The 54,682-nt window shown below is 58.9% G+C and carries 60 protein-coding genes and 2 pseudogenes (2 of these 62 cut by a window edge); 35 read left to right on the top strand and 27 right to left on the bottom strand.

The features are described from left to right. Positions 1-1,815, bottom strand: partial view of an alpha-2-macroglobulin family protein gene (locus BLP23_RS26225; protein WP_092587673.1) — the 5' portion only. 3,654 nt of this gene lie to the left of the window's left edge; only the first 1,815 of its 5,469 coding nucleotides appear in the window; its start codon is at positions 1,813-1,815; the stop codon falls past the left edge of the window. A 308-nt stretch (positions 1,816-2,123) separates the two neighbouring features. Here BLP23_RS26225 and BLP23_RS26230 point away from each other — a divergent pair, with 308 nt between their 5' ends. After that, positions 2,124-2,522: a response regulator gene (locus tag BLP23_RS26230; RefSeq protein ID WP_022717682.1), complete on the top strand. Its 399-nt coding sequence runs from the start codon at positions 2,124-2,126 to the stop codon at positions 2,520-2,522. A gap of 3 nt (positions 2,523-2,525) precedes the next feature. On the opposite strand, the gene BLP23_RS26235 is transcribed toward BLP23_RS26230, so the two are convergent. Then, positions 2,526-3,257, bottom strand: coding sequence for a TetR/AcrR family transcriptional regulator (locus BLP23_RS26235; protein WP_092587674.1), 732 nt, complete (start codon positions 3,255-3,257; stop codon positions 2,526-2,528). A 177-nt stretch (positions 3,258-3,434) separates the two neighbouring features. Between BLP23_RS26235 and BLP23_RS26240 the strand changes: the two genes are divergently transcribed. Then, positions 3,435-4,634 (top strand): multidrug effflux MFS transporter, encoded by a 1,200-nt coding sequence (locus BLP23_RS26240; RefSeq protein WP_092587675.1) that lies wholly within the window; start codon positions 3,435-3,437, stop codon positions 4,632-4,634. A gap of 36 nt (positions 4,635-4,670) precedes the next feature. Here the strand turns inward: BLP23_RS26240 and BLP23_RS26245 are convergent, their stop codons facing one another. The 3 genes from BLP23_RS26245 to BLP23_RS26255 all read right to left on the bottom strand — a co-directional run bounded on the left by BLP23_RS26245 (position 4,671) and on the right by BLP23_RS26255 (position 7,694). Beyond that, complete coding sequence (locus tag BLP23_RS26245) at positions 4,671-5,708, bottom strand: substrate-binding domain-containing protein (RefSeq protein WP_022717685.1); 1,038 nt, start codon at positions 5,706-5,708, stop codon at positions 4,671-4,673. 246 nt (positions 5,709-5,954) lie between these two features. Next, positions 5,955-6,194, bottom strand: coding sequence for a YjiS-like domain-containing protein (locus BLP23_RS26250; RefSeq protein ID WP_092587676.1), 240 nt, complete (start codon positions 6,192-6,194; stop codon positions 5,955-5,957). A 456-nt stretch (positions 6,195-6,650) separates the two neighbouring features. Next, entirely contained in the window at positions 6,651-7,694 is a 1,044-nt protein-coding gene (locus BLP23_RS26255) for a LacI family DNA-binding transcriptional regulator (RefSeq protein WP_092587677.1), read from the bottom strand. A 386-nt stretch (positions 7,695-8,080) separates the two neighbouring features. Here BLP23_RS26255 and BLP23_RS26260 point away from each other — a divergent pair, with 386 nt between their 5' ends. From BLP23_RS26260 to BLP23_RS26285, 6 genes are all read left to right on the top strand, one after another. Beyond that, the gene (locus BLP23_RS26260; protein WP_092587678.1) at positions 8,081-9,115 is read left to right on the top strand and encodes a Gfo/Idh/MocA family protein; all 1,035 of its coding nucleotides are present in this window, start codon (positions 8,081-8,083) and stop codon (positions 9,113-9,115) included. A gap of 11 nt (positions 9,116-9,126) precedes the next feature. Next, entirely contained in the window at positions 9,127-10,029 is a 903-nt protein-coding gene (locus BLP23_RS26265; protein WP_092587679.1) for a sugar phosphate isomerase/epimerase family protein, read from the top strand. Between the two features lie 65 nt (positions 10,030-10,094). Then, positions 10,095-11,327, top strand: a complete 1,233-nt coding sequence (locus BLP23_RS26270; protein ID WP_092587680.1) for an ABC transporter substrate-binding protein — start codon at positions 10,095-10,097, stop codon at positions 11,325-11,327. Positions 11,328-11,456: 129 nt separating this feature from the next. Next, a complete protein-coding gene (locus tag BLP23_RS26275) occupies positions 11,457-12,359 on the top strand; it encodes a carbohydrate ABC transporter permease (protein ID WP_092587681.1) in 903 nt (300 codons plus the stop codon). After that, complete coding sequence (locus BLP23_RS26280; RefSeq protein ID WP_092587682.1) at positions 12,356-13,183, top strand: carbohydrate ABC transporter permease; 828 nt, start codon at positions 12,356-12,358, stop codon at positions 13,181-13,183. Before BLP23_RS26275 ends, BLP23_RS26280 begins: the two co-directional genes overlap by 4 nt. Next, positions 13,180-14,250: an ABC transporter ATP-binding protein gene (locus tag BLP23_RS26285; RefSeq protein WP_092587683.1), complete on the top strand. Its 1,071-nt coding sequence runs from the start codon at positions 13,180-13,182 to the stop codon at positions 14,248-14,250. Before BLP23_RS26280 ends, BLP23_RS26285 begins: the two co-directional genes overlap by 4 nt. 15 nt (positions 14,251-14,265) lie before the next feature. Here the strand turns inward: BLP23_RS26285 and BLP23_RS26290 are convergent, their stop codons facing one another. Continuing rightward, positions 14,266-15,297 carry an aldo/keto reductase gene (locus BLP23_RS26290; protein ID WP_092587726.1) on the bottom strand — a complete coding sequence of 344 codons (1,032 nt, stop codon included), beginning with the start codon at positions 15,295-15,297 and terminating at the stop codon, positions 14,266-14,268. Positions 15,298-15,563: 266 nt separating this feature from the next. Here BLP23_RS26290 and BLP23_RS26300 point away from each other — a divergent pair, with 266 nt between their 5' ends. After that, positions 15,564-16,454, top strand: coding sequence for a LysR family transcriptional regulator (locus BLP23_RS26300; protein WP_092587685.1), 891 nt, complete (start codon positions 15,564-15,566; stop codon positions 16,452-16,454). Positions 16,455-16,561: 107 nt separating this feature from the next. Next, positions 16,562-16,762 carry a hypothetical protein gene (locus BLP23_RS26305; RefSeq protein ID WP_092587727.1) on the top strand — a complete coding sequence of 67 codons (201 nt, stop codon included), beginning with the start codon at positions 16,562-16,564 and terminating at the stop codon, positions 16,760-16,762. Positions 16,763-17,126: 364 nt separating this feature from the next. Here the strand turns inward: BLP23_RS26305 and BLP23_RS26310 are convergent, their stop codons facing one another. Next, positions 17,127-17,444: a hypothetical protein gene (locus tag BLP23_RS26310; protein ID WP_092587686.1), complete on the bottom strand. Its 318-nt coding sequence runs from the start codon at positions 17,442-17,444 to the stop codon at positions 17,127-17,129. A gap of 440 nt (positions 17,445-17,884) precedes the next feature. Here BLP23_RS26310 and BLP23_RS26320 point away from each other — a divergent pair, with 440 nt between their 5' ends. Then, the gene (locus tag BLP23_RS26320) at positions 17,885-18,364 is read left to right on the top strand and encodes a hypothetical protein (protein WP_092587688.1); all 480 of its coding nucleotides are present in this window, start codon (positions 17,885-17,887) and stop codon (positions 18,362-18,364) included. Between the two features lie 175 nt (positions 18,365-18,539). On the opposite strand, the gene BLP23_RS26325 is transcribed toward BLP23_RS26320, so the two are convergent. Further along, complete coding sequence (locus BLP23_RS26325; RefSeq protein ID WP_092587689.1) at positions 18,540-18,761, bottom strand: hypothetical protein; 222 nt, start codon at positions 18,759-18,761, stop codon at positions 18,540-18,542. Between the two features lie 285 nt (positions 18,762-19,046). Between BLP23_RS26325 and BLP23_RS26330 the strand changes: the two genes are divergently transcribed. Genes BLP23_RS26330 through BLP23_RS26350 form a run of 5 tightly spaced genes read left to right on the top strand, consistent with a single transcriptional unit; the run spans position 19,047 to position 23,863 of the window. After that, entirely contained in the window at positions 19,047-20,192 is a 1,146-nt protein-coding gene (locus BLP23_RS26330) for an extracellular solute-binding protein (protein ID WP_092587690.1), read from the top strand. Then, positions 20,192-21,085: an ABC transporter permease gene (locus BLP23_RS26335; RefSeq protein WP_092587691.1), complete on the top strand. Its 894-nt coding sequence runs from the start codon at positions 20,192-20,194 to the stop codon at positions 21,083-21,085. The genes BLP23_RS26330 and BLP23_RS26335 overlap by 1 nt, the downstream gene beginning before the upstream one ends. Continuing rightward, positions 21,082-21,909, top strand: a complete 828-nt coding sequence (locus BLP23_RS26340) for an ABC transporter permease (protein ID WP_092587692.1) — start codon at positions 21,082-21,084, stop codon at positions 21,907-21,909. The genes BLP23_RS26335 and BLP23_RS26340 overlap by 4 nt, the downstream gene beginning before the upstream one ends. 36 nt (positions 21,910-21,945) lie before the next feature. Beyond that, positions 21,946-23,022, top strand: a complete 1,077-nt coding sequence (locus tag BLP23_RS26345; protein WP_092587693.1) for an ABC transporter ATP-binding protein — start codon at positions 21,946-21,948, stop codon at positions 23,020-23,022. Then, positions 23,015-23,863, top strand: a complete 849-nt coding sequence (locus BLP23_RS26350; protein WP_092587694.1) for a glycerophosphodiester phosphodiesterase — start codon at positions 23,015-23,017, stop codon at positions 23,861-23,863. The genes BLP23_RS26345 and BLP23_RS26350 overlap by 8 nt, the downstream gene beginning before the upstream one ends. On the opposite strand, the gene BLP23_RS26355 is transcribed toward BLP23_RS26350, so the two are convergent. The 4 genes from BLP23_RS26355 to BLP23_RS33855 all read right to left on the bottom strand — a co-directional run bounded on the left by BLP23_RS26355 (position 23,850) and on the right by BLP23_RS33855 (position 27,573). Further along, positions 23,850-24,695 (bottom strand): inositol monophosphatase family protein, encoded by an 846-nt coding sequence (locus BLP23_RS26355; RefSeq protein ID WP_092587695.1) that lies wholly within the window; start codon positions 24,693-24,695, stop codon positions 23,850-23,852. The genes BLP23_RS26350 and BLP23_RS26355 overlap by 14 nt on opposite strands. A 175-nt stretch (positions 24,696-24,870) precedes the next feature. After that, complete coding sequence (locus BLP23_RS26360) at positions 24,871-26,859, bottom strand: PhoX family protein (protein ID WP_092587696.1); 1,989 nt, start codon at positions 26,857-26,859, stop codon at positions 24,871-24,873. 127 nt (positions 26,860-26,986) lie between these two features. Continuing rightward, positions 26,987-27,262, bottom strand: a complete 276-nt coding sequence (locus tag BLP23_RS26365) for a hypothetical protein (protein WP_092587697.1) — start codon at positions 27,260-27,262, stop codon at positions 26,987-26,989. Between the two features lie 134 nt (positions 27,263-27,396). Beyond that, complete coding sequence (locus tag BLP23_RS33855) at positions 27,397-27,573, bottom strand: hypothetical protein (RefSeq protein ID WP_167363977.1); 177 nt, start codon at positions 27,571-27,573, stop codon at positions 27,397-27,399. Between the two features lie 172 nt (positions 27,574-27,745). Here BLP23_RS33855 and BLP23_RS26370 point away from each other — a divergent pair, with 172 nt between their 5' ends. The 5 genes from BLP23_RS26370 to BLP23_RS26390 all read left to right on the top strand — a co-directional run bounded on the left by BLP23_RS26370 (position 27,746) and on the right by BLP23_RS26390 (position 33,982). Continuing rightward, positions 27,746-29,488, top strand: a complete 1,743-nt coding sequence (locus tag BLP23_RS26370) for a type I secretion system permease/ATPase (RefSeq protein ID WP_092587728.1) — start codon at positions 27,746-27,748, stop codon at positions 29,486-29,488. After that, on the top strand, positions 29,485-30,795 hold the full coding sequence (locus BLP23_RS26375; RefSeq protein WP_092587698.1) for an HlyD family type I secretion periplasmic adaptor subunit: 1,311 nt from the start codon (positions 29,485-29,487) through the stop codon (positions 30,793-30,795). Before BLP23_RS26370 ends, BLP23_RS26375 begins: the two co-directional genes overlap by 4 nt. A 228-nt stretch (positions 30,796-31,023) precedes the next feature. Then, positions 31,024-32,451 (top strand): endo-1,3-1,4-beta-glycanase EglC, encoded by a 1,428-nt coding sequence (eglC, locus tag BLP23_RS26380; RefSeq protein WP_092587699.1) that lies wholly within the window; start codon positions 31,024-31,026, stop codon positions 32,449-32,451. A gap of 169 nt (positions 32,452-32,620) precedes the next feature. After that, complete coding sequence (locus BLP23_RS26385; protein WP_092587700.1) at positions 32,621-33,571, top strand: glycoside hydrolase family 25 protein; 951 nt, start codon at positions 32,621-32,623, stop codon at positions 33,569-33,571. Positions 33,572-33,736: 165 nt separating this feature from the next. Further along, entirely contained in the window at positions 33,737-33,982 is a 246-nt protein-coding gene (locus BLP23_RS26390) for a DUF982 domain-containing protein (protein WP_092587701.1), read from the top strand. 45 nt (positions 33,983-34,027) lie between these two features. Here BLP23_RS26390 and BLP23_RS26395 read toward each other — a convergent pair whose 3' ends face one another. Beyond that, entirely contained in the window at positions 34,028-34,246 is a 219-nt protein-coding gene (locus BLP23_RS26395; protein ID WP_092587702.1) for a hypothetical protein, read from the bottom strand. 209 nt (positions 34,247-34,455) lie between these two features. Here BLP23_RS26395 and napE point away from each other — a divergent pair, with 209 nt between their 5' ends. Both napE and BLP23_RS26405 read left to right on the top strand, forming a co-directional pair. Further along, entirely contained in the window at positions 34,456-34,647 is a 192-nt protein-coding gene (napE, locus tag BLP23_RS26400; protein WP_167363978.1) for a periplasmic nitrate reductase, NapE protein, read from the top strand. A 175-nt stretch (positions 34,648-34,822) separates the two neighbouring features. Beyond that, positions 34,823-35,179 (top strand): annotated as a pseudogene (locus BLP23_RS26405) (NapC/NirT family cytochrome c); the annotation flags it as partial. Positions 35,180-35,210: 31 nt separating this feature from the next. On the opposite strand, the gene BLP23_RS26410 reads toward BLP23_RS26405, so the two are convergent. After that, the gene (locus BLP23_RS26410) at positions 35,211-35,588 is read right to left on the bottom strand and encodes a YbaN family protein (protein WP_092587703.1); all 378 of its coding nucleotides are present in this window, start codon (positions 35,586-35,588) and stop codon (positions 35,211-35,213) included. Between the two features lie 190 nt (positions 35,589-35,778). Then, complete coding sequence (locus BLP23_RS26415; protein WP_092587704.1) at positions 35,779-36,480, bottom strand: CBS domain-containing protein; 702 nt, start codon at positions 36,478-36,480, stop codon at positions 35,779-35,781. 729 nt (positions 36,481-37,209) lie between these two features. Here BLP23_RS26415 and BLP23_RS26425 point away from each other — a divergent pair. Continuing rightward, positions 37,210-37,500 (top strand): DUF6522 family protein, encoded by a 291-nt coding sequence (locus BLP23_RS26425; protein ID WP_092587706.1) that lies wholly within the window; start codon positions 37,210-37,212, stop codon positions 37,498-37,500. Positions 37,501-37,527: 27 nt separating this feature from the next. Here BLP23_RS26425 and BLP23_RS26430 read toward each other — a convergent pair whose 3' ends face one another. Next, positions 37,528-37,716 carry a twin-arginine translocase TatA/TatE family subunit gene (locus BLP23_RS26430; RefSeq protein WP_092587707.1) on the bottom strand — a complete coding sequence of 63 codons (189 nt, stop codon included), beginning with the start codon at positions 37,714-37,716 and terminating at the stop codon, positions 37,528-37,530. Positions 37,717-37,902: 186 nt separating this feature from the next. Then, positions 37,903-38,454, bottom strand: a complete 552-nt coding sequence (locus tag BLP23_RS26435; RefSeq protein ID WP_092587708.1) for a hypothetical protein — start codon at positions 38,452-38,454, stop codon at positions 37,903-37,905. A gap of 141 nt (positions 38,455-38,595) precedes the next feature. Here BLP23_RS26435 and BLP23_RS26440 point away from each other — a divergent pair, with 141 nt between their 5' ends. Together BLP23_RS26440 and BLP23_RS26445 are read left to right on the top strand one after the other, a co-directional pair. Beyond that, a complete protein-coding gene (locus tag BLP23_RS26440) occupies positions 38,596-38,814 on the top strand; it encodes a hypothetical protein (RefSeq protein WP_092587731.1) in 219 nt (72 codons plus the stop codon). Between the two features lie 148 nt (positions 38,815-38,962). After that, positions 38,963-39,250: a hypothetical protein gene (locus tag BLP23_RS26445; protein ID WP_092587709.1), complete on the top strand. Its 288-nt coding sequence runs from the start codon at positions 38,963-38,965 to the stop codon at positions 39,248-39,250. 31 nt (positions 39,251-39,281) lie between these two features. Here BLP23_RS26445 and BLP23_RS26450 read toward each other — a convergent pair whose 3' ends face one another. The 6 genes from BLP23_RS26450 to BLP23_RS26470 all read right to left on the bottom strand — a co-directional run bounded on the left by BLP23_RS26450 (position 39,282) and on the right by BLP23_RS26470 (position 42,126). Continuing rightward, positions 39,282-39,686 (bottom strand): hypothetical protein, encoded by a 405-nt coding sequence (locus BLP23_RS26450; protein WP_208603205.1) that lies wholly within the window; start codon positions 39,684-39,686, stop codon positions 39,282-39,284. A 53-nt stretch (positions 39,687-39,739) separates the two neighbouring features. After that, complete coding sequence (locus BLP23_RS26455) at positions 39,740-40,057, bottom strand: TraR/DksA family transcriptional regulator (RefSeq protein WP_092587732.1); 318 nt, start codon at positions 40,055-40,057, stop codon at positions 39,740-39,742. A 178-nt stretch (positions 40,058-40,235) separates the two neighbouring features. After that, on the bottom strand, positions 40,236-40,655 hold the full coding sequence (locus BLP23_RS26460; protein WP_233426819.1) for a DUF2249 domain-containing protein: 420 nt from the start codon (positions 40,653-40,655) through the stop codon (positions 40,236-40,238). A 5-nt stretch (positions 40,656-40,660) separates the two neighbouring features. Further along, positions 40,661-41,407: a hypothetical protein gene (locus BLP23_RS34735; RefSeq protein ID WP_233426820.1), complete on the bottom strand. Its 747-nt coding sequence runs from the start codon at positions 41,405-41,407 to the stop codon at positions 40,661-40,663. Continuing rightward, on the bottom strand, positions 41,408-41,800 hold the full coding sequence (locus tag BLP23_RS34740; RefSeq protein WP_233426821.1) for a hypothetical protein: 393 nt from the start codon (positions 41,798-41,800) through the stop codon (positions 41,408-41,410). A gap of 56 nt (positions 41,801-41,856) precedes the next feature. Continuing rightward, the gene (locus BLP23_RS26470; protein ID WP_092587710.1) at positions 41,857-42,126 is read right to left on the bottom strand and encodes a DUF2249 domain-containing protein; all 270 of its coding nucleotides are present in this window, start codon (positions 42,124-42,126) and stop codon (positions 41,857-41,859) included. Between the two features lie 244 nt (positions 42,127-42,370). Here BLP23_RS26470 and hemN point away from each other — a divergent pair, with 244 nt between their 5' ends. After that, a complete protein-coding gene (gene hemN, locus BLP23_RS26475; RefSeq protein WP_092587733.1) occupies positions 42,371-43,723 on the top strand; it encodes an oxygen-independent coproporphyrinogen III oxidase in 1,353 nt (450 codons plus the stop codon). Positions 43,724-43,785: 62 nt separating this feature from the next. Here hemN and BLP23_RS26480 read toward each other — a convergent pair. The 4 genes and pseudogenes from BLP23_RS26480 to BLP23_RS26495 all read right to left on the bottom strand — a co-directional run. Further along, positions 43,786-44,330 (bottom strand): annotated as a pseudogene (locus BLP23_RS26480) (VWA domain-containing protein); the annotation flags it as partial. Between the two features lie 50 nt (positions 44,331-44,380). Then, positions 44,381-44,818 carry a pseudoazurin gene (locus BLP23_RS26485; RefSeq protein ID WP_092587734.1) on the bottom strand — a complete coding sequence of 146 codons (438 nt, stop codon included), beginning with the start codon at positions 44,816-44,818 and terminating at the stop codon, positions 44,381-44,383. 272 nt (positions 44,819-45,090) lie between these two features. After that, positions 45,091-47,016 carry a hybrid sensor histidine kinase/response regulator gene (locus tag BLP23_RS26490; protein ID WP_092587711.1) on the bottom strand — a complete coding sequence of 642 codons (1,926 nt, stop codon included), beginning with the start codon at positions 47,014-47,016 and terminating at the stop codon, positions 45,091-45,093. A gap of 28 nt (positions 47,017-47,044) precedes the next feature. Then, complete coding sequence (locus BLP23_RS26495) at positions 47,045-47,776, bottom strand: Crp/Fnr family transcriptional regulator (RefSeq protein ID WP_092587712.1); 732 nt, start codon at positions 47,774-47,776, stop codon at positions 47,045-47,047. Between the two features lie 278 nt (positions 47,777-48,054). On the opposite strand from BLP23_RS26495, the gene ccoN reads away from it, so the two are divergent. The 8 genes from ccoN to BLP23_RS26535 all read left to right on the top strand — a co-directional run. After that, on the top strand, positions 48,055-49,671 hold the full coding sequence (gene ccoN, locus BLP23_RS26500) for a cytochrome-c oxidase, cbb3-type subunit I (protein ID WP_092587713.1): 1,617 nt from the start codon (positions 48,055-48,057) through the stop codon (positions 49,669-49,671). 9 nt (positions 49,672-49,680) lie between these two features. Further along, the gene (ccoO, locus tag BLP23_RS26505; RefSeq protein ID WP_092587714.1) at positions 49,681-50,412 is read left to right on the top strand and encodes a cytochrome-c oxidase, cbb3-type subunit II; all 732 of its coding nucleotides are present in this window, start codon (positions 49,681-49,683) and stop codon (positions 50,410-50,412) included. 12 nt (positions 50,413-50,424) lie between these two features. Further along, entirely contained in the window at positions 50,425-50,577 is a 153-nt protein-coding gene (locus BLP23_RS26510; protein WP_092587715.1) for a cbb3-type cytochrome c oxidase subunit 3, read from the top strand. Between the two features lies 1 nt (position 50,578). Continuing rightward, the gene (gene ccoP / locus BLP23_RS26515; protein WP_092587716.1) at positions 50,579-51,442 is read left to right on the top strand and encodes a cytochrome-c oxidase, cbb3-type subunit III; all 864 of its coding nucleotides are present in this window, start codon (positions 50,579-50,581) and stop codon (positions 51,440-51,442) included. Positions 51,443-51,451: 9 nt separating this feature from the next. Then, positions 51,452-51,595, top strand: a complete 144-nt coding sequence (locus BLP23_RS26520) for a hypothetical protein (RefSeq protein WP_324613824.1) — start codon at positions 51,452-51,454, stop codon at positions 51,593-51,595. Positions 51,596-51,815: 220 nt separating this feature from the next. Continuing rightward, positions 51,816-53,393, top strand: a complete 1,578-nt coding sequence (gene ccoG / locus BLP23_RS26525) for a cytochrome c oxidase accessory protein CcoG (protein WP_092587735.1) — start codon at positions 51,816-51,818, stop codon at positions 53,391-53,393. Next, positions 53,390-53,887, top strand: coding sequence for a FixH family protein (locus BLP23_RS26530; RefSeq protein WP_092587717.1), 498 nt, complete (start codon positions 53,390-53,392; stop codon positions 53,885-53,887). Before ccoG ends, BLP23_RS26530 begins: the two co-directional genes overlap by 4 nt. Next, positions 53,884-54,682: the 5' end (the start) of a cation-translocating P-type ATPase gene (locus BLP23_RS26535; RefSeq protein ID WP_092587718.1), read on the top strand. Its footprint extends 1,493 nt past the window's final position; only the first 799 of its 2,292 coding nucleotides appear in the window; its start codon is at positions 53,884-53,886; its stop codon lies beyond the right edge, outside the window. The genes BLP23_RS26530 and BLP23_RS26535 overlap by 4 nt, the downstream gene beginning before the upstream one ends.

Genomic DNA, 54,682 nt, shown 5'->3' on the forward strand with positions numbered 1-54,682 from the left:
GATCCCGCGCTCGGTCCAGGTCATGACATCGATCGCTCCGGGCGAGGCTCGTCCTGTCACGCCGCGATCGGACAAGTCGAAGCCTGCGCGCGTCAAATCGAGGAAGACGTAGTCGGACGCCCCGTTGCGAGCAGCCAGGACGGCTGGAGTGAGTGCTGCCGTGCCGCGCAGCAGCCCGGCAGTGAAGGTGGCTCGGCCGGTTTCATCGGTCGTCGCGGTATCCAGAACTTCGTTGTTCTTGGCAAGCAGTTGCAGCTCGACACCGGCGATCGGCTTGGCGGAAGAGAGCGAGCGCGTAAAGACGTTGAGTCCGTCGGTTCCGGCGTAGGTAGTAACGCCGATATCGGAAACGACGAACCATTGTGTCGCCTTGGAATCCCACTCGTTTTCCGGCTTGTCGGCAGGCGAGGCGATCAGCACATAGATGCCCGGCTTACGCTCGGGCAGGGCTTCATCAACGGGAAAGCTGGTAACGACATCCTTGTTGAGATCGTTGGCGATCTCGATTGAACCTTCCCACACGAGCTCGCCGCTTTCATCCTGAATGCGCTGCGCGCTATAGCCGTCGAGCTGCGTCAGGAACTGTGAACTGGTGAGAAGCGGCGCAATACCGCGATCGCCAATACGGTAGAGCTTGAGGTTGGCAGTTTCGATATTGACGCTGACGAGCGGAATGCCGCGGCGCGCCGTCGAAGGCAGCACGAAGCTATCGCCGGTAAACCGCACCATTTGACTGCGGTCCTTGACGTAGACATCGAGGCTGACGGGTGCGTCCAGGACCTCGTCGACGGACGAAGGAAGACCGGTGCGGAAGCCAATCTTGTAGGTTTCGCCGTGACCCAGGCCCTCGACGCAGATCTGCTTGTCCTTGGCTTCCAGCGCATTGGGGGGTTGTCCGTTCAGCGTCACGAACGGTGCATAGTCGACCGTCTTGACGAGGGATTCGGAGAACGTCACGCAGGCACGCGGCGTTGCGCTGTCGGCATCGACATTGTGTTCGGTGATGCGGAAGCCCTGTTCCGACTTGAGCTTGAGATAGGCCCCCTGGACTTCCCTGGAGCTTGCCAGCGCAAGGCTTGCCTTATAGGCGTTGAGGGCCGCGCGGAAATTCGAATTCTTGGCGAGCGAGGTCGCAAGCACGGCAAGAGCATCGGCCCGCTTTGAGGCTGTGCGCGTCAGTTCGTAACCGTTCAACCCATCGAGAAGTGCCTGGCCGAAGGCCTGGCTGCCAGTGCCGCCGAGCGAATTTGCGGCGCGAGCCGTCTCCAGCCAGAGATCGGCATCGTCGGGTGTCAGCGCCAGCGCGCGATGAAAAGCGTCGATCGCGCTTGCGAGGTTGTTGGCGGTAAGATCAAGGCGCGCCGTTGCTGTCAGGCTGTCGACGGTCTGGCCCGGCTGAGCGTCGGCGAGTGCCAGATTGGCCTTGAAGTCGCGCGCTTGTTGGATGATGTCTTCCGAGAGAAAGCTGAGGCGAGGGGGTGCACCGATATCGGGCTCGCGCGGTCCGGCCGCTGTTTCGACGATCCGACCGGCAATTGCGCCTGGAAAAGCGTTCATCGTCTTGAAGTCGGACTTCAGGAAGCACCATTTCACCTTCGGGTTATAGGTGAAAGCCTTACAGCTCTTGTCGCCAATGCACGAGGTCTTGCATTGTTCGAGGGAAACGTTCTGCTCCGTCCGCAGATCAAAGCCGAAGAAGTCGGCGTCCTTGATCGTCTGGATATCGCGCTTGGTCTCCGCAGCTGTCGCGGGAAGGCTGACCGCGATGGCAAAAAATGCAATGGCGGCGGATGCGAAAAACGAGCGTACAGACATAGGTTCCCCCCGGTCGCTGGCGCTGGATTGGGGCACTCTCCTGCGGCCGAAAAGACTTGTCAATACAACTTCAAATTTAGAGCTGCTTTTTATCAAAGGCTTACGTCGATCTTAATGTTTCATTAGGATTAACAATGACTTAAATAAAAAATAATGCGTATCGGCCCGGAACATATCCCGCCCTTGCCCGTTATCCGCTCAAGTTCCGCCGGCCAAGGCCGACTGGTGCGAAGTTTTTCGCGTGCCCGGGCCGGCAAGGGCGCGTCTGGCCACGAATGTTTTGCGTAAGCTGGCTACAGGATAACCTCATGAACCAGAGAGTATTGATCGTAGAGGACGAGTTCTTGATCGCCCTCGACCTTGAAGCAACCGTTCAAGCCATGGGCATGGAAGTGACGGGGCTTGCCGCAAACAAGGAACAGGCGTTGCGTTTTGCGCCGACGGCGGACGTCGCCTTTGTCGACGTCAACCTGTCGGATGGTGCGACTGGGCCGGAAATCGGCCGCCGGTTGGCGGAAGACCACGGCATTGCCGTTGTCTTTATGACAGGCAACCCGGAGATGGTGGCAGGAGGCGTCAAGGGGACGCTCGGCGTCGTCAAAAAGCCGGTCAAGCCGTCCGTCGTCGAACAGTCGCTGAAGTATGCCGTCGCACGCCGCACTGGCGCGCTCGCTGCCGTTCCATCGCAGATGCTGGTCTTTGCCTGACACTCAGCCGCTGACGGCCGCAAGATCTCGGCGCTTGGCGGACGTCGCCGTGCCATAGGCGCGAAGGAACGTCCTGACCGCATTGCGGGCGGCACTTTCGAGTTGCTCATCACTCGGCGTTTGCCCGAACAGCATCATGATCTGCAGATCCGCATTCCCGAGAGCGAGGAATTGTCGCGCCGCCACATCGAAGTCCTCGATCTTCAGCGCACCACTGGCGCTCAACCGCGCAAACAGAGCACCGAGCGCGGAAATGATCCGGCCTGGGCCCTGCTGGCGCCAGGTCTCGAAAAGATGCGGATAGCGCTCACCTTCGTTCTGGACGAGACGACGCAGGAACTTTCCGTCCTGGTTGCAGATGCAGTTCTTGTTGATCCGGATCGCAAAGGCGACAAGGTCTTCTTCCAAATTGTCGGCATTGACCGGAAATGTTGCCAGCATCGAAAAAATCATCGAATTGGCGCGCTTCAGCACGTCGTCTACGACGGCGACGAACAAAGTCTCTTTCTCGCAATAGTGATTATAGATCGTTTGGCGCGAGACATTGGCCTCAACCGCAATCTCGTCGATGCTTGCCCCTGCAAAGCCCTGGCGGCAGAATACATCCGCGGCTGCTTCCAGTATGGAAGCTCGCTTCTTGAACTGGCCGCGCTGGGTCGGCCCATCCACTCTCTTTTCGGGTGGCGCGAGATTTTTCATCGCTCTAAGGATAATGCGTCTTGACGTTTTAGACAACACTGTCTAATTTTACACGCGTGTCCAAAATACTTGACACGTCGGTTCGCATTCGCTGACGCTTCTCCCAAGCGCGTCGCAGCTTGCAGCCGCCCCTCATTTGAACCCTTCGAGAGCAACGCGGCGGAGAGACCCAGTCCGCTTCCTTCGCTGCGCATTTTATGAAAGATCATCAAAATGACCGCTTCATTCTTTCGCATTGCGCTCATCCTTGGGCTTTTGTCAGCCATAGGTCCCTTTGCCATCGACATGTACCTTCCGGCGCTGCCTTCGATCGGCGCCGATCTGGGCTCGGATAACAACATCACCCAGTTGAGCCTTCTGTCGTTCTTCATTTCCTTTGCGCTGGCCCAGCTGCTTTACGGTCCGCTGTCGGACATGTGGGGTCGCAAGCTGCCACTTTACCTGGGCATCGGCATCTTCACCGTTGCCAGCATCGGCTGCGCGCTGGCGCAAGACATAGAAACGCTGATCGCCTTCCGCTTTATCCAGGGCATCGGCGGTGCGGCCGGCATGGTCATACCCCGCGCTGTTGTTCGTGACATGCACACCGGCGTTCAGGCAGCCCGTCTAATGTCGCTTCTCATGCTCGTCTTTTCAATTTCCCCCATTCTTGCTCCGCTGGCCGGCAGTGCGGTCATCGAGTTCTACGGCTGGCGCGGTGTCTTCTGGGCGGTGACGATCGCGGCCTTCATCGGGCTCGTGCTGCTTGCCACACAGCTTGACGAGACTCGTCCGACGAAGGATCGCAAGGGCAGTAGCCTCGGCAGCGCGATGTCTGCCTATGGCTTCCTTTTGCGCGACAGGAACTTCTTGACGCTCACCTTCATTGGCGGTCTTGGGATCTCGAGCTTCCTCGTCTATCTCGCCAACTCTCCATTCGTGCTCATCCAGCACTACGGCCTGACGCCGACGCAGTACAGCTTCGCCTTCTCCGTCAACGCCGTGTCCTTCTTCGCCGTTTCGCAGGCGACCGGCTGGCTCGGCGAGCGCTTCGGCCTCGTTCGCGTCATGCGCTCAGCCGTCACCTTCTATTGCCTCGTCATGGTCGTGATGGCCGTCGTAATGGCGGCGGGCATCAACCAGCTTCCGGTGATGGCCGTCTTCCTTTTCATCGGATATGGCTTTCTCGGACTTGTCATTCCAACGAGCGCGGTTCTTGCTCTGGAGGATCACGGTCAGATCGCAGGTACGGCCTCGTCATTGATGGGGACGTTGCACTTCGTCATTGCCGCTGTCGCAATGGTGGTGTCCAGCCTGTTTGCCGATGGTACGGCCGTTCCGATGGCAGCAGGCATTGCGACCTGCGCGCTGCTTGCCTTCGTCCTGACCCAGGCAACGCTTGGCCGCCGCGCCGCCGCAGCACCGGCTGAATGACGATTGCGGCCGCGTTTCCAAATGACGCGGCCCATTTCATGGATTGAGGAAAAAGGCGTCGCTTTCGCCTGGGACCAGTTCCAGCGGCCAGATCGTGTTGCGCGCGCCCTTCGGATAAAATTTCGCAAAAGCGGGCATGGTCGCAAGCAGCGTTTCGGCCAGTTCGACGCCGAGATCGCGCAACGACATGCGGAAGCAGGTGAGGGCAGGTTGCAGGAATTTGGCGCGTGGCTCCTCACGGAAGCCGATCACTGCCAGATCGCGCCCTGGTACGACGCCTGCCTCGACCAAGCGTCTGTAAAGACCAATCGCCATCAACTCGTAGATCAGGATGATCGCTGTCGGCTTGTTGTCCAAGAGCAGCAATTCGTGTCCGGCCTGGTAGCCACCTTGTTCGCTCGATTTGACGCGGATGACGAGCTTGGGATCATACGGGATGCCGTGGCGCTCAAGCGACTGCTGGTATGCATCGACGAAGACATAGCCGAGATTGATATCGCTCGAAGGTGCTGCGATCGCGATCCTACGATGCCCCTTGGCCACCAGGCGGTCGACCGCCGATGCCGCCACGCCCTCGAAATCAAGATCGATCCAGGTGTAGTTGCCGCCCGATGAGCTTCGTCCGAGCGCGACGAAAGGAATCTTGGCTTTCACCAGAAGATCGATGCGCCTGTCGATCCGCTGCGTCGCTGAAATAATCATCGCGTCGACGACGCGCCGCGCCACCATGCGCTTCAGATATTCATAGGGATCCTCGTCGCTGGGGCAGGGCAGCATCACGAGGTCGAGCTTGTGCCGCGCAAGTACGCTTTGAAGACCGCCGGTGAGGCCGAGAAAAAAGTTGTCGCTATTTTCGACGGTTTCCTTGCTGGATTCGATCATCAATCCGATAACGTTGGTCGTGCCCTGCCTCAGGCTGCGGCCGGACTGATTTGCCACATAGCCGAGCTCTTCGGCAGCCGCCAGCACGCGCTTGCGCGTTTCCTCGTTGACGTCCGGTTTGTCGTTTAGCGCGCGGGAAACCGTCCCGATCGAAATGTCGAGATGCTTGGCAAGCTGTCGGATCCCCTTCATCGGCTGCGTTCTTCCTCCCCGATAAAAACGCGTGATCTGCTCTTATTGCCACAGGAATGCGTTTCCGCAAAGCGGCCGCGGTCCCGCTCCTGGGCGGCAGCGGTGTGCGGGATAGACGTCAGATCCGGCGCGAGACGAAGATGCCGCATCGTTTTCGCGGCTGCCAGCCGACGTCCATGGTATGTCCTCATCGCGATTTCGGCAGGCAAACACCAGCCCCGGCGGCCTGGCCGCCAGGGCTGGAAGTCATCTTGTGTTGGGCCAGATGCTCCGAAATCTCGCCGCCCCGTATGCGTCCTCGGCCTCCGGAAGGCCGATATCGCGGCGCATACGATCTGACAGTTGGGAGACCTGGTCCACCGTTTGGTGATGCCTCCAGGCGGCCAGAACCAGCGCGCGCGCTGTCCTCCAGACGCCAAATTTCTGGTAAAGTTCATCGACGGTCGCCGAAAGGGTTTCAGCAACTATTACTTGTGCTTCGCGCATGATTTTTTCGTCCCGGCGCGCTCAAGCAGCCAGGTCCTCTCGAAAGTTAAAAAGACACACGGAGGCGAACGTGGAACACACGCAGTCGTTCGGCGGTCCGGCTCACGTCAGGTCAGGTTGGGGAATGCCAAAATGGCAGTAATCCGCGGTTTATACGGCCTCGGAGGAGTGTCGGCCCGGATTGGATGCGCAACGCATCGACGTCTTGCGAGCCATCCCGCCAGCGGGGCGTATAAACACGAGAATGGGATTCATTTCACGCCTCCTCTGATTAAATTTGCGAGATGGACATATATTTGCATAACGGCGGATGATCAGCAATATTAAATCTGGAATTGTAGCTATCACTTGAGAAGTTTGTTGCATAACGGCAACACGCCATCGTGCGACACCTCTGTCGGCGGCATCGAGAGTGACCTTCGGCGAATGGCGGGTGCCACGCATCGAGCACTGGGGTCAGGGGGTGAAGCTGTCGCGGACGATAAGTTCCGGAATGACCCTCTCGTAAGCAGGTGGCAGGTCCGGGCTGGCAAGCCGACGCTCGACGAGGTCGACGGCACGCTGTGCCATGACGACCGGATCCTGGCGGAAAGTCGTAAGCCGGTAGCTGAGCCAGGCCGCCGCCGGCACATCATCAAAGCCGATCACGGCGACGTCATCCGGTATCCGCAAGCCGAGCGTCTTTCGGACATGATCCATCAATCCGAAGGCAATCAAATCGTTGGCGCAATAAACCGCATCGGGTCTTTCGGCCCGGGAGAAGAGTTGACGCGCGGCATCGATGCCGCTGTCATAGTCGGAATCTATGCCGCGTCCGACCGAGACCGAAGCGCCGAACTCCTCGGCTGCCGCCAGGAAGGCATCCTCGCGCTCTGCAATGCTGGACGTTGCCGAATGCGACGCTGCAACGGCAAGCCGACGGTATCCCTTGTCAAAGAAGGCCGCCGCTGCCTTGCGGGACGCTTCGGCGTTTCCGGCACTCACATGATCCGCATCCGGTTCGGTGCGGCCGATGACCACCAGCGGCTGGCCGTTGCGATGCGCGATATCTAAGAAGCTCGCGGGTGGGGATCCGGAAAGAATGATCGTTGCTTCGGCGCGGTGGCCGATCAACATCTTCTGCGCTGCAAGCAGTTCATCCTCGGTCTGGCCGGTGTTGATCAGGATCGGGATACTGCCCCGCTTTATCAGCGCCTTTGCAAGTGCTGCGGCCAGATGGGCGCGAAAGCCGACTTCCGGCCGCGTCGCAACGATGCCGACCAGGCGGCTTTGATTTGCAAGGACGCCGCGTGCCAGATCGTTGACATGATAGCCAAGCTCCTCGGCGGCCTTGTGCACCCGCTCGCGGGTGGCGGGCGCAACGCTTGCGCCTGGAGTGAACGTCCTTGAAACAGCGGAGCGTGATACGCCCGCAAGCTCTGCGACTTGATCTGCGCTGACAAATCGCATGCGCTCCTTGCGCTTGGTCTTGTTTCCGTCGTTCGTCGGGCCGGCTTTCATTGGCATTTCCTTTGTCCACCCGCGAAAGTACGTCTGCCGCCAGGAACCGCTTGATCATTAGCATAAGCATGCGCCGGTGCATCACTGCAATCTGAGGTGCACTGACGCTTGCCGTGTGAAGAGGGGTCGTCGTGTTTGCCCTCATCGCCGTGCACCTGGTTTGAGGTTTAGTAAAATGTCCGTTTGACAGCCAGATGATGGGCCCCCATGACCGTGCTGCATTGCAATGTGGATTTGCCTAAGATCGCGCATTTAAAGCTGTTTTCCGCAGCATCTCGTCCCCGCATCGCCCTCTATTGACAGCAAGAAACGTTTCCGCTTAGTATCGTAAACGTTTACGGACACGCCGACGAGGAATTGCTGGACGCGCGCCGCGGGAGGAAATCGTGACATTGAATGCAGTTCTGTGCGGTTGCGGAGCCATGTCCAAAGGCTGGCTGCGCGCCTTAAAGGAAACCCCGACTCTAGCCGAAACGATCGCGGTCACCGGCCTCGTCGATGTGAATCTGGCTGCGGCCGAAGCGCTCACCTCGGAGTTCGGCCTGAACAACGCCTCCATCGGCACCGATCTTTCCAACGTTATTGCAAAGGCGAGGGCGGATATCGTCTTCGACGTCGTCATCCCGGCTGCCCGTTTCAATGTCGTCTCTACGGCGCTTAAGGCGGGATGCCACGTGCTAAGCGAAAAGCCGATGGCTACCTCGCTGGCGGAAGGAGCCGCCCTGATCGATCTTGCGGCAGAGGCCGGCAAGATCCATGCGATCATCCAGAACCGACGCTTCATTTCCGGTGTTCGCCGCATGCGCCGTTTTGTCGAAAGCGGTGCAATCGGCGATGTGACCGGGATCCATTGCGACTTCTTCGTAGCCCCGCATTTCGGCGGCTTCCGCGAGGACATGGACAATGTCCTGCTTCTCGACATGGCGATCCATACCTTCGATGCCGCACGATTTGTCGCCGGCAAGAAGCCGCTCGCCGTCTATTGCGTCGAGCGCAATCCAAAAGGGTCGTGGTATCGTCACGGCGCCTCTGCCAACGCCACCTTTGAATTCTCCGACGATGTCGTTTTCACCTATCGCGGCTCCTGGTGTGCCGAAGGCCAGCGTACGAGCTGGGAGAGCCAGTGGCGTCTCGTCGGCTCCAAGGGAATGCTGACTTGGGACGGGGATGAAACATTCCGTGCCGCGGTTGCCGGCGAAGAGACGGGCTTGCTTCGCGGCTTTACGCCGGTCGATGTTCCTGGGCCGGAGCGGGACGAGGAGACGCGCGGCCATGCCAGCGTCATTGCCGGTTTCGTGGACGCCATCCGGACCGGCAAGCAGCCGGAAACGGCAAGCAGCGACAACATTAGAAGCCTTGCCATGGTCTTCGGCGCGATCGAGAGCGCTAGAACCGGCAAACGCGTTGAAATTTCAGCATAAGGAATGAGATCGTGAGCAATCCTGCAAAATCCATACGTATCGGAACTATGGTCAGCGCGTCCAAGGGCGGCGCCGACAAGCGCATCGGCCAGATCGCCGATATGGGGTTTGAGAGCTTCGAGCCCTTCTTCTGGCAGACGACCAACGGCCAGGATCTCGCCGAGCTCGGCAAACGCTCCCGCGACGCGATCGGCGATCGGGACATTACAATCTCGACGCTCGGCATGTTCGGCAATCCGCTAGAAGAAACCGATATCGACTTGCAGACCCTGCGGGGCTGGAAGGAGTGCATCGACAATGCCCATCATTTTGGTGCCACCTGCGTTGCCGGCTTTACCGGCCGCATTCGAGGCAAACCGCTGACCGACAGCCTGCCGCGCTACAAGCAGATCTGGAGCGAGCTTGCCAAGCGCGCCGCCGACAAGGGCATCAAGATCGCCTTCGAAAACTGCGCGATGGACGGCAACTGGGCAACCGGTGATTGGAACATCGCGCATAATCCGGATGCCTGGGAGCTGATCTTCAATGAGACGCCGGACGACAATATCGGCCTTGAGTGGGAACCCTGCCACCAGATGGTCTATCTGATCGAGCCGCTGCCGCAGATCCGAAAGTGGGCAAAGAAAATCTTCCATGTCCACGGCAAGGATGCGACGATCCGCTGGGATGTCATCAAGGAGCATGGCATCTTCGGCAAGGAAAAGTTCGTCTTCATGCGCACGCCGGGTTTCGGCGACAGCAACTGGACGGACATCATTTCGGAGCTGCGTCTGGCCGGCTGGTCGGGCTCGATCGATATCGAAGGCTGGCACGATCCGGTTTACCGCGACGTGCTGGAGATGACGGGTCAGGTCTACGCATTGAATTATCTGAAGCATGCCCGGGGCGGCGATTTCGTCGCCGATCCGGTTTGATCATACCGCGCCCGGCAAGGAGGATTTTGCCGGGCAGTCGGGGATAACCACAAAGGAGGAGAACCATGGCTATCCGTAAATTCGCAGTTCTGGGCGCTTTGGCACTTGCCGGCGTCTCGCTCTTCGGTCTTTCAGCCAAGGCCGAAGACGTTACCATCAGCGTCTGGTCGCTTGATCGCGACATTCAACCCGCGCCCAATCTCGTCAAGGAATTCAACGCCCAGAACAACGGCATTAAGATCGAGTACCGCCTGATCCAGTTCGATGACGTCGTCACCGAAGCGATGCGCGCCTATGCCTCCGGGCAGGCGCCTGACATCATTGCCGTCGACAATCCGGAACATGCGATGTTCGCTTCGCGTGGCGCCTTCCTCGATCTGACCGACATGATCGCGAAGTCGACCGTGATCAAGCCGGAGAATTATTTTCCCGGGCCGCTGAAGTCGGTCGAATGGGACGGGAAATTTTATGGCGTGCCGAAAGCGACCAATACGATCGCCCTCTACTACAACAAGGATATGTTCAAGGCAAAGGGCCTCGACCCGAACAAGCCGCCGCAGACCTGGGACGAGCTCGTTGAAGACGCGCGCAAACTGACCGATCCGGCCAAGAACGTCTACGGCCTGGCCTTCTCTGCAAAAGCCAACGAGGAGGGCACCTTCCAGTTCCTTCCCTGGGCCCAAATGGGCGGCGGCGGCTACGAAAACATCAATGCCGACGGTGCGGTCAAGGCGCTTGAGACCTGGAAGACCATCATGGACGAGAAGCTTGCCTCGCCGGATACACTGACGCGCGGCCAGTGGGACTCGACCGGCACCTTCAATTCCGGCAATGCAGCAATGGCGATCTCCGGTCCGTGGGAACTCGACCGCATGGTGAAGGAAGCCAAGTTCGATTGGGGTGTGACCCTGCTTCCGGTTCCAAAGGCAGGCGCGGACCGCTCGTCGGCGATGGGCGACTTCAACTGGGCGATCTTCGCAAGTTCCAAGCACCCGGCCGAAGCCTTCAAGGCGCTTGAATATTTCGCCTCTCAGGACGACAAGTTGTTCAAGAACTACGGCCAGCTTCCGGCCCGTTCCGACATCACCATCCCGGCGACCGGCGAAAAGCTGAAGGATGACGCCCTCAAGGTCTTCCTCGAGCAGCTCAAATATGCCAAGCCCCGCGGCCCGCACCCGCAGTGGCCGAAGATCTCCAAGGCGATCCAGGACGCAATCCAGGCCGCATTGACTGGCCAGATGAGCGCCAAGGAGGCACTCGACCAGGCCGCCGACAAAATCAAGGCCGTTCTTGGATAATTGGCACCCAGTCAATCGCTTCGTCTTCTCCCCGTTCCGGGGGGAAGGAGAGTGTCAACCATTTCCTCCCGGCAGGGCTGTCTTCCGCGAGAGCGCCAGGCAGCCCCGTTCGGAGTTATCGGAGGCCCCATGAAGAGGATCCTGATGAGCGTCAAGGACGGCCGCGGTTTCGATATCGTGCTTGTCGCCTTTCCGCTCGGCTTTCTGTTCCTGATGGCGGGTCTGCCGCTCATCTACAATGTTGTGATGAGCTTCCAGGAGGTTGACATGTTCAGCCTCGGGACCTTCTCGCGGCCCTTCGTCGGCTTCAAGAATTACACGGATATCTTCGCGCAGCCCGAGACGCTGGGGATCATTTACAACACGCTGATCTTCGTCACCGGCTCGATAGCAGGTCAGTTCCTGATCGGTTTCGGGCTTGCGTTGTTCTTCTGGGTGAACTTTCCCGGTGCGTCGTGGCTGCGCGGTCTCTTCCTCGTGTCCTGGGTCATGCCGGGCCTCGTTGTCGGTGCCATCTGGAACTGGATTTTGTCGGGCGACTTCGGCGTGCTCAACTTCATCCTGAGAGAAAGCGGCATCATCTCCGGAAACATCTTCTGGCGTTCCGACCCGCACTATTCGCTCTTTGCCGTCATTATTGCCAATATCTGGCTCGGCACTTCCTTCAACATGATCCTTCTGTCCGTCGGCCTTTCGGCCATCCCCGGCGATCTCTATGAAGCTGCAGAACTCGATGGTGCGAATGCCTGGCAGCGCTTCTGGACGATCACTCTGCCGATGATGCGCTCGACGATCGGCGCCATCATCGCCCTTGGCCTGATCTTCACGCTGCAACAGTTCGACCTCTTCGCCGCGATCACCTCTGGCGGGCCGAACAATTCCTCAAATGTAACGCAATACTGGGCCTGGGAATTGTCTTTCCGCCAATATGATTTCGCCAAAGGTGCCACGATCTCCGTCATCATGATCGTCTTCGTCATGATCGCCTCGGTCGTCTATGTCCGCTCGACACGTCATGAGGTGCGCGGATGAGCGATACAAACCGCAACCGACTGATGTTCGCAATCGCCATCGCCATGGCGGCGATCTATCTCTTTCCGCTCTACTGGATGTACATCACGGCGCTGAAAAGCGGCTCGGAAATGTTCGCCACGCCGCCGAGCTTCTGGCCGTCTTCTCCGCAGTGGAGCACCTATGCCTATGTCTGGGAGAGCCGGAACATGGGCCGCTATCTCTGGAATTCGCTGGTGATTGCGCTCGGTTCGGTGGCGCTCGTCACCATTCTCGGCGTTGGCTGCGCCTACGTGCTGGCGCGTTATCGCAGCATCTGGGTGGATATCGGCCTGTTCCTGATCCTCATGCTGCAGGTTCTTCCGGCCTCCCTGATGGTTACACCGATCTTCGTCGGTTTCTCGCAGCTCGGCATGCTCAACTATCCGCGCCTTGCCGTCATCATCGCCATTGCAGCAAAAAGCATGCCCTTCTTCGTCGTCCTCGTCCGCGCCACCTTCATGGCCGTGCCGCAGGAACTCGAAGAGGCCGCTCTTGTCGACGGCAATTCCCGCATCGGCGCCTTCTTCAACATCGTCCTGCCGCTGGCGCGCAACGGCATCCTCGTCAGCGCGATCCTCATCTTCATGCAGGCCTTCGGCGAATTCGTCTATGCGAAATCGATAATCCAGGCTGCCGAGCTTCAGCCGGCGAGTGTCGGTCTCAATTCCTTCATGGGACCAAACACCAACGAGTGGAACAACATCATGGCCTACGCCACGATGTATGTAACGCCGATCCTCGCCATTTTCGTTCTCTTGCAGCGCCGCATCGTATCCGGCCTCACCTCGGGAGCCCTCAAATGACCACTCAGATCGAGCTTGCCGGCGTCAACAAGCATTACGGCGCCTTCCACGCTCTCAAGAACATCAACCTGTCGATTGCCAAGGGGACGTTCGTGGCGCTCGTCGGCCCTTCCGGCTGCGGCAAGTCCACGCTTCTGCGGTCTCTCGCGGGCCTTGAAAGCATCTCTGAGGGCGATCTTAAGATCGCTGGGGAACTGATGAACAACGTTCCGCCGCGCAAGCGCGACGTGGCAATGGTCTTCCAGTCCTACGCGCTTTATCCGCACATGACCGTCGAGCAGAATCTCACATATAGTCTGCGCATCCGCGGCGTCGCCAAAGCCGAGGCGAAGAAAGCCGCCGAGGAAGTCGCTGCCACGACCGGCCTGTCGCATCTCCTGAAACGCTATCCGCGCGAACTTTCAGGCGGCCAGCGCCAGCGCGTCGCCATGAGCCGCGCCATCATCCGTCATCCGAAGGCATTCCTCTTCGACGAACCGCTTTCCAATCTGGATGCGGCGCTGCGTGTCCATATGCGCAAGGAAATCCGTGCGTTGCACGACCGGCTTCATGCGACTTCCGTTTACGTTACCCACGACCAGATCGAGGCGATGACTATGGCCGATCACGTCGTCGTCATGCGCGAGGGCGTCATCGAGCAGCAGGGAAGGCCGCTTGATCTTTACGACACGCCTGCCAACAAATTCGTCGCCGGCTTCATCGGCTCGCCGGCAATGAACTTCATCCCGGCGATCGTCGGCGAAGATGGCGCAAGCCTGACGCTCGACCTCGGCCCGCTGAAGTACAAGCTGACGATCTCCAGCAAACTGCCACCCGGCCGCAAATTGACCGCCGGCATTCGCCCGGAGCATATCGGCATCACCGGCCAAGGGCAGGGCACCTTCGACGTTCCGGTCGCCGTTGTCGAAACCACGGGTTCTTCGACCTTCATCACTGCGGCAACCGGACCTGAACTTACCATTGTCGAAACCGGTCGCGGAAATGCACGGGCGGGAGATACTATCGGCGTGATTGTCGATCCGCAGAAGCTTCACCTCTTCGATGAGACAAGCGGCGTCAGGATCTGACGCCGCCTTCAAGATTCAGCGTCCGCCTTCCATCTTGCGGTGGCGCTGGTTGATGCCATGCTCACCATAGGGATATTGCCCGGGCGTTGGCGCGCTGACTTCGTTGAGCCTGGTGGTCTCCTCAAGTGAAAGCGCAAGGCTGGCGGCATTGAGATTGTCGGCGAGCTGCTCAGTATTTCGCGCGCCGAGAATGACGGAGGTCACGGCCGGGCGCGCCGCCGTCCAGGCAAGGGCCACTTGCGCCATGCTGACGCCACGGGCTCTTGCAATCTCCTCGACCACCCCGATAACTGCCCAGGTGCGCTCCTGCGCATTGCGGGCTTCGAAGGCTTCGCCGCCGCGCGTTGGATTTTCGCCAAGACGGGTTGCGCCGGTCGGCATCTGATCACGCTTGTACTTGCCAGTCAGCCAGCCGCCGGCAAGCGGTGACCAAGGAAGCAACCCCAGGCCGGCATCCTGGCAGGCGGCGACGATTTCAAGCTCGATATCGCGCATCAGCAAATTGTATTGCGGCTGGAGCGTGACCGGACGTGTATAGCCGCGCGCCTTGGCAATTTCGGAAGCCTTGGCAATGTGCCAGGCGACATAGTTGGAAAAACCGTAGTAGCCGATCTTACCGGCTGAAACGGCGTCATCGAGAAAGCGCAGGGTCTCCTCGATCGGCGTCAGCGCGTCCCAAGCATGCATCTGGTAAAGATCGATATGCTCGATGCCCAAGCGACGAAGCGAACCGTTGAGCGCCTGGTTAAGATGTCTGCGTGAGAGACCGATATCGTTCGGACCCGGACCCATCGGGAAGCGGCCTTTGGTCGCGATCACGGCCTGCTTTGCCTCGGTCGGCCGCGTCTTCAGCCAGCGGCCGATGATCTCTTCGGATTTCCCAGCGCTATAAACGTCGGCGGTATCGATGAAATTGCCGCCCCAGGCGAAATAATCGTCGAGCAGCTTGTAAGAGGCGGCCTCGTCCGCCTCCGCACCAAAGGTCATCGTGCCGAGGCAATAGGCGCTCACGATAGTGCCGCTCTGGCCGAGTTTGCGATAATCCATGTTCACCTCCTGATACATCAAAGCCGCGACACCAAGGGCGGCCACTGTCTCGCATCATCGGCACCGATGGCGGCCGTGCTGCAGCCAACGCTTCTTTTCTTGCGCTGGGAAAGGACAGCGTCGAGAAGACCGTCATGAACGATAGGCTGATCCCGTGGGGTAGAAGCAATGCCGAAAACGCCGCGAGACAATGCGTCAGGCGCTTCCATCTTTCAAACGGAAGATTTAGATGAGATTGATCAATATATGTGAAAAATGAGGCTTCAGTGGAACTACGCCAGCTCCAGTATTTTGTTGCTGCGGCAAAAGCCGAGCATTTCACGAAAGCCGCACAGCGATTGAACATTGTTCAGTCCGCGCTTTCGAGTTCAGTCCGGGCGTTGGAACAAGAGCTGAATGCGCAGCTTTTCGTCCGCACTACTCGGAAGGTGCGGCTGACGGCCGCCGGCAGGGCGCTGCTCGAAAAGGCGGAAATTGTCCTTGACGCAGCAAAGGACGCACGGGAAGCGGTAAGCGCTGTTGCCCAGGCGAAATCGGGCAAGTTGAACCTCGGAACAGTTCAGGGACTGCCGGCATTTGTCGATCTGCCGTTTCTACTTGCCCGTTTTCATAAACGTCATCCGCATATCGACGTGCGGCTGATACAGGGCGGGGCCGCCCATCTCCTGGAGAAGGTCAGAAACGGCAAACTCGACCTTGCATTCCTGCCCATGTTTGATCCGCCGTCCGACATTTCAACCGTCACCATCGCTTGCGAAGAACTGGTCGTCGTCTGCAACAAGGCCCATTCACTTGCCGCACGCCAGGTTGTATCGCTTGATGAAATTGCAGCTCATGCCTTTGTCGAATTCGAGCAGGATTTAGGTACGCGCAAAATCATAGATGATCTGTTTTTGACGGCGCATATTGATCGCAAGATCGCATTTGAAGTGAGCGACCTCGGCACGTTGATGGAACTCGTCGGACACGGGCTCGGCATCGCCCTCGTGCCGGAATCGGTTGCCCGCAGCCGGGCACAGATATTGAGTGTTTGCCGTCTGAAAGAAGCAGATGCATGCTGGGAAGTCGTATTGGCGTCATCGGCAACATCGGGCGACGCTCTGCCGAGACGCTTCGAGGAGATCATTGGAAGTGATGCCGCCGGTCTCGAAGTTTGACCCGCACCGGGTTGGTGCGTGAATTGGGGATACTGTCGAGGCTGGGCGGTCTATGATCGCCTACCATCATCATGGCCGGAAGCCGGAACTGCGCGAGAGGGATGAACATGAGACGGAAATTCGGTTATGCATTCGGGGCGAGTTTGATCCTGCTCGGATTGCTCTGGATCGGACAAGGCAGCGGGCTCTTCCCGTATCCTTCCTCGAGCTTCATGGTCAATCAGAGTGTGTGGATTTTATGGGGCGTCATCGTCCTGGGGATCGGCGGCATAGCCGTCTTCATCACCCATAAACTGCGCGGGAACTGACAGGCTTCCAGGTCTAAATTTGGCCGGCCGTCGCAGCAGACAGGTTCGTGGGGTCTGTCTTACCCGATCTGCTGGTGAGACAATTTCGCAAGGATCCGCCAGGACGCAGTCGCGGCTGACAAAACGGCCAACAGAAAGGCCCAAGGCTTAAAGACATCCGCCCCAGCCGCGTTGGATGCATGCAAGTGCCGATCCCGATCATGAGGAAGCCTCCTCGTTATATCAATGACCTGCGATCACTTGCCTAAAGTGTCAGTTGAAATAAAACCTACGATGACGGCAACGTTCGCACTGCTGCGGTTTCGTTTCGCAGTAGTCGTCGAAAAAGCCCGGATACAATTCTCGTTTCGGCGTCTGGGGTTTCCTATTCAGCGACAATGTTGCCCTGATAGTCGAGGGCGATCGAAACAGCCTTGCCGTCCTTCATCCCCGAGGCCATCCAGACGCCTTTGTCGTTGAGCTTTAGGTCTTTAACCTCCGCGTAGCCTGCTATTTCGATGCGATCCTTTGCCTGGGCTTCGGTGAAGCTGTTTGCACCTGCGACGGGGGCGGTCGGGTTCTTCGTGCCTGGTGTTGCGATCGCAGGCGTGTTTCCGGTCGGAGAAGGCGCAAGTGTTGCCTGGGCCAGCACAGGCAAGGCGGATGCGCAAAGAGCGGTAGCGGCTAGGATGAACGCGTGCATAGTTGTGTTCCTTTTTGGGATCGCCGAGATCCGTGCAAGGAACACCGGTCAAACTTTAAAGTTCCAGAAATTTTCTGAGCGTAGGCGGCATCTTAAGATCTCGATGCACCCCTTTGACTGAACGTGCTTTTTCCCCCGGCTTTAACTCATTGCAAACATGCCCGCCTCTTGCTGATGCCATCCGAGCCAATCAATCATCCTAGCCACGAAAAAACCAGCGTCGGCAAGACCATCAACCAGAACGGCACTCCATGGAGTTTTGTTTTGCTGAAATACGCAGACCTGCAAATGGCCAGCTACTATTTCGCGGTGATATGCCGGCAGGATACTCGCCGTGATGAGTTTCGACTTTGACATGCTAGCCGGTGGCAGTTGGAACACAAATCGGGAACTTCCCGTCACCTGCGGGATTACTGCGATCAAGCAAGGAGGAACTCAACATGCCAAATCCAGACGAATCCCCAGCAGTTCAGTCCATGAAACGGGAGCAGGCCCAGCAGCGCAAGCGATCGCGAAAGGGCGAACTCGAGAAAGGACTTGAGGACACCTTTCCGGCCTCGGACCCCGTTTCGATAACCCACACCACGGCACCATCTGGAAGAGTGGACGCCGAGGCAGCCGAGCGCGTACAGCGGGAGCGCCAACCCGAAACCCCCGACGAAAAATCTCCCTTGGTCGATGAAGCTCTCTCTGCAAGTCGAAAACGGAGCGGGGTCAGCCGCGGCGAGATCATGGCCCTGCGATCAGAAGTAAGCCACCTCTCAGAGTCCGCAACAGAGCTTGCCTCCGGTACGGTGCGGATCGCGAAAGTTCAGGCGAGAAGCTTGGTCTATGAAATCGAAGCGCATGTCAGGGCAAGGCCGCTGACTGCCGTTGGTATCGTTGCGGCGGTCGCCTACCTCTGGGGCGCTACGCGCTGATGCCCTTTGCATCGTCGCTTCCTTCTGAAGTCGTAAACCACACCGCGGCTTGGCAGATCGCTGTTGCGGGACCGATCAAACGCCGCCTGGCGCCCATGGGGCATATTCTGGGGCGAACCGCATGCTCAAAGGCCACAAAGCATCGCGTCGGCAGCAAACATTGAGGCCCGCAATTCTATACTGCTTCCGTTTGCATGATCGTCTCGCGCGACTGTTCTGAAGCCTCGTTATCGTCTGGCGGCACGGCGGCGCTGAAGCCCTTCATCGCCTGTGCGTCGGCGCGCGCTGCAGCTTCGCGGAGCAATGTTGCGAAAACGTCAAGCGATACCCTGTCCGCGCGCATAAGCTGCCGGATCAGCGGATCGCACAATATCTCTGAGATGGTCATATCGCGCATGGTTGCCTCCTGATGATGAAAACAATCTAGCCGCGATTGATTACAATCTAATGTAACCGCGACGGCGAAAAGATGGCCACAGACCGGTCGTCAATCATAAGCCGCATTCAAGACCGTCGGATTCACCCACTCTTTCGTCGATGTCGTCGTTGCGGAGATTAAGATGCACGGCTGTGCAAAAAACCCTTCGCCCGAACCCTTTTGTCATCCCGATGTCACGCGTCAGCGGTAGCTAGCACCAGCAGCCACACGCGGGGTGCGACCGCGAAACGAATGGAGAGGGTGATGAACAGACGCGAGTTTCTTATCACATCGTCGGCCGCAGCAGCTCTGCTGGCTGTGCCGCGTTTTGCCGCCGCAGGAGCGACGACGATTGATCTCTACAGCGGCTCGGACGCCAATATCGTCGACTTCTGGAACAACATCGTCCGTCCGGCCTTCGAAGCGGCCCATCCGGACGTTGCCTTGAAGGTCACTGATGCCGGCGACAATACCGGTCTGCGCGCCATTGCCGATCGAGCCCTGGCCGCCCTCCAGACCAAGACCGATCCGCAGGCAGACATCTTCGAAACCTTCGATCCACGCCTGCCGACGGGTGGGATCGACGCCGGTCTTTGGGTCAAGTTCTCTGCAGAGAACATCGAAGGCTTCGACCGCATCAATCCGCTGAGCACCGACAGCGAATATTCGCTTCCCTACCGCGGCTCGCAGGTTCTTCTCGCCTACGACAAGGCCAAGCTCGACCCAAAGGATGCGCCGAAGACTTGGGAACAGCTGGTTTCATGGATCAAGGCCAATCCGGGCCAGTTTATCTACAATCGTCCCGACAAAGGTGGTTCAGGCGGCAACTTCGTTCGCCGCGCTATCCATGAGGCCAACGGCCGCGATCCGAAGAAATTCACGATCGACAACTTCTCGGCTGATTACGCCAATCAGACCCTGGCGCCCGCCTGGGCGATCCTCAACGACCTTGCGCCGTCGCTCTATGAAAAGGGCGCCTATACGGCTGGCAACACGCAGTCGATTCAGCTTCTGGCGCAGGGGGTGGTCACGATGACGCCGGTCTGGTCCGACCAGGTCCTGCAAGCGATCTCGCAGGGCGTTCTGCCGGAAGCGACCGGCCTCGTTCAGCTCGGCGACCTTGCGCTTTGCGGCAATTTCTCGCGCATGACGGTGTTTTCGAACGGCGCGCATAAGGACGCGGCCCTGAAGCTCGCCGCCTTCCTGCTGACAAAGGAGATGCAGGAAGCGATCATCACCGAGATCGGCGGTTTTCCGGCCATCTCCTGGGACCATATCTCCGATGAACTCCGCCAGAAATATGCCGATGTCGTCCCGGCGACGATCCCCACCTTTCCGAGCGGCGATTGGGAGCCTGCCATCAACGACGGCTGGTACCGCAGCGTCGCGCCGGGCATCAGCCGTAGCTGATGCGCAGGGATTTTGCGCCACCATCGCTGGCGCGCTGGCGCGCACCAGCCGCCACGAACGCTTCGGCAGGGCTTCTCCTCGTCGCCTTGCCGGTGCTTTTGCTTTGTTGGCTGATCGTCTATCCGATCATCGCCGCAGTCGTCGGCACGATCTTCTTTCGCCAACCGGACGGCGCGACTTTCTTTTCGCTTGCTTCCTACCGCTTTTTCTTCAGCGATGCCTATAGCCTGGCCAATCTCTGGCTTACGCTCTGGACGACGCTGGTTTGCGGCCTGCTGCTTCTCGCCACTGGCCTGCCGATCGCCCTTTATCTGCGCTTTTCGCAGGGACGGCTCGCAGCCTATGTCCAAGGCCTTGCAATCTTTCCGATGTTCGTACCGTCGATCATCCTCTCCTACGCGCTTATCCGCACGATCGGTCCGAACGGCACCATCGACATCCTCCTGAACGCGACCGGCCTGCCAAAACTGCCGTCTCCATATCTGACGCCCTGGGGGCCGGTGATCGGCCTCGTCTGGGACAATCTTCCCCTGACCGTGCTGATGCTGGCGGCCGGATTGGGCAATATCGCGAAAAGCTCGATCGAGGCAGCGCGCGATGTCGGTGCCTCTCCGCTGCGGGTCTTCATTTCGATTATCCTGCCGTGCATGGGCAATTCGTTTCTCGTCACGGCCTCCTTCGCCATCCTCGGCATCTTTTCGTCCTTCACGCTGCCATACGTGCTTGGTCCAGCTTCGCCGGAGATGATGGGGCCGTTCATGCAACGCACCTTCTCCGACCTCAACGACCCGCTGAATGCTCTGACGCAAGCGGTGATCACCTTCGGCTTCTGCCTGGTGTTCGGGATCTTCTATGTTCGCTCGATCGCGAAAAACCGGGAGGGCGGCCGATGAGTCTTGGTACAAGTGCCGGTACGGTAAGGATCGATTGGGTTGGCATCCTGTTTGCGGCGCTGCTGACGCTGTTCATCGCGCTTCCGCTGATTGTTGTCGGAACCTGGGCCTTTACCGAGGTCTGGCGCTATCCCTCTGTCATTCCGCAGCAGTTCGGGCTGCGCTTTTGGTCGCAGACGCTATCGCGCTCCGACGTCTGGGAATCGCTATTTCTCAGCCTTCGGCTGACGGCGACCGTAACGCTGCTGTCGGCTGTCATCTGCCTGCCGGCGGCTTACGCATTTGCGCGCATGACCTTTCCGGGCAGGAACATCCTCTTCCTGTCCTTTCTTGCGTCGCACGCCTTCCCGAAGTTCGGCCTGCTTGTCGCGATCGCCGGCATCTTCCTGCAGCTCGGCCTGATCAGCACCTTCTGGGGTGTCGTCCTGATCCAGCTCGTCGGCACCCTCATGCTGATGATCTGGATCCCTGTCGCGGCGTTCCAGAACGTCGACCGGCGCATGGAGGAAGCGGCCCGGGATGCAGGTGCGGCGCCACTGCGGGTGTTCTGGTCGATCACTCTTCCGCAGGCCGCACCGACAATCGCGGCTGCGCTTCTGCTCACCTTTGTTGGAACCTTCTACGAAACGGAAGGAGCGTGGCTGATCGGTGCTCCCGAGGTCCGAACCATGCCGGTATTGATGATCACCTTCATCAACAATCAGATCGTCGTGCAGTACGGCGCAGTCCTGTCGGTCATGTTGTGGGTGCCGTCCTTCATCGCGCTGATGTTTGCCCGCCGCATCGTTGGAACCGGCGCCTTTGCCCGCGGCCTTGGCGCGTGACGTGCGGATCGGGCATGACCCGAAGAAAGGCTTGGGATGGCACGCTTGACGATCAAAGAGATTTCGAAGGCCTTCGGCGCTTCGTTCGCGGTGCGCGATTTCTCGCTCGATGTCGATGATGGCGAGCTCGTCTGCCTGCTCGGACCATCGGGCTCCGGCAAGTCGACGCTTCTTCGCATGATCGGGGGTTTCGAACGACCGAGTGCAGGTTCAATTCTCATCGACGCCAGGGACGTTACGACACTTGCGCCGGAGAAGCGCCCGACAGGGATGGTGTTTCAAAGCCATGCGCTCTGGACGCATATGGACGTCTTCAACAACGTTGCGTTCGGGTTGAAGATACGCAGGCTGCCGAAACCCGAGATCAGGGAGCGCGTTGAAGGCGCGCTCGCGCTTGTCGGCCTTTCCAACTACGGAAAGCGGATGACGACACAACTTTCGGGCGGGCAGCAGCAGCGTGTGGCATTGGCGCGCTCGCTCGTGCTGGAGCCGAAGATTTTGCTGCTCGACGAGCCCTTTGCCAGTCTCGACCAGCATTTGCGCGAGCGCCTGCGGGAAGAGGTGCGCGACATTCAGCAGCGCCTCGGCATCACGACCCTGTTTGTCACTCATGGGCAGGACGAAGCGCTGGCGCTTGCCGACCGGGTCGTCGTCATGCGGGATGGCGGCGCGGAACAGATCGCACCGCCGGACGTCATCTACCGCGAACCGAAGACCGAATTCGTGGCAGGTTTTATCGGCTCCATGAATTTCGTTCGCGTGAAGATCCGCAACGGGATGATTGAACATCCGGACTTTTCGCTTGCTGTGCCGGTCGCAGACGGCGATCTCGTGCTCGCCTTCCGCCCCGAAGCGCTCGCGCTCAGCCCGTCAAAGAAGTCAGGCGCCGGCATCGTGCATCGCAGCATCGATTTCGGCACCCACAGGATCGTCGATATCGACCTTGCGGACGGCACGCGGCTCAAGGCCATGACACCACCGGATGTCGATTGGACAAGGGGCTCCCTTGTGGAACCGGCAGCCAACGCCTATTTCGCCTTTCGTGAGAACAAGCTCGTCCACCGGTCGGCCGCCGGCGAGCTGCAAACCGATCGGATGCTCGGACATGTCTGACCGCAGGGGGATTGCCGTCGAAACGGGTGCGCACCGGACATGGCTGAAATGGCATCGTGGCCATCGCTTCGCCGGCGACATCTCATTTACGCGCCGGCGGATTGCCGAAGGCATGTTGCTCGGCGCCAGCGTCGAGATAGATCTCAGTCGTTTTTGCGGCGAAGGTTTTGCGGTTCTTCACGATGAAACACTTGATCGGGCCACGACGGGCACGGGCCGTGTCCTGGATGCTTCGCAGGAGTATCTGCGTGGCCTGCAGCTTCGCGATGATACTGGCGTGCCGACAGATCACCCGGTGATGCTGATCGACGATCTCGGGCAGCTTCTTCTTGCGGGCGAATGCGATGAAAATGCCGTCCTGCAGCTGGATCTCAAGGAGGCGTCGGCGAGTATCCGCGACGTGGATATCACCGCCTTTGCCGCAGCAATGTCGCCGGTCGCGCGGTCGGTCATTCTGTCTGGGGGTGATGCCAGAGCCGTCGAACGGCTTTCCGGCGCGGTCCCCGACATGCCGATCGGCTATGACCCTTGTCACGACGGGGCGATTGAGCGCTTGACCGAAAGCCGCGACTTCGCAGGTTTCGTGGAAACAGCGCTGAAGGCATCGCCGCGCGCACGGATGTTCTATCTATACTGGGAATTGGTGCTCTTTGCCGACGCTGAAGGTTATGACCTCATTGGCGCCTTCCATCGTGCTGGTCGCCGCGTCGATGCCTATACCATCACGGCAGCCGTTCCCGAAGTCTTGCCGAAGGTTCGACGGCTTCTTGCCCTGAAAGCGGATCAAATCACCACCGACGATCCGGTTGGGCTTGAAGCGCTGCTGGTCAAGCACCTGTAAGTCGAGCTGCGTTAAATCCCTGGACAAGCCACGGATGGATCGCGCTGTTTGCGGCGAGGATATCGCCGTTTGCCGTGACTGGCCCGCCGGAAAAGGCCGAAACCTGCCCGCCAGCCTCTTCAACCAGAAGGACCGACGCGCCATAATCATGCAGCGACAATCCGTCTTCGAAGAAGCCGTCCAGCCGTCCGCATGCCACATAGGCAATTGAAAGTGCTGCTGAGCCCAGCCGCCGCACACCTGCCGTATTGGCCATCAGCCGCTTGAGCGCGGTGAAGTAGGTGTCCTCGCTGACGGCTTTCACTTGTCCTGGAACGGGCAGTCCAGCGCCGATCAGGACGTTTTCGATTTCGGCATTGTCGATGCAGCGGATCGGCTCGCCGTTCAGATAAGCGCCGCCGCCGGCCTCCGCGCTGAACAGTTCATCCTGCATGGCATCATAGACGACGCCGGCCACGATGCGACCACCTTCGGCGATCGAAATGGTCATGCCGAAATGCGGAATGCCCCAGGCGTAGTTTGTCGTGCCGTCGATCGGGTCGATATAGATGACAGGTGTGCTGGCCTCGGCATCACGATTGCCGACGGCTTCCTCTCCTTTGATCGCGTAGGTAGGAAAGGCTTTCGCCACCTCATCGACGATGATCCGCTCGACCGCCACGTCGATTTCCGTCTGGTAGTCACGCGGTGCCTTCGACACGATCTCGCTCACCAGCCGCCGCTTTAGCGACCTGCGGGCGGTTTGCCCCGCTTTCAGTGCCGTATTTGCCAGAAGCGAAAGGCGTTGCGAGGCCGCCGGTGACAAGCGGGTGGAGACTGAGGACGAGGTCATGAAGAATTCTTATGGAAAGGATGCGGACGTCGTTTGCAAGAAAGCTTTCGCAGAGACGCATGAAGTTTTTGTGACGTAAGAGGGCAGGGATGCAGACAGGATTGTGTTCGGGCAAACAAAAATAGCCGGGACGCCGCACGCGTCCCGGCGAACAAAGGCTCTGTCAACGCGCCGTTCAGACGCCGATCTTGCCGCCGCCAATCTTGGTGATGGCTAGTACAGACGGGCGCACTGGCATGTCATCCTTGAAGTCCGGCCATCTGGTGGAAAGATCCTCGTAATAGGATGGGCGGCCATGGCCGGCCCAGTCATCACCGCCGTCACCGGGATGCTGCACGGCGACGAAAGCCGTTTCGTCATCCGGGGTAAAGAGCGGGCCACAGAGCTCGGCACCGACCGGGACGCGGAAGAAAAGGCGAGAGGTGGCGCGGGCGTCCCCCTCGGTGTCGACAGCCCAAAGGCCGTCAGTGCGGCCGGTGGCCTTGTTGTTATTCCCGTCGGTTGCGACCCAAAGACGGCCGGCCGAATCGACGGCGCAGTTGTCCGGCATGCCGAACCAACCGTTCTTGGAAGTTTCGGTCGAAAAAGTCGCGCCGACTTCGGCAACCGAAGGATCGCCGCACTTCAAGAGAACTTCCCATTTGCCTGAAGTTGCAGAGAAATCGCCGCCATCCTCGGTGATCTCGATGATGTGACCGAAGGCGTTGTCGGGGCGGGGATTTGCGGCGTCCACCTGATCGGCCTTGCGCTTGCTGTTATTGGTCAGCATGACGTAAACCTTGCCGTTGACGGCGTTCGGTTCGATGTCTTCCGGCCGGTCCATTTTCGTTGCGCCGACAGTGTCGGCGGCGCGACGCGTTTCGATGAGAACATCGGCCTGGCTGGCAAAACCGTTTTCGGCCGTCAGCGGTCCCTGGCCGAAGATGAGCGGCAGCCACTGCAACGTACCGTCCTCGGCAAACTTGGCCACGTAAAGCGTGCCTTCATCGAGTAGATCAAGGTTGGCGGCACGATCGTTCGCATTGAACGTTCCCGTCGTCACAAACTTGTAGACATAGTCGAAGCGTTCATCGTCGCCGAGATAGAAGACAACATGGCCGTCCTTGTCGACGATCGATGCCGCCCCCTCATGCTTGGTCCGGCCAAGAGCAGTGCGCTTCTTCGGGGTCGCGGTCGGATCCATGACGTCGACTTCGACGATCCAGCCAAAGCGATTCGGTTCGTTCGGTTCCTTGGAGAGATCGAAGCGGTCGTAATAATTGGCCCAATCGTAACTGCCTTCCGGCACGCCGTAGCGCTTGTAATTGGCGGCTTCCTTATGGCCTTGCGGCAGTTCGCCGGAGAAATAGCCGTGGAAATTTTCTTCAGCCATGATGTAGGTGCCCCAAGGGGTCACGCCGCCCGCACAGTTGTTGAACGTGCCGATGACGCGCGTGCCGGTGGCGTCCGCCGAGGTCTTGACCCGCTCATGACCGGCGGCCGGGCCGGTAAGCTGCATTTCCGTGGTAGAGGTGATGCGGCGGTTGTAGCGGCCTTCCGGAACGACCTGCCACTTTCCGTCGACCTTGCGGATCTCGACGATTGTGCCGCCATGCGCGGCCATTTCGACGTCGACCTGTTCCTTGCTGAGCTTGCCCTGGGAGATTTTCCCGTCGACGATCTTGACGATGCCGGGAAACATCAGGTGCGGGTTCGTATATTCGTGGTTTACGACAAGCAGCCCGTGGGTCGAAGAACCTTCAAGCGGGATGAAGCCGACATAGTCGTTGTTGTAGCCGAATTGCCGGCGCTGGGCTTCTGCCGTCTGCTTGGTAGGGTCGAAGGCCGGTGCGTCGGCAAAGAGCGCGTCGCCCCAACGCAAAAGGACGTCGGCGCTGTAGCCTTCGGCGACGTGATGGTTGGCATCCACGCCGGCCTCGACTTCCGGGAAGGAGAAGGCAGAAGCGCCATTCGCGCGCGCCTTTTCCGCCGTCATCAACGCCACTGGGCTGACGGTCGCAGTAATGGCGGCAACTGCAAGCGAACCCTGGAGGAAACTACGGCGCGAAAAGCGCTTGCTGATGATTTCGCCCATGGTCGGATTGAGGCTTGAATTGTGGCCTTCGCCATCTGCGTCTTCAAGTTGCGTCGTGGGGAATATCTTTTGAGAAAGATGTTCATTCATGGGACTGGCTCCAAAGTTGAGAACGGCCCCCTAGTTTTGGAGCCGTTCTAAACTTAGGGCTGGGATATTACGGAAATGCGACAATTTCCTTGCAGCTCGCTCGTGAGCCGTCCCGGTCGGATAAAATTTAATGCCGCGTCATTTTATGCCAGTTCTGGACATCCTTCGCCGTGATCCAGATGCGGCCATCGAAAGCGATCTCGCCATGATCGAATTTCCAGCTCGCGATAAGTTCCAGTACGCTCAGATCCTGCGGCAGCCACCGTGGGTCAGGCGCAGCTTGAACACCAGCAAGCGCATCTTTCGTCACACACACGGCTTGATGCGTGTCGTCGGCCTTCATGACGATAAGCGCATCGTTGCCGATCAGGTTGAACGTATCCGGTAAAGCGATAAGCTGCATTTGCAAACTCCTTGGAGAAGATATCCAGCCCAAGCGCCACGTGTCTGAAGCTGCAAAGCCGGCCACGCGACGTGCTGCCTTGCTATCGCCGAAAAGCAGCGCCCCATTGATAGGCCGGCATGGTTAACGAAAGGTTACCGGCTCCCAGCCCGTAGGGCGCCAACAGGGCCGAATTTCGTCGGCAACCTCTTTATCCACAGCAGGAATTGCAGGCCGGGCTTGCTTTTCTCGAACGCCGAGGCTGAGATGGTGGGTGAAAATTTCGTCTGCAAGGCATGCTCGGCCACGTCCCGTTCCTGCACATCGGCCATTCGCCTGCCTCCGCTGTAAAGCGGTTCTTAATTTAGACCGAAAGAAACTTTTTAACGGGAACACGTCGACCGCATGGGATGATAACAATAGCGTCGAACTAAGAATGTAATGTTGAATGGCCTGCACGAACGGCTCCCGCTTCGTGTCGGTGATACAACCGCGGAGCGCTGCATGACGAACGAAAAATCCGGCCCACCACAGGCTTTCCTTGTGGCGGTGCTTTTTTCCCTCAAGCGCGCTTTCCTGGGTGTCGGAGCTACGAGCTGCATCGTCAACATATTGGCGCTCACTGGCTCCTTCTTCATGTTGCAAGTCTATGACCGGGTGATTCCGGGTCGAAGCCTGCCCACACTTGCCGGGCTTGCGATCATTGCAGCAACGCTCTTCATCTTCCAGGGATTGCTCGATTTTATCCGCTCGATGCTGTTGATGCGCGCCGGAGCGGCCGTCGACGAGCGTTTGGGAGGCGACGTCTATAACTCCCTGATCCTGTTGCCCTCGCGGATGCGAATGCCGGGCGACGGTCTGCAGTCGATCCGCGATCTTGATACCGTACGCGGTTTTCTGTCCGGCCCCGGGCCAACGGCGCTGTTCGATATGCCGTGGATGCTTTTTTACATCGGTCTGTGCTTTCTCTTTCACGTCTGGATCGGTGTCACGGCGCTTGCCGGTGCGGTGATGTTGATTGGCCTTACAGCACTCGCCGAATACAAGTCCCGCAAACCGGCAAAGATTGCCGCTGAGCTTTCCGCGCGGCGGCTGAATCTTGCCGAAGCGACACGGCGGAACTCCGAGGCCGTGCTGGCCATGGGGTTCGGATCGTTGCTGGCCGCAAAATGGACCGAGGTTAACAACCGGTATCTTGCCAATCATATCTCGGCGACGACCGTCACGACCAGTCTGATGTCGATCTCAAGAGTCCTTCGGATGATGCTGCAATCCGGCGTGCTGGCGGTCGGCGCCATCCTGGTGGTCAGGCAAGAGGCGACGCCCGGGATCATGATCGCAAGTTCCATCCTCGTCAGCAGGGCGCTGGCACCTGTGGAGCTTGCAATCGGACAATGGAAGGGCTTTGTCGCCGCCCGGCAAAGCTGGAGCAGACTGACAAAGCATCTGGAGCTGCTACCGACCGAGGAGCGGCATGTCGACCTGCCTGCGCCGACCGCGAATCTGTCCGTGGAAGCGCTTCACCTTGCCGTTCCTGGTACCCGGACGATGGTACTGCGCGGGATCTCGTTCAGAGCGGAGGCCGGAGACGCCGTCGGCGTCATCGGGCCGAGCGCATCTGGAAAATCGTCGCTTGCCCGCGGACTGGTCGGTCTTTGGAAACCTATCAGCGGCTCGGTGCGTCTCGACAAGGCGTCCCTTGATCAGTGGGACCCGTCATCGCTCGGCCGGTCGATCGGCTATCTACCGCAGGAAGTGTCGCTTTTCGAGGGCTCCATTGCCGAAAATATCGCGCGTTTCGACACAGATGCCCCGTCCGAGAAAATCATTGCAGCGGCAAGAGCTGCGGGCGTCTACGAGATGATCGTGCAGTTTCCCGATGGCTTCGACACCCAGATCGGCGAGAACGGATCGATGCTTTCGGCCGGGCAGCGCCAGCGCATTGGCCTGGCGCGCGCGCTCTATGGCGATCCCTTCCTTGTCGTCCTGGATGAGCCGAACTCGAACCTCGACAGCGATGGCGAGGCAGCGCTCGCTCAGGCGATCGCAGGCATCCGGGCACGCAAGGGCATTGCCATCGTCATTGCCCACCGGCCAAGTGCGCTGGCGGCCGCCAATCTCGTTCTGGTACTCGCCAATGGACAACTTCAGGCCTTCGGGGCGAAGGACGAGGTTCTCAATAAGGCAACCGTTTCGACAGCTCCGCGCAGTGGCACGCTGACGGTTATAGCAGGAGGCGACAGTTGATCGACAAGCGAGCGCCCATATCCGAAGCTGCAATCAGCCGCCTTACGACGATCGCACTCGCGATGGTCCTGCTTCTGGTCGGCGTGGTTGGAGGCCTCGGAGCCACGACCTACCTTTCCGGCGCGGTGATTGCGAACGGCACGCTTGTCGTCGACAGCTATGTGAAGCCCGTTCAGCATCAAAAGGGGGGCACTGTCGGGAAAATCTTCGTCAAAAACGGCGGGCTGGTGGAGGCTGGGCAGATCCTCGTGCATCTGGACGACGCGCCATTGCGGGCAAACCTCGCAATCATCTCCCGGCGACTGAACGAGCTGTCGGCCGCCTCTGCCAGGCTTGGCGCCGAACGGGACGGCGTTGAGGAGATTGGGTTTCCCGATAGTCTGTTAGAACGGGCAGGCGAAGCTGGAAACGGCGGCATCATCGAAGGCGAGCGCCGATTGTTCGAAAATCGCCGGACATCGCGTGCCAGCAGGAAAGCCCAGTTGCGCGAACGCATCCAGCAATTGCGGCAGGAAGCGGAGGGACTTGTCGCCCAGCAGACCGGCAAGAAGGCAGAGATGGCACTGATCGACAAGGAGCTTGCGAGCGTCAGGCGCCTGTTCGACCAAGGTATCGTGCCTGTCAACCGCCTCTATGCCCTTGAACGCGAGTCCGCGCGCCTGACGGGCGAGCTCGGAAGCCTCGTGGCAAGCGTTGCGCAGACGAACGGTAAGGTCACCGAGACGGAATTGCAGATCATTCAGATCGATGACGATCACCGCAGCGAAGTATCGGACGAACTTCGCAAGACGCAGAGCGACATCGGAGAATTCTCCGAACGAATGGTCGCCGCAAGAGACGAACTGCGGCGCGTTGACATCCGGGCGCCTCAGACAGGTATCGTCCATCAGCTTACGGTCCACTCCGCCGGCGCCGTCGTTCCACCCGGTGAGCCGATCATGCAGATCGTGCCCGCCCGCGATACGTTGACGCCCGAAGTGCGCGTGTTACCTCAGGACATCGATCAGCTATCCATCGGCCAAGAGGTCAGGCTGCGATTTTCCGCCTTCAACCAAAGGAACACGCCCGAAATCAACGGTATCGTGCAGCAGATTGCCGCCGATCTGACGACGGATCGGGAGAGCGGCACGACCTACTATGCCGTCCGGATCTCGGTTGATCAGAGCGAATGGAGCCGATTGGGCGGTCTTGTGCCCGTCCCCGGCATGCCGGTGGAAGCATTCGTGCAAACAGGTGCGCGTACGGCGCTTGCCTATTTGACGAAGCCTCTGACCGATCAGGTGGCGCGCGCTTTCCGGGAGGACTGAGTGATCTGGCGGGCGTGCGGCGAGGGCAAGCAAGTCTTCGCCGTGTCATTATGGATCAATATGGTCCGAACGCCAGATGGTGGCACAGTGGCAAACGCGCGTTGATATTTCCATTAGGTCTGTTGCAGGCTTTCCGTGGGAGGTCGAAGCGAAAATCAATCGAAAGGTGTCAAAACCGCCTAAATCGTCATCTATTATCGCAAGGCAGAAAACGAAGGAGAATCATGTATGGCAAGCTCGGTTACGAACGCCGTTGGTAAATCACTCTTTTATAGCGGTGCATCGAGCGCCTGGTTTTCGGCCAAAGGTTCAGGCCCTGTGCTGAATGGGACGAGCGGCAACGATTCGATATGGGGCGACGCCTCCGTAAACGTTACCATGCAGGGCGGAACGGGTGACGACATCTATTACCTCTATTCCAGCATCAACCGCGCGGTGGAGGCCCCGAACGCCGGGGTCGATACCATCAGCACCTGGATGAGCTATACGCTTCCTGAAAACTTCGAAAATCTAACGGTCACCGGCAGCGGCCGCTACGCCTTTGGCAATGCGACGGACAATATCATCACCGGCGGGTCCGGAAGTCAGACGATAGATGGTCGCGCTGGCAACGATGTCCTCATCGGCGCCGGCGGTTCCGATACGTTCATCTTCACGCGCGGCAACGGCAGCGACCTTGTCGTCGATTTCGGCACCGACGATACCGTCCGATTGAACGGCTACGGGCTGTCGAGCTTCGATCAGGTCGTAAGCCACCTCACACAGGAGGGCGCAAACCTGCGCCTCGATCTCGGTGGCGGCGAAAGTATCGTTTTTGCGAACAAAACCGTCGCCGACCTCAGCGCGAATCAGTTCCAGCTGACGCTCGACCGGTCCGCACTCACGCTCACATTTGCCGATGAATTCAACAGCCTGTCGCTGCGCAACGGCGACCAGGGCGTCTGGGATGCCAAATTCTGGTGGGCGCCGGAAAAGGGCAGCTCGCTCCCCGGCAATGGCGAACTCCAGTGGTACATCAATCCGTCCTATTCTGCGACCTCGGCCGTCAATCCCTTCTCCCTTCAGAATGGGGTGCTGACCATAACAGCGGCGCCGGCCTCCGAAGCGATCCAATCGCAGATCAACGGCTACGATTATACGTCGGGCCTCTTGAACACGCATTCCTCCTTCGCTCAGACCTACGGCTACTTCGAAATGCGCGCCGACATGCCGACCGAGCAGGGTGCCTGGCCGGCTTTCTGGCTGCTGCCTGAAGATGGTTCGTGGCCGCCGGAACTCGACGTCGTCGAGATGCGGGGACAGGATCCGAACACCGTCAACGTGACAGTCCACAGCAACGAGACCGGCTCGCGCACCACGGACTCGACGCCCGTCAAGGTCCCAAGCACCGATGGCTTCCACACCTATGGGGTCTTATGGGACGAAGATCAGATCGTCTGGTATTTCGACGATGTCGCCGTAGCCCATGCCGATACGCCGGCCGACATGCATGATCCAATGTACATGCTGGTAAATCTGGCCGTCGGCGGCACGGCCGGAACGCCGGGTGCCGGGTTCGCCGATGGGGCACAGATGAAGATAGACTACATCCATGCCTATTCGCTCGATGATGCCCCGGTCACGGCCAGCGCCCAATCCGCCGAATGGCACATATGATCGTCGCTTATCTCAAGCGACAGACTTGGTTGCTAGCGCTCGGCTGGTGAACGGGTCGTGCATTTGAGCGCCATGGCGATGGCGCTCAATCAGCCCCTTAGACACGGCGCGCGTTAGGGCTGCCTTATTCTTAATATATTATAAACTCAGGATATTTTACCTTGGATCGATGAAGGGGCTCCGAACATCGATTCTTTCCTGCCTTTGTCTGCTTGTTTTCATCGCTGAAGCAGGGGGCCTTTTTGCGGCGGATGTGTCGCCCTGGAAGAGTTCAAACAACGCGCTGGTTGTCGACGCCTATGAAATGAATGAGATCGATTGGCAGGCCCTGCTCAAGGACGAGCGCGTCGCGGCCTTTATTTCCAAGGCATCGGATGGTCTACCTGAGAGCTTCAGCTGCCAGGGAGAGCACCGCGGAGACACGTTTGCGCATTGCAAGACGATGTGGCGGAAATACGCGGTAAGCCGCGAGCTCTATACGAGCCGCCGCATGATCGCCCGACAGAACGGGTTGCTCTGGGGTGCCTACCATGTCGGCCGGCCAGGCAATCCCATCGACCAGGCCAATCACTTCCTCGACTATGCGACGCCGGATGCGGACGATCTGATGGTCCTCGACATCGAAGGTATCGACCCCGATCTGTTCATGTCGCTCGAGGATGCGCAGATATTTGTCGGGCACATCAGGGCAAGAACCGGACGCTATCCGATCCTTTACACCAACCATGATACGGCACGCTATATTGCCGCATATCGGCGCGACTACAGTGTACTGGCCAGGCTGCCCCTTTGGTATGCGCGTTACAAGCCGGACATCCGCAAGGTCTTCCCGCTCGGGAACTGGCAGAACTATTTTCTCTGGCAGTTTTCTTCCGCCAGCAACTGTTCAAAACGGCGTTGTCCTTATCGCGTGCCGGGCACGCTGACCGATATCGACGTGAACGTCGCAGCAATGTCCAAGGAGGAACTGCGCCGTGCCTGGCCCCAAGGCGGTCTCCTGCACCCTGCCGAGCCCGATCCTCCGTTAATCCTTGCAAAGATCGAATTCGGCTCCGTGCCGCTTGAAGCGCCGCAACTTGACCGGATCGTAACGTCTTCGATCTCGCCGGGCCGCCGCTGACGAGCACTTGATCAACCCGTCACCGGTGGCGTCCAATCGAACCGGGCCTTCAGGGCCTGCCGGATGGAAAAGGGAAAACACCCTGTTAACCAGTCCAGCCGGAAGTGGGGCAGGCCCGGAACCGTTCTGGGATGAAACCGTTCCCGCTTCGGGAGGTGCTGCGTCATGAAAAGGGCTATCTGGGATACTCCAATCACTCTTGAGGATCCGGCAACGGGCATTATGCGAACGGTCAAGACCGTGCGGCAAGCCAAGTCGATGCTTGATCATTCCTGGCCGGCTTATCATGGAAGCCAGTTCCGACGAGCAGAGCAGGTATGTGACGACGCTCTTAATGGCGGGTGCGACGGTACCAAAGCCCGGCAAGCATTCATTGCTGCAGCGGTTGAAGCGCACTTCCGTTTGAGCTGACGGAAAGTTCCACCGCCGTATGGGCAGCCCGCAAACAAGCACGGGCTAACTTCCGATAAGGACGTGTATGCCGCCATGCGCTGGCAGTCCGCGATAGATCAGCGGCTGGTGCTTGCGGCAGTACCATCGTGTGGCGCCGGTGCTCTCCTCGAAGCCGTAACAGCCCCATTGCGTGCAACGGCTGCCCCTTGCATCTTCATGCTCGCAGTAATGGTTCTCATGGACGTTTGCACCCGGCGCTGTCGTGTGTCCTTCGAAACTCATCCTGGCAATCCTTCCAAGTGCGGTATTAAGCGCGTCCATTTTCGTTTGGGCAATCTCTGGAAATGCACGTCCAATCCTCCAGTTCCTTCCAGGGATCGCAATACCAATGACTTCGCGACCGAACCGTGAACTCTAGGTGACCATGCCTCCGATAGGTTTTGTTTCCGGCGCATTTTGATTGCTTGATTGCAATTAAGGAGGGTATCGCCGTGCCAGATTCGTCTCCTAATCATCCCCTGGCAGTCGAGGCCCGTTCCCGGCGGCGCAACGAGTTTCTGGCGTTTCTTGTGCTTGCATTCGGCATCTGGCCGCTGGTCGCTGTCGGCGCGCTTGGCGGCTACGGTTTTCTCGTCTGGATGTTTCAGATCGTGTTCGGCCCTCCCGGGCCGCCTGCGCATTGAGGCTCATCATGCGCGCCGAACCTCTCTCGCGTCGCCAGTTTCTCGTGGGCTCCCCGGTTTCCAGGCATGCTCGCATCCCGCCGCCCGGCGCATCCGCCGAAGGGCTCGACGCCTGCACCGGGTGTGGCTGTGCGCCGAGCGATGTCCCACCGGCATAATCCGTCTGGTCGACGGTGGGACGATCAATACACGACCGAAGTTTCTCGAAAAACGCCTCGAGCTTGCGCAACATGAACGGGCACGCCTGAAAGCCAATGACAGCCTCGAGTGCCGCAATTGCCATTCATCGACGGCGATGGATCTGCAGAAACAGGCGCAACGGGCCGCCGATATCCATACCCGTTATCTCTTGTCTGGCAAAGCGACCTGCATCGATTGCCACAAAGGCATCGCACACGAGCTTCCCAACATGGAAGGGGTTGATCCGGGCTGGAAAATGCCGAAGGAACTCGAGGGAAAGAAAATGGCAGGCAATTCGCCGATCGATGACCTTAGCCGTGCTTTGGACGAAATTCACCCCGGGGCGTTCTAAGCAGGGCAGTGTGGCAGTCGTGGGTGGATTTTCAGTATCGCGGTTCAGGCCTAGACGCGACATAGATCGCAACCGCCGCCATCAGAACTCCAGCGCCAACCAAGGCAATTGCTGAAGTTCTGAAAAATACGAGCAGGATGAGAAAGCTGCAAATCATCGAAATACAGGCGAGAAGCTTGTGACGTCGCCGGATCGCCCCTTGGCGGCGCCAATTTCGCAGTGGCTCGCCGAAGCGCGGATGGGCAAGCAGCCAGCGCTCAAAGCGCGGGGAGGAGCGCGAGAACAAAGCAGCGGCAAGGATCAGGAACGGTGTCGTCGGAAGCAGTGGCACGAAGATACCAACAACACCAATTGCAACGAAACCAAAGCCAAAGGCAGCAAACAGCAGCCGCACGGGATGTCCTTTCATCAAGCGGCTTCAGCCGTTCAATCGCTCCAAAGCGCCGATCGCCCAGCCGTTTCTCCTATCAGCATACCACAGGGATGCGGGGAGAATAGGATTGCGGTACGCGCGGTTCAACCTTGCGCAAATCCCGTTTCCCACCAAAGCGAATATCTCGGTAAAAGCGACCAGGTATGCAAACTCAAGATCTCAGGCCTTATGGTGCTTGTATGACAATCCCATAGCTCGGATCAATCCACGCAAGCTGGTCGCGAATCATCGTCACACCCGGGACATTCTCAGCCGCTACGATTGCTGCGCCGCGCTCGCGCTCGTCCAGCACAGATCCGTTGAGCGTCACGACGCCATTGTTGACGCTGGCACGAATGAGGCCATTTTTGGCCCAGGATTGAGCCGCCAGCTCTTCGGCGATCGCCGCAGCGATGGCGACGTCCGATAACGGTTGGCCTGTTTCTGCCGGCGGTTCGCGTAGGGGTTTCAGAAAATCCGAGCGCGTGACGATGCCGACAAGCCGCCCATCCGTCACCACTGGCAGGCGTTTCACCTTCGACTTTTCCATCAGATCGACCGCCTCTCCAAGCGTCGTGTAGGGCGACACCGTCATCACCGGGGTAGACATGACCTCCTCGACCTTCCGTCCATGCGCCCGGATATACTCCTCGGCGACCTTTCCGGGGCTTGCCAAAAGCCCCAGCCACCATGAACGCTGGCGCTCGGTGTCGAGCTCGCTGCGCCGCAGAAGATCGCTTTCGCTGATGAGGCCGACGAGCATGCCTTGCGGCTCGACGACCGGCAGGCCGCTAATACGATTGCTTAACATGAGATTTGCTGCCTCAGCGACCGTCGCCGTCGATTGGATCGTAATAACCGCCGATGTCATAATGGTGTTGACGCGCATGGCTGTCCTCCCGTCCATTGTTGGTTTCATGTGCGGCAGCTTACATCGAACGCTGATCCTCGACTTTGAGATGAATCAAACCCCCGGCCGCGCGAGGCGCAATTGGTAGGACGCCGACATGGTTGACCCGCATCAATACAGATCGTTGCCAATTTTGCAGCCGGTCGCCCGACCTCGAAGATCTTTGCCCGACATCGTCAACAAGTCGACGCTCACCTCGCCGGAAGGGGCGAGCATGTCCGGGATCTGTCGCGGCGCCGCCAAACTCATGGCGATCGACAATGCATTTGCGGTGGCAGCCGCCTGCGATTGCAGTTTGCAACGAGGAACGCGCCTTCGAATTCTGGACGTATGTTGCCTCCAGCGCTCCGACACAGGAGATGCGATCAGCCGCCGAGCGCATGGCGCGCGAAGTGCTTGGCCATGTCGCAACGCTTCGCCCGGAGCGGCGGCACGCTTTCCATGTTCTAAGGTGCTTTGAAGCAACCGTCGGCAGAAGCATCGCGTTTCTGGAAGAACGGCTGGCCGGCGGGCTCGACGAACGGGTTTCGGCAGTGAAGGCCGCCGACATGGCTGCGCTCGAGCACCAGGCAAGGGCACGCGCTGACGCTGTCCGGGCCGGGTCTTTTATGGGTGGCGCAGAGGTTCGCGGGCGAACTTATCTACAGTCTGTCTGTCGTGCAGCACCTCGAGACGCGATTATGACAAGACCGGAAAAGAGGATCCAGAATGCAGATAACGCGCGACGACAATGGTGACTTCATCCTCAATCCCGCAGAGCTTTCCTCGCGCTTCGGCCTCTCCGGAGCCGAGTTCAGGCGAAAACTGCAGATGGGATTGGTTGCAAGTACCGTCGAAATTGGTGAGGGCGACGATCTCGGCCTGCAGCGGCTGAGCCTCAGGATCGGCAACCGCATTTGGCGCGCGATCCTCGACAAGTCCGATACCGTCATTTCCGAAGAAATGACCTTCGCCCGGGCTGGCACGATGAAAAGGACCAGCCGCCGGAAGCTTGCGTAGAAGCGGTTGTTCGCCGGCGATTGCCGTTCATTGTTCTATCTTGCCGTGGGCCATCTCATCAGGGGCAGGGATTTGGTCCTCGTCTGCGACCCCTTTCTTGAAGGCTTTGATGCCCTGGGCGACGTCGCCCATCAAAGTCGTGATCTTGCCGCGGCCAAAGAGCAGCAGGACGATCACCATTACAATCACCCAATGCCATGCGCTGAACGAACCCATTGCAATATTCCTTGCTTCAGACAATTGGACCGTTGACGGCGAGATTGCCTCATTGGCCTCCGGGACCGTGTGTAGAACATAGCCCGTTCAGGAGGCGGTCTGTGACATATCTCAACCCGCCTCTCGAATGGTAGGAGCGCTCAACCTTCGCGGACCTCCGGCAGAGCAGTATGAGCACGAACATCGTCAACTAAAAAGACTGGCGGTCAAGCTGCCTGAGAACAGCATGAATACAGCGCAACTGCACCGGCGCAGCGTCTTTTGTTCACCAATGACAAGCTTGCCGAATGCAAGCCAAAGCATCGAGGCTACAGCGACAACAACAGCGAGGGTGATGAGGCGTGGGATTTGTGTCGAAACGTTCGCCGCCGGGATCATGGTCAACCCGGTGATGATCGCCTTCGGATTGAGCAGCGTCGTTATGAGGACATCACGTGCCGAGACGTCGGCCGCCGATACCGGCCCGGGAGCGGACCACAACCGAAAGGCAAGATATAAAACCCAGGCGGCAGAGGTCAGCTTGAGGGCAGCGGCGATCTGCGGATTGGAATTCAGGAAGGCGCCGGTAGAGACTGCAAGCAGTACCACTACCACCAGGTAAGCGGCAACGACGGTGGTTGCAAGAACCGCGAGCTCCCATACTCCACGCCGCTGGGCAGCAAGCGCAAGCAGCGTATTGGTCGGGCCCGGCATTGCAAGAAGCGCAAAGGCGCCGGCTGCCATCGAAAATTGATTCATGTTTGTCCCCGTTAATCTCATCGGGGCATTTAACCGACAGGGGAGGCACCCGCTTTGACGAAGGTCAAGATCTCGGGTTTTCCTGCGGAACCATTCAGCCGAGTTGCCGTTGTCATGCAAGGCGTCGAGGGTTTTTGCGCCATGCCTCGGCTTATTCGATTTATTATCGTCAGAATGGCCATTGGCTTCCTCATCGGGAGCGTGGTGGGTTCGATCGTCTGGACGACAGGATTTGCGGAATCAGCGGGCTCGCTCGGCGGGGTGGGAGGCTATGTGGCCCAGGGCCTCTTCATTTTCGCGTTTGGCGATACAATCGCGCTTGGATACCTCGGCACGGCGCTGATGATGGAATCGGACTAACCTACGACAAGGCCCGAAGTGCCTTGATGATTTTGATCTTCCTCAAAGACATCGCTCTGCGTTGCGACAATATTTGTCTCTTGCCGGCATATTCTATGCCGTCATGGAGCGCCCCCGGCGCTTATCCATCGAGCGACGAGGTATCGCGATGTCTTTGAAGTTCGTTACAGCCTTCCTCCGCTCTTCCGGCGAAAGCGCCTTGATCATCCTTGAAGAGGCCGGAAGCAACCAGATTGCCGTTGTCGACAAGCAGGCGCTTCTCGATGTCGCCTCACCACCGCGTGCGGACGAGACGCGGCTGCAGGAAAACGTCGAGCTCTTTTGCGACATCGTGCGCGCAAAGCATCGCGTTAAGGATGTCGCCTCTGATGGCCGCATCTATATATCGGCGGGCGACGTCTGCGACTGGAAATCAGACCCTGGCAACCAGCATTGACTTTCGCTGTCATTTGTCCAGCCGTTCAGGCTCACTCACCATTATGGCCCGTTTCCTCTGAGGTTCCGGCTGGGATAGGCTGCAGATAACGTTGCTGCTTACCAATGCGATGCCCGCTCTTGCGGGCTCCTGTTGGCTCAGAGAAAAGCGGCGCCGGCAGTGATGGCCAATGCCGGCGCCAGCCTCGCACGTCGTTTGCAGTGATGACGACGATGTCCTGATTGGTGATCGGCATTCGCATGCGATTGAGGGCGATCTCGCAGAAGGTTTCGACATGCTCCAAAAAACGCGCCTTGGTGGCGCGCGGCGGCGAGGCGACGTTCAGGATGGCGCGGCGCGTCACCAGGACGGTTCTGCATTGCGAACCGACCTGCAAAATGATGCATCCTGACTTCTCGTCCGCGTCCAATCCGGCTGCTACGACGCCATACTCCATGATCCCTGCTCTCCCTGGCAGTGCACAACATCCGTTGACGATTGTGTACCGGCTCAATCGCTGAGGCACGATTGACATGTGACGGCATAAGGGACCGCTTCGAGACGCGCTTCCGAAATCGGTGATCCACACTTGACGCAGATGCCGAAGGTACCGTTTTCAAGGCGCTGCAGGGCAGCGTTGATCGCGCGGACCTCTTCCTGCCCGGCACGTCCAAAGCCCTCCAGCACATCGTTATTTTCGAGCTCGACGGCACGGTCCTCATCGTCGGCGTCCTTTCGCCGCCCCAGATCGCTGTCAACGAGTTGCAGGCGCCGGTGAAGGTCTTCCAATCGGCTCCGCAGAACCTGTTCATATTTCTCTTTTTGCATTCTGGTTCTCCAGACTCTTCCTCTCCTGATCATAGTTAGGGCGATTTCAGGCGGATCATCTTGATCTGCGTCAATATCTCGAAAACACAGGCGGAGACCGGCCCTCGCATGCGCGCAGCGCGCCGACATAGCAAGCGGCCGACGGCGAATAGCCCATTCGTGGCCCCGCCTGTTCAGTTCATTGAAGGGGAAGACCGGTTCGCGGGGTGAGGAGCGCAAAGAGGACTTCGCCTGGGTTCATCGTTTCAACGCGAGCAAAGATCCGCTCCATGGGCTCGGGAGGCGCCAGATCCGTCAGATCGAGGTTCCATTCCGGCTCCGGCCAGATATCTGATGCCGGAGGACCCGCATCGTCGGCCGCGGCTGCTGCTGACTGCGGTGTAAACACGATTTCCCAATCGTCTTCCGCAAGCTTGGTGCTGCGGTGGCTATATCCGCGCTCGCTCAGCTGGCGAATGAGGGGAATAGGCTCGAGGATCACCAGGAGACGGAGACTTTCATCCGGACGCAACGACTGGATTGTTTCCATGATGACCTGGAACGGCATGCCGCCGTCCTTCAGGAGCTGTCTGACATCGAGTTCTCGAATTGGCGTCATGGTCGCTACCTCTCTGAATTGATTTTGGCGATCAACAGACCGGGTTGATGGAAGGGGCTGCTTTTGGCGACGGCATCGACATGGGCAAGGATACGAACCTGGAACAATTCGAAGATCAGGCCTGCAGAGCATATCAGTTGAGCCAGGGCCGATACCTGAAATCCCGCATCGGTGTTTACTGCGATGGATCCGGCCGCCGATATGACCGCAAGGTAAAATCCGCCGAGCCAGAACGAAGCGCGGCGCTCCTTGATCAGGTCTTGCAGTCGTGGCGTCGGGCGCCGGCCGAGCAGGGGGCCGAAGGCTTCGAGCCAAGTTAGGAAGGGGACGATTTTCAGCAACTGTGCGAGACCGAGCCCCCCGAAGACGAAAAGATAGGCGATCGCGGCGCGAATACCGTCATCCGCATTGAGCGGCATGGAAATGACGAGAGCTGCCATCGACAGCGCCAGCAGCACGAATGCCGGAATGGAACCGATGCTGTTGAGCTCCAGCGTTTTGCGGTGTCGCGTGCGGTAGAGGCTGCGCATTTCGGTCGCGTAAACTGCAATCGTTCCCAAGAAGACGGCAGCCGAAATGATGAGCAGCGCCTCAATCATGTCCCGGCGCGTAAGCAGGCAGAACAGGGCAACGCCGAGTATCAGGAAGGTGGAAGCGCCGCCCGCCAGTACCATCCGTGTTCGTAAGGTATCGGGTGACAGCAGGGACATGCCCATGAGTTTGTAGCTGACGCCGATGGCGGCAAGGCTCATCTATCCTCCAAGCCCGAAGCCGGCATGCACGGGTACGGCGCGCAGGGCAAGATCGACGATCAGGGGAGCATCGGCGACCGGCATTATCAAGGCGGCCGCTGACGACCCGTTCTTGACCGCGGCAAACCCGCAAATCAGCGCCGCAAGGCCGCCGACGATGGCGATCAGGGCGGGCAGGTTGAAGCATTCCGTAGCCAGCCCCGCTCCCGTCAATACCGGTGTAAATTGCAACAATGCACCGATCATCAAAAGGCCGAGCCAGCCGATCGTCACGCAATGCACGATGATGAGCGTGACGGGATCCCCGATGTCGACGGATGGTTTCCAAAGGCCTGCAGCCAGCATGGCTTCTGCCAGAAGCAGAAAGACCAGCGCGGCAGCAAAATAGGACATGGTCCATCGCGAAAGTGTTGCACCGGGGATCATCGTCGCTGCCCGCTTAATGCCCGTTAGTGGCTGCCGCAGCAGCAGTCACATCCCGATCCGAGTCGAGCGATCTCCACGCGCCATATCTCGGGGCCTTGCTCGAGATATTCCCAGGCGAACTTGCCAGGATATCCGGTTTCTTGTTGATAGTGCAGCGGCCTCGGATCATGGTCGCTGGTGATCAGCAGCGAACCGACTGGCGCAAGCGCATTGAGGGTATTGAAAATGCGCGGATGCCGTTCAGCCGGCGCAAGCGTGCGCACATCGATCAGTGGCTTCTTGCTTTCAGCAATCGTCGCTTCCAGTCATGGATTGGAACCCCTTATAGGCCGCAGACGAATGAACTCCGGGTCAAACCGCAGCCGTGATTTGCCGGATGTTCAAAAGCCTAATGGCAATCGCGCCAATGCAATTTGACTGTAAGCAAACAATTTCCCGGATTCTCGAAAATGCGCTGGCATCGTCATTGACCTATGACAAGGACAGCCGCGCGCAGCGCCTTCAAGGTCGCCAAAACGTCTTTTGAAGGAACGCATCATGTCTCATCCCCTCATCGAGAAATATGGCGAAGCGCGGCTGCCGCGGTACACGAGCTACCCGACCGCGCCTGCCTTTTCTTCAGCTATCGGTGCAGGTACCTACCGGGACTGGCTGGAAGAACTCGTCAGCTGCGACCCGGTCTCGCTCTATCTTCATATCCCTTTTTGCCGGTCGATGTGCTGGTATTGCGGGTGTCACACCACGATCACTAAGCAGAATCGGCCGATCCTTGATTACCTGGATGTCCTCCATCAGGAGATCGACCTGGTCGCGTCCAAACTGACGCAACCGCTATCCGTGCAGAATGTGCACTTCGGCGGCGGCACGCCGACGATCATGCGGCCGGACGAGTTCGCGGATTTGATGAAGCATCTAAGGAACGCCTTCGGGTTCATGCCGGGGGCGGAAATTGCCGTAGAGATCGATCCGCGTACACTTGCCAGCGAAATGGTTGACGCGCTCGCTAAGGGCGGCGTGTGTCGTGCAAGCCTGGGGGTCCAGAGTTTCGATCCGGTGGTTCAGGCGGCCATCAACCGTAAACAGACTTTCGAGCAGACACAGACCGCCGTTCAGCGATTGCGAGAGGCCGGCATCGGCAGCATCAACTTCGACCTGATCTATGGCCTGCCGTATCAGACGGTTTCATCCTGCATCGATACCATGCAGACTGCCATCCGCTTGCGCCCCGATCGATTTGCGGTTTTCGGCTATGCACACATCCCGGCCTTCAAGAAGCACCAGCGTCTTATCGATGAGGCAACCTTGCCGAATGCAGAAGAGCGCAACACCCAGGCCGAAGCGATCGCCGAAGCGCTGATCGATGCCGGCTATGTGCGGATCGGCCTTGATCACTTCGCCCTGCCTGCCGATGATCTTTCGATGGCCAGCATGCGGGGGGATTTGAGGCGGAACTTTCAAGGCTACACGGCAGATACGTGCGAGACTCTCATCGCGCTCGGGGCATCCGCCATCGGAAAGCTTCCGGCGGGGTATGTCCAAAATGAAGTCGCTTCCGGAGCCTACGCGCAACGGATTGCATCCGCCAGCCTGGCCACCGTGAAAGGGTACCGCCTGACCGGGCAGGATCGGTTCCGGGCGGCAATCATCGAACGGCTGATGTGTGATTTCGCCGTCGACCTCAATCTGCTTAGCGCACGTTTTGGCTATGAAACCGGCCTCGTTCTTAACGGCAATGACCGGCTGCGTGCGCTTGAAAGCGATGGTGTCGTTACGGTCCGCGACGGTCTTGTCACCGTGCGCAAAGATCTCAGGTTCATGATCAGGGCGGTGGCGGCAGCCTTTGATGCCTATATCGGCGCATCCGGCCGCACCCATAGCAAAGCGGCTTGAAGGGGTGGAGAGACCCGAGGCCGCCCCAGCCGGTCGGGTCTCTCCTTCGGGGCTGGCACCCCTCAGTAAACCAGCCCGCGATAGATGGCCGGCAATGCGCTCGGCAGCTTGCCGATGTCGGAAACGAGGGCGAATCCGCCCCTTCCGAAGATGGCGGGAAGATAATCCTGCGCATTGCGGTCGATCGTCACCGCGAAAACGGAAGCCCCAATGCCCGTGCTTCTCCAACAGCGAGCCGGCTGTCCTCCAGCGCGAACCGTCCTTCATAATGGTCGACATCGTTGGGTTTTCCATCCGTGAGGATCAGCAGCAGCTTTTTGCGGCTGCTTTGCCTGGAGAGCTCCTCCACCATGTGGCGGATCGCTGCGCCCATGCGGGTATAGCAGCCGGGCCGCATTGCGCTGATGCGCGAGACCGTCCGGGGTGAGAAGGCTTCGTGGAAGGCTTTCACGGTTGCAATGCGGCCCCAGAAGTGCCCCCGCGATGTGAAAGTGCTGATGGCGAAGTTGTCGCCGCAGGCGTCGAGCCCACGGGCGAAAACGTCGAGCGCCTGTTTCTCGACGTCGAGAACGCAGTGGTTGTCGACCCAGGAATCCGTTGATAACGATCCGCTGGGCCATCAAAGCCCAGCTGCAGGCATTTCGAGCGATAAGCCCATTATTGGGTGATCTTGACGATGTCAGCGTCGAGGCGCTTGCGGACCATGTTCGGAAGCTTTGCGGTCTTGATGGCCTCAAGATTTGCCGGCGCATCGCCAACCTGGACCAGTGCAACCATTCCCATGGCGACGTGCGGCGTGCACTTGATCACATAGGCGCCAGGCGCATCGAACTTGATCTGAACCTGCTCGCTTGGCTTCGACTTGAATTGGGCAGCACCCTCGGGGATCAAACCCTTGAAGGATTCGACATTGTGAGACTTGTCAGTCGGCACGAAGGTGATGGTGTCGCCAGGGGCGATCTTGGTGAAGCTCGGCTCAAACACCATGGCGCCGCCGGCGCCCTTGTTGAGCATCTGCACCTGGTGGTCGGCTGCCATCAACGGCATGGTAGTTGCAGCAAGCAAGGCCGTCGCGGCAAAAATACCCGCAATCATCGAACACATCTCATATCTCCTAGTTGAACGATGGCCGAACTGGCCGTCGACTGCTGTGATACGCATGTTGAACGGGTGCTTCTTTGACGGTGGTCAAATAGGGGGCCATCAATCGCAAGCCTGTGATTGTCGATGCCGGATGAACGCTGGCCGGATCTTGAAGGCAAGGCCGATCCTCCGGCGCCGCCTTTGCAGCCATTAAGCGCTGACGGCCCATGCCGCACACCGGCGCGAAGCGCCTACCTGTCAGCTGCACTTCCAATCCAGGATGATCAGTCCAGCAGCTCGCGAACCCGCACGGCGAGGTCCTTTGCGGTATAGGGTTTGCGCAGCCAGCTGCCTGGCGTCGCAAAGCCGCGTCCGCCGAGACCCGGCTCGGCGTAGCCTGACGTAAAGAGGATCTTCAGGTCGGAGCGGACAACGCGCGCCTCCTTGGCAAGCTCATCGCCCGTCATGCCGCCGGGCATGACAATATCCGTAAACAGCAGGGCAATCGTTGGATCTTCGGCCAGAACCTCCAAGGCCGCCCGGGCATTGCTCGCTTCGATGACCTTGTAGCCCATGGACGACAGGCGCGCGACGGCAACACGGCGCACCCGCGCATCGTCCTCGACCACCAGCACCGTCTCAGTGCCGCCCGGCAGTACATCGCGCGGTTCGGATCCGGTGTCGGCCATGTCTGCTTTGCTCGCAGCTGACTGTACCCAGGGAAGATAAATGCGGATCGTCGTGCCGCGCCCGACCTCGCTATAGAGCTGCAGATGGCCGCCCGACTGCTTCACGAAACCATAAACCATGCTGAGGCCGAGGCCTGTACCGGAACCGACGTCCTTGGTGGTGAAGAACGGTTCGAAGGCGTGTTCCTTGACTTCGTCCGACATGCCGACCCCTGTATCGGTGACGGAAATGAGAACGAAGTTTCCGGTGCGTACTTGCGGATACATCTTTGCGTAGTCTGCATCGAGATAGACGCGCTTGATCTGCGTTGTCAGGCTACCGCCGCGCGGCATTGCGTCGCGGGCATTCAGCGCGATGTTCAAAAGAGCGTTTTGCAGCTGGGAACTGTCGACCAGCACGTTGTGGTTCGAGCCGACAATAACCGTCTTCAGATCGATGTTTTCGCCGAGCGTCCGGCGCAACAGATCGGAGAAGCTCGATACCAACAGTCCGAGATCCGCAAGCGTTGGATTAAGGGGCTGTCGGCGCCCGAATGCCAAAAGTTGCTCCGTCAGCTTCGCGCCATCGCCGGCCGCCTCCTGCGCCTCTCGCAACAGCGGGCTGAGCGGTCCCTCCGCGAGCTTCGCTTCGATCATTTCGAGATTGCCGCTGATCACCGTCAGAAGATTGTTGAAGTCATGGGCAATCCCACCTGTCAGCTGCCCGACGGCTTCCATCTTTTGCGCCTGCCGCAGGTCTTCTTCGATCTTGTACCGGCCCGTCAGATCGCGGACGAAGCCGGTAAATATCCGCTCGCCGTTTGCCGTCGTCTCACCGACATGTAGCTCCATTGGGAACTTCGAGCCGTCAGCCCGTTGACCGGTCACTACCCGGCCATAGCCAATAATGCGGCGCTCGCCCGTCTTGATATAACGCGCGATATAATCGTCATGCGCGTCACGATCGGGGCTTGGCATCAAATTGCTGATATTCCGGCCGCAGATGTCGTCCGCTTTAATGCCGAACAGCTTTTCTGCAGCGGTGCTGAAAGAGATGACAATTCCGCGCTCATCGATAACGATCATCGCTTCGGGAACTGTTGCGAGAATGGACCGCAGGTGAGCCTCGCGTGCGTTGACCTCGCTTTCGGCGCGCTTCAGATCGCTGATATCATTGTCGGTTTGGATGATGACCGCTTCGCCGTCGGAAGGTTTCACCGCCATGCAGCGCGACGTCACGTACACATCATAGCCGTCCTTGTGGCGATGGATGAGTTCGCCCTGCCAGTATCCTTGCTGTCGCAGCTGCTCACTGACATTTTCGCGCGGTTCGGGAAACTGCGAAGCAAGCAGCTCTTCAACGGCTTTGCCGACAGCCTCCTCATGCGTCCAGCCGTACATGCTTTCGCAGCCGGCCGACCATTCGGTGACGATGCCGTCAACGCCATACATGATGATGTTGTTGGCGCCGCCCATAATGCGGACGATGGCCTCGAGTTCTTGCTTTGATGTTGTGCGCGGCGAAATGAAGCGTTGCGACATTGTGTTCAACTCGATCGTCCCGAGCCCGTTAGTGGATACTGCCGCTATGGCAATTTTCCAATGAGAAATCATCGCCATTGCCGGACAATTGAATGAGACGCGTCAGGTTCAGGATCTTCATGTCGTGACGTCCGACCGGGACGAGAATGTTCCGGCTGGCGAGCTTGCTGATGGTGCGAGACACTGTCTCGATGGTGAGACCGAGATAGTCGGCAATATCGAGCCTGTTCATCGGCAGCATCACGAGGTCGCCTGCCGCGTTGGTCATTTCGCGGGAGATGAGCTGGAGCAGAAAACTGCACAAGCGCTCTTCTGCATTCTTCTTCGACAACAGCACCATCTGATCGTGCGCAGCGGCCATTTCCTGGCACAGCAGCGATATGAAATCAGGACGCAGACAGGCAGAGCGGGAGATTTCATCATGGAAATTCTTCCGTGCGATACGGCGGATCTTGCAATCCGTGACGGCTTCGGCCGTGTAGAGGTAGCGCTTCTGGAGCGACGTGCCGACAAGGTCACCCGGATACAGAAATGCCGTGATGACGCGCCGGCCGTCGCCGATGATGCGGTAGAGGCGCATGACGCCTTCGACGAGTTCAAAAAGGTGGTTTGCAGGGTCGCCTTCCCAGAACAGGGCCTTGCCGGCTTGCAGCCCTTCTTGCGGAATAGAATTAAAAAGCGACTTCAGAGACAGCTGTCCCGAATTGTCATTCACCGAACCGTGAATGGCTTCGAACGCAATATTTTTTTGCATCAACATTTTAGAACCCTCTGTCCCGTTTGATGAGGGTAATAGAAACGGTTCGCGTTACACCGGAATGCTGGCAGCGTGCGCATCGGTGCGAAAGTGTAACAGCTTGTAACAGCGCGCCGGTTTGCTCCGGTCGTCGAAGAATAATCCAGCTTGCGCCTGCGCAGAACACTGCGGTCGTTGACATAGATCAAGGATCAGGCCCGGCGCTCGTGTCAGCTCTCCCAGGACAAGATCGGAGCGAAGGTTGCGCGTCTGCGTGATCATCTGTGCTTGGGGACAACGACATGAACTATACGACGGAAACCGTGCTCATCGCCGTTTGCGCGTTCTTCGCGCTGCTCGGCGCCGCTTTTGCGCACGACCACCTCTTTGCGGCACATATGTGGGTGCTGTTCTTCGTGCTGATGGGAAGCACCCTTGTGCTCCTTCGCCGCGTCAATTTCGCACCGGCCGGTCGGCGGCCCAAGCCGGACTCGTCCGAATATTTCGACGATGTTGTTCGATACGGTGTCATCGCCACCGTGTTTTGGGGCGTGGTCGGCTTTCTCGTTGGGGTCGTCGTCGCGCTTCAGCTCGCCTATCCCGACTTGAACCTTGCTCCATATTTCAACTTCGGGCGCCTGCGGCCGGTCCACACATCCGCCGTCATTTTCGCTTTCGGCGGCAACGCGCTGATCGCCACCTCATTCTACGTCGTCCAGAGAACCTGTCGCGCCCGCCTCTTCGGCGGCAACCTCGGCTGGTTCGTATTTTGGGGCTACGAGCTCTTCATCGTCATGGCCGCGACGGGATATCTTCTGGGGATCACCGAGGGGCGGGAATATGCAGAGCCCGAATGGTATGTCGACATCTGGCTGACGATCGTCTGGGTCGCCTATCTTCTTGCATTCCTCGGAACGCTTTTGAAGCGCAAGGAACCGCACATCTATGTCGCGAACTGGTTCTACCTGGGCTTCATCGTCACAGTGGCGATGCTGCATGTCGTCAACAACCTGTCGGTACCGGTTTCCTTGCTCGGCTCGAAGAGCTATTCGGCATTCTCTGGCGTCCAGGATGCTCTGACCCAGTGGTGGTACGGCCATAACGCGGTTGGCTTCTTCCTGACCGCCGGCTTCCTGGGCATGATGTATTATTTCGTGCCGAAGCAGGCCAACCGACCGGTCTACTCCTACCGCCTGTCGATCATCCACTTCTGGGCCCTGATCTTCATGTATATCTGGGCCGGTCCGCATCACCTGCACTACACCGCTCTGCCGGATTGGGCGCAGACGCTGGGCATGGTGTTTTCCGTCATGCTCTGGATGCCTTCGTGGGGCGGCATGATCAACGGTCTGATGACCCTTTCCGGTGCCTGGGACAAGATCCGCACGGACCCGATCATCCGCATGATGATCATGGCAATCGCCTTTTACGGGATGTCGACATTCGAAGGTCCCATGATGTCGGTCAAGTCTGTCAATTCGCTCAGCCACTATACGGAATGGACGATCGGTCATGTCCATTCGGGCGCTCTCGGCTGGGTCGGCATGATCACCTTCGGCGCCGTCTACTACCTGACTCCAAAACTGTGGGGGAGGGAGCGCCTTTATAGCCTTCGCATGATCAACTGGCACTTCTGGCTCGCGACACTTGGCATCGTCATCTATGCCGCCGTGCTTTGGGTTGCCGGAATCCAGCAGGGGCTCATGTGGCGCGAATACAATAGCCAGGGCTTCCTCGTCTATTCCTTCGCCGAGACCGTTGCTGCCATGTTGCCCTACTACCTGCTGCGAGCCTTGGGCGGAACTCTCTATCTCGCGGGCGGTCTGATCATGGCCTTCAATGTCTACATGACCATCCGTGGTTACCAACGCAATGAGGCGCCGATGCCGGGTGCCCTCGTCGCCCAGCCTGCCGAGTGAGGAACGACCATGTCGATACTTGAGAAACACAAGATCATAGAAAAGAACGCGACGCTCCTACTGGTGGGATCGCTTCTGGTTGTCAGCGTTGGCGGCATCGTCGAAATCGCACCGTTGTTCTACCTGCAGAACACCATCGAAAAGGTGGAAGGGATGCGTCCCTATACGCCACTGGAACTGGCCGGCCGCAACATCTATGTGCGTGAGGGCTGCTACGTCTGTCACAGCCAGATGATCCGGCCATTCCGCGACGAAGTCGAACGCTACGGACATTATTCGCTCGCAGCTGAATCGATGTACGACCATCCCTTCCAATGGGGTTCGAAGCGCACCGGGCCGGATCTTGCGCGTGTCGGTGGGCGCTACTCGAACGAATGGCAGGTCCAGCACCTCGCCGATCCGCGCGCGGTCGTGCCGGAATCGATCATGCCGAGCTATGCCTTTCTCAAGACCAACGAGGTCACAGTCAGGGATGTCGGCATGGATATCAAGGCAAATGGGCTTGTCGGTGTGCCTTACACGCCGGACATGATCGCCAATGCCGAGGCGGATATGAAAATGCAGGCGGATGCGAACGCCGATACCACGGCACTGCTCGAACGCTATCCGAAGGCCAAGACGGGCGACTTCGACGGTGATCCTTCGAAGCTGTCGGAGATGGACGCTTTGGTGTCCTACCTGCAGATGCTCGGCACCTTGGTCGACTATTCGACCTATGACGACGCAACCGGATATCGCTGAGGAACGCGCCCCATGGAAACCTACACAGCAATGCGCCACTTCGCGGACAGTTGGGGCCTCCTTGCCATGACGCTGTTCTTCATCGGCGTTGTCCTTTTCACGCTCCGTCCGGGCAGCAGGGAAAGCGCCAATGACGCCGCAAGCATACCTTTGAAGGATGACTGATATGTCGGACAAACATGTTGACGAAGTCAGTGGCGTCGAAACCACTGGCCATGAATGGGACGGTATCCGCGAGCTGAACAATCCCATGCCGCGGTGGTGGGTCTGGACGTTCTATGCAACGATCCTTTGGGCGGTGGGATATGCCATCGCTTATCCTTCCATTCCGCTTCTGACCAACGCCACGAATGGACTCCTCGGGTTTTCGAGCCGCGCCGATCTTACACAGGAGGTGGAGACGGCAAGGTCGACCCAGACCGTCTATCTCGACCAGATCGCCGCAAAGACTGTCGGCGAAATCGACGCGGATGCCAATCTGAGGCAATTTGCCATCTCCGGCGGCGCCTCGGCGTTCAAGGTCAATTGCGCACCGTGCCACGGCAGTGGCGCAGCCGGCGGTCCGGGATTCCCGAACCTGAACGACGACGACTGGCTGTGGGGTGGCGATCTTGAATCAATCCAAAAGACCATTGCGCATGGCGTCCGTTTCGACGGTGACGGCGACACCCACGTGTCGGAGATGCCGGCGTTTGCTGACGTTCTCGATGCCGCGCAAACCCGCAATGTCGCTGCCTACGTCTGGAGCCTGACGAAGACGCCCTCCGATACAGAGATGGCAAGCGCCGGCAAGCAGGCTTTCCTCGACAACTGCGCGGCCTGTCACGGGGAAGACGGCAAGGGCAACGTCGACATGGGTGCGCCCAATCTGGCCGATGCCATCTGGCTGAAGGGGGAGGGCGAAGAGGCGATCGGCCGGCAGATCAGCGCGCCAAAACATGGCATGATGCCGGCCTGGTCCGCCCGCCTTGGCGAGACGACCGTGAAGGAACTCACCGTCTTCGTGCATTCGCTCGGCGGCGGAAAATAGGAGGCTGACATGTCAACACGCGATACCAATCCGCTGATCTCGCTCTATGGCACACCGCGCTCAGTCGTCCACACGCGGGTTTCCGTGCGGGCCAAGGTGCCAGTCACCGCAGAAGAGGAAAAGCGAGAGTCCGAAAACTTGGCCAGGCGATGATCAGTTTGACTTGCCTCAAGGATCATTCGACCACAAGCCGCTGATAAGCGGGCGTCCCCTGCGGGGCTCTTTCTTAGCAATCTCTCCTGGCCACGCCTTCGGCGTGCCACGCCTTCGACGTGGCTTTTTGCATTTAGGCGTACATCCGCCTTCTTGACCTACGTCAAGGAAGGCAGCGTTGCGGAATGCGACAAGGGCGCATCAATGATGGATGCTGATCATGAACCTCTACACCGCCCCCAATTCGCGCGACAACAAAACGGTGGAACATCTTCAGGTGGAGCCGGTCAACGCGGCACGCAATCGTCAGCCCCTTTATGCCGCGCGCAAGAAAGTCTTCCCGAAAAGGGCGCAGGGGCGCTTCCGTCGCTTCAAATGGATCGTCATGCTGATGACGCTCGGGATCTATTATCTCTCACCATGGCTGCGGTGGGACCGGGGGCCTTACGCACCCGACCAGGCGATTCTGGTCGACCTGGCCTCGCGCCGCTTCTTCTTTTTGTTCATCGAGATCTGGCCGCAGGAGTTCTTCTATGTGGCGGGCCTGCTTGTCATGGCGGGATTTGGCTTGTTTCTGGTGACGTCCGCGGTCGGGCGAGCCTGGTGCGGCTACGCTTGTCCCCAGACGGTATGGGTCGATCTGTTTCTCGTCATTGAGCGCGCCATCGAGGGCGACCGCAACACAAGGATCAAACTCGACAATGCGCCATGGAGCGCGACCAAGCTGCTGAAGCGCGCCAGCAAGCACGCGATTTGGCTTGTCATCGGTGCAGGAACCGGTGGTGCGTGGATTTTCTATTTTGCTGACGCGCCAACATTGGCGCAAAGTTTCTTGGCGGGCCAGGCACCGGCCGTTGCCTATGCAACCGTCGCAACGCTTACCGCGACCACCTATGTGCTCGGCGGCCTGATGCGCGAGCAAGTCTGCACATACATGTGTCCGTGGCCGCGGATCCAAGGCGCCATGATCGACGAAAACTCCCTCGTCGTCACCTACAACGACTGGCGCGGCGAACCGCGCTCCCGCCACGCCAAGAAAGCGGTCCTCTCAGGCCAGGCCGTTGGAGACTGCGTCGATTGCAATGCCTGCGTGGCCGTCTGTCCGATGGGCATCGATATTCGCGACGGACAGCAAATGGAGTGCATCACCTGCGCGCTCTGCATCGATGCCTGCGATGGTGTCATGGACAAGCTGAACAAGCCGCGCGGCCTCATCGCCTATGCAACGCTGAGTGAATATGCCGCCAACATGGCACTTGCCACCGACACCGGAAAGACTGGCGTGCAGCCTCAGCGCGTTCGCGATGGTGACGGAAACTTCATCGCCGCAATCCGGCATTTCAATTGGCGCGTCATCTTCAGGCCGCGCGTGGTCTTTTACGCAGCCGTCTGGGCGGCAGTTGGCATTGGTATGCTCGTCCATCTCGCACTGCGAGAGCGGCTTAACCTCAACGTCGTGCACGACCGAAACCCTCAGTTCGTCCTCGAATCAGACGGCTCGATCCGCAACGGCTACACGCTGCGCATTCTCAATATGCTGCCGCAGCCCCGCACGATTGCGTTGCATCTCGAAGGAATGGAAGGCGCGACGATGAGGATTCCGGAACTATCGGAAGAGGAAAGCCGGCAGTTCATGATTGAAACGAAGCCAGACACGGCAATGGCGCTCAAGGTGTTCGTCACGAGCAAGAATGCCTCCAGTGCCGTCAGCGAATTTCTCTTCGTGGCCGACGACCCGGCCGGCACGGATCACTCAGTCTACAAAGCCGCCTTCAATGCGCCAGGAGCCAGGAAATGAGCGACTACCAGATCACCAATGGCAAAGGCTTCACCGGCCGCCACATGCTTTTCATCATGCTTGTCTTCTTCGGCATCATCATTTCCGTCAACATGACGATGGCCTGGTACGCCTCGTCGAGCTGGAGTGGCCTGGTGGTGGAAAATACCTATGTCGCGAGCCAGGAATTCAACAAAAAGGCGCAGGCAATGCACGCTATGGCCACGAGCGGCGTTTCTGGTGAATTCGCGCTTCAAGACGGGCTGATTGTCTATACGTTGCGCAATCGCGACGGTTCGCCAGCCACCGCCGACGCGGTCACGGCGCATTTCAAGCGGCCGGTCGGCGACCACGAGGATTTCGTCATTCGATTGCCGAAGCGCCGTGACGGCCATTTCGAAGCGCGCCACCGCGTCCTGTCGGGCGACTGGATCGTTGAAATCATTTCGAAGAACGAGGGCACGACCGTGATGCACGAGGCCCTCAGGATCAATACGGCGGGGTTCGTCCAATGACATGCTGCACCATGGATGTAGAATGCGTGCTGTCGCTGAGCAGCAACGTTATCAGCGCAGAGGAGGCACTGCTGGCCAGCCAGTCTCTGGGCTCCGGTCTCAGGCAATCGGATTTCAGCGTTCCAGGCGTCCACTGCGGTGTCTGCATCTCGACCATCGAAAAGGCGCTGACGCAGTTGCCTTATGTCAAGAACGCGCGGGTTAACCTCACGGCAAAGCGCGTGAGCTGCGTGTGGTACGAGGAGGTGAACGGCAAGCCGGTCAATCCAGCCGGCATTCTGTCTGCAATTGCGGCCTGCGGCTATCAAGCGCATTTGTTCACGGCTGACTTGAGCGACGATGATCGTGTTCGCAATCAGCTGCTGCTGGCAGTCGGTGTCTCGGGCTTCGCAGCGGCAAACATCATGCTGCTTTCCGTATCGATCTGGTCCGGGGCCGAGGCTGCAACGCGCGACATGTTTCATGGGATATCGGCAATGATCGCGGCGCCCACACTGATCTATGCCGGACGTTTCTTCTACCAATCCGCATGGAACGCTTTGAAGCACGGCCGCACCAATATGGATGTGCCGATATCGCTTGCGGTGACGCTTTCTTATTCGATGTCGCTTTGGGAAACGATCCATCATGGAGAGCACGCCTGGTTCGATGCATCCGTATCCCTGCTGTTTTTTCTGTTGATTGGCCGCACACTCGATCACGTCATGCGCGACAAGGCACGCGCGGCAATCACCGGCCTGGCGCGGCTTGCCCCGCGCGGTGCGCTGCTGATCAACCCGGATGGCCCCAAACGTT

This window comes from Rhizobium mongolense subsp. loessense (assembly GCF_900099775.1).
GTDB lineage: Bacteria > Pseudomonadota > Alphaproteobacteria > Rhizobiales > Rhizobiaceae > Rhizobium > Rhizobium loessense.

Bases quoted from the DNA above. Each gene is read 5' to 3' on its own strand.
- BLP23_RS26415 (WP_092587704.1), bottom strand. From the start codon at position 36,480: ATGCGCGTCAACACCATTATGACATCGGCGGTTATTACGATCCAATCG.
- BLP23_RS26330 (WP_092587690.1), top strand. From the start codon at position 19,047: ATGAACAGACGCGAGTTTCTTATCACATCGTCGGCCGCAGCAGCTCTG.
- BLP23_RS34735 (WP_233426820.1), bottom strand. From the start codon at position 41,407: ATGAGCCTTGCCGCCATCGGCGTCAGCTACAAACTCATGGGCATGTCC.
- BLP23_RS26520 (WP_324613824.1), top strand. From the start codon at position 51,452: ATGTCAACACGCGATACCAATCCGCTGATCTCGCTCTATGGCACACCG.
- BLP23_RS26425 (WP_092587706.1), top strand. From the start codon at position 37,210: ATGCAGATAACGCGCGACGACAATGGTGACTTCATCCTCAATCCCGCA.
- BLP23_RS26280 (WP_092587682.1), top strand. From the start codon at position 12,356: ATGAGCGATACAAACCGCAACCGACTGATGTTCGCAATCGCCATCGCC.
- BLP23_RS26335 (WP_092587691.1), top strand. From the start codon at position 20,192: ATGCGCAGGGATTTTGCGCCACCATCGCTGGCGCGCTGGCGCGCACCA.
- BLP23_RS26350 (WP_092587694.1), top strand. From the start codon at position 23,015: ATGTCTGACCGCAGGGGGATTGCCGTCGAAACGGGTGCGCACCGGACA.
- BLP23_RS26305 (WP_092587727.1), top strand. From the start codon at position 16,562: ATGAGACGGAAATTCGGTTATGCATTCGGGGCGAGTTTGATCCTGCTC.
- BLP23_RS26365 (WP_092587697.1), bottom strand. From the start codon at position 27,262: ATGCAGCTTATCGCTTTACCGGATACGTTCAACCTGATCGGCAACGAT.
- ccoG (WP_092587735.1), top strand. From the start codon at position 51,816: ATGAACCTCTACACCGCCCCCAATTCGCGCGACAACAAAACGGTGGAA.
- BLP23_RS26395 (WP_092587702.1), bottom strand. From the start codon at position 34,246: ATGAGTTTCGAAGGACACACGACAGCGCCGGGTGCAAACGTCCATGAG.
- BLP23_RS26495 (WP_092587712.1), bottom strand. From the start codon at position 47,776: ATGTTGATGCAAAAAAATATTGCGTTCGAAGCCATTCACGGTTCGGTG.
- BLP23_RS26250 (WP_092587676.1), bottom strand. From the start codon at position 6,194: ATGCGCGAAGCACAAGTAATAGTTGCTGAAACCCTTTCGGCGACCGTC.
- BLP23_RS26455 (WP_092587732.1), bottom strand. From the start codon at position 40,057: ATGCAAAAAGAGAAATATGAACAGGTTCTGCGGAGCCGATTGGAAGAC.
- ccoP (WP_092587716.1), top strand. From the start codon at position 50,579: ATGTCGGACAAACATGTTGACGAAGTCAGTGGCGTCGAAACCACTGGC.
- BLP23_RS26460 (WP_233426819.1), bottom strand. From the start codon at position 40,655: ATGACGCCAATTCGAGAACTCGATGTCAGACAGCTCCTGAAGGACGGC.
- BLP23_RS26430 (WP_092587707.1), bottom strand. From the start codon at position 37,716: ATGGGTTCGTTCAGCGCATGGCATTGGGTGATTGTAATGGTGATCGTC.
- BLP23_RS26445 (WP_092587709.1), top strand. From the start codon at position 38,963: ATGTCTTTGAAGTTCGTTACAGCCTTCCTCCGCTCTTCCGGCGAAAGC.
- BLP23_RS26390 (WP_092587701.1), top strand. From the start codon at position 33,737: ATGAAAAGGGCTATCTGGGATACTCCAATCACTCTTGAGGATCCGGCA.
- ccoO (WP_092587714.1), top strand. From the start codon at position 49,681: ATGTCGATACTTGAGAAACACAAGATCATAGAAAAGAACGCGACGCTC.
- hemN (WP_092587733.1), top strand. From the start codon at position 42,371: ATGTCTCATCCCCTCATCGAGAAATATGGCGAAGCGCGGCTGCCGCGG.
- ccoN (WP_092587713.1), top strand. From the start codon at position 48,055: ATGAACTATACGACGGAAACCGTGCTCATCGCCGTTTGCGCGTTCTTC.
- BLP23_RS26275 (WP_092587681.1), top strand. From the start codon at position 11,457: ATGAAGAGGATCCTGATGAGCGTCAAGGACGGCCGCGGTTTCGATATC.
- BLP23_RS26385 (WP_092587700.1), top strand. From the start codon at position 32,621: ATGAAGGGGCTCCGAACATCGATTCTTTCCTGCCTTTGTCTGCTTGTT.
- BLP23_RS26485 (WP_092587734.1), bottom strand. From the start codon at position 44,818: ATGATTGCGGGTATTTTTGCCGCGACGGCCTTGCTTGCTGCAACTACC.
- BLP23_RS26360 (WP_092587696.1), bottom strand. From the start codon at position 26,859: ATGAATGAACATCTTTCTCAAAAGATATTCCCCACGACGCAACTTGAA.
- BLP23_RS26325 (WP_092587689.1), bottom strand. From the start codon at position 18,761: ATGCGCGATATGACCATCTCAGAGATATTGTGCGATCCGCTGATCCGG.
- BLP23_RS26435 (WP_092587708.1), bottom strand. From the start codon at position 38,454: ATGAATCAATTTTCGATGGCAGCCGGCGCCTTTGCGCTTCTTGCAATG.
- BLP23_RS26245 (WP_022717685.1), bottom strand. From the start codon at position 5,708: ATGAAGGGGATCCGACAGCTTGCCAAGCATCTCGACATTTCGATCGGG.
- BLP23_RS26490 (WP_092587711.1), bottom strand. From the start codon at position 47,016: ATGTCGCAACGCTTCATTTCGCCGCGCACAACATCAAAGCAAGAACTC.
- BLP23_RS26290 (WP_092587726.1), bottom strand. From the start codon at position 15,297: ATGGATTATCGCAAACTCGGCCAGAGCGGCACTATCGTGAGCGCCTAT.
- BLP23_RS26440 (WP_092587731.1), top strand. From the start codon at position 38,596: ATGCCTCGGCTTATTCGATTTATTATCGTCAGAATGGCCATTGGCTTC.
- BLP23_RS26255 (WP_092587677.1), bottom strand. From the start codon at position 7,694: ATGAAAGCCGGCCCGACGAACGACGGAAACAAGACCAAGCGCAAGGAG.
- BLP23_RS26240 (WP_092587675.1), top strand. From the start codon at position 3,435: ATGACCGCTTCATTCTTTCGCATTGCGCTCATCCTTGGGCTTTTGTCA.
- BLP23_RS33855 (WP_167363977.1), bottom strand. From the start codon at position 27,573: ATGGCCGATGTGCAGGAACGGGACGTGGCCGAGCATGCCTTGCAGACG.
- BLP23_RS26340 (WP_092587692.1), top strand. From the start codon at position 21,082: ATGAGTCTTGGTACAAGTGCCGGTACGGTAAGGATCGATTGGGTTGGC.
- BLP23_RS34740 (WP_233426821.1), bottom strand. From the start codon at position 41,800: ATGTCCTATTTTGCTGCCGCGCTGGTCTTTCTGCTTCTGGCAGAAGCC.
- BLP23_RS26410 (WP_092587703.1), bottom strand. From the start codon at position 35,588: ATGAAAGGACATCCCGTGCGGCTGCTGTTTGCTGCCTTTGGCTTTGGT.
- BLP23_RS26230 (WP_022717682.1), top strand. From the start codon at position 2,124: ATGAACCAGAGAGTATTGATCGTAGAGGACGAGTTCTTGATCGCCCTC.
- BLP23_RS26310 (WP_092587686.1), bottom strand. From the start codon at position 17,444: ATGCACGCGTTCATCCTAGCCGCTACCGCTCTTTGCGCATCCGCCTTG.
- BLP23_RS26510 (WP_092587715.1), top strand. From the start codon at position 50,425: ATGGAAACCTACACAGCAATGCGCCACTTCGCGGACAGTTGGGGCCTC.
- BLP23_RS26370 (WP_092587728.1), top strand. From the start codon at position 27,746: ATGACGAACGAAAAATCCGGCCCACCACAGGCTTTCCTTGTGGCGGTG.
- BLP23_RS26355 (WP_092587695.1), bottom strand. From the start codon at position 24,695: ATGACCTCGTCCTCAGTCTCCACCCGCTTGTCACCGGCGGCCTCGCAA.
- BLP23_RS26345 (WP_092587693.1), top strand. From the start codon at position 21,946: ATGGCACGCTTGACGATCAAAGAGATTTCGAAGGCCTTCGGCGCTTCG.
- BLP23_RS26530 (WP_092587717.1), top strand. From the start codon at position 53,390: ATGAGCGACTACCAGATCACCAATGGCAAAGGCTTCACCGGCCGCCAC.
- BLP23_RS26285 (WP_092587683.1), top strand. From the start codon at position 13,180: ATGACCACTCAGATCGAGCTTGCCGGCGTCAACAAGCATTACGGCGCC.
- eglC (WP_092587699.1), top strand. From the start codon at position 31,024: ATGGCAAGCTCGGTTACGAACGCCGTTGGTAAATCACTCTTTTATAGC.
- BLP23_RS26320 (WP_092587688.1), top strand. From the start codon at position 17,885: ATGCCAAATCCAGACGAATCCCCAGCAGTTCAGTCCATGAAACGGGAG.
- BLP23_RS26270 (WP_092587680.1), top strand. From the start codon at position 10,095: ATGGCTATCCGTAAATTCGCAGTTCTGGGCGCTTTGGCACTTGCCGGC.
- BLP23_RS26450 (WP_208603205.1), bottom strand. From the start codon at position 39,686: ATGGAGTATGGCGTCGTAGCAGCCGGATTGGACGCGGACGAGAAGTCA.